Below are 57,035 nucleotides of genomic sequence, written 5' to 3' on the forward strand. Positions count from 1 at the left end.
GAGCCTGCCGCACCCGCGAAACCGGCCGCGCCGCCCGCTGCGCCGGCCAAGCCCGCGCGCCAGTCGTCCGCCGCTGTCGCGCGCCAGCCCGGCGACAAACCGCTGGCCTCGCCGGCGGTGCGCAAGCGCGCCTGGGACCTGGGCATCGAACTGCGCTACGTGCACGGCAGCGGCCCGGCAGGCCGGATCCTGCACGAGGACCTGGACGCCTATCTGCAAGGCCAGGGCGGGGGCGCCCAAGCCCGCGGTGGCGTGGCCTACGCCGAGCGTAACGACGAGGAAAACGTGCCGGTCATCGGCCTGCGGCGCAAGATCGCGCAGAAGATGGCCGAGTCCAAGCGCCGCATTCCGCACTTCAGCTACGTCGAGGAAATCGACGTGACCGAGCTGGAAGAGCTGCGCGCCAGCCTCAACCAGAAGTGGGGCGCGACGCGCGGCAAGCTCACGCTATTGCCGCTGCTGGCGCGCGCCATGGTGGTGGCGCTGCGCGATTTCCCGCAGATCAACGCGCGCTACGACGACGAGGGCGGCGTGGTCACGCGCTACGGCGCGGTCCACATCGGCATCGCCACGCAAAGCGACGGCGGCCTGATGGTGCCGGTCATGCGCCACGCCGAGGCGCGCGATCTCTGGTCCATGGCGGCCGAGATCGTCCGTCTGGCCGAGGCGGTGCGCACGGGCAGCACCAGCCGCGACGAACTGTCGGGTTCGACCATCACCATCACTAGCCTGGGGCCTTTGGGCGGCATCGTCACCACGCCGGTGATCAACCATCCCGAGGTCGGCATCGTGGGCGTGAACCGCATCGTCGAGCGGCCCGCCATCCGCAATGGCGCCGTGGTGGCGCGCAAGCTGATGAACCTGTCGTCGTCCTTCGACCACCGCGTGGTGGACGGCATGGACGCGGCGCGCTTCATCCAGGCGGTGCGCGCGCTGCTGGAGCAACCCGCGCTGCTTTTCGTGGAGTAAGCATGAGCCAGATCACTAAGACTACGACTTTGCTGGTGATCGGCGGCGGCCCTGGCGGCTACGTCGCCGCCATCCGCGCCGGCCAGCTGGGCGTGCCGACCATTCTGGTCGAAGGCGCCCAGCTGGGCGGCACCTGCCTGAACATCGGCTGCATCCCCTCCAAGGCGCTGATCCACGCGGCCGAGGAATTCGACAAGGCGCGTCACTACGCGGGCAAGTCGGCGCTGGGTATTTCCGTGTCGGCGCCCGCCATCGACCTGGCCCAGACCGTGGCCTGGAAGGACGGCATCGTCGGCAAGCTGACCGGCGGCGTTGCTGCGTTGTTGAAGAAGAACGGCGTGGAAGTGGTGCGCGGCTGGGCCCGGCTGCTGGACGGCAAGACCGTGGAAGTGGATGGCGGCGAGTCCGGCGCCATCCGCATCCAGTGCGAGCATCTGCTGCTGGCGGCGGGCTCCGAACCGACGCCGCTGCCGTCCATGCCGTTCGGCGGCATGGTGGTGTCGTCCACCGAAGCCTTGTCGCCTTCCAGCATTCCCAAGCAATTGGTGGTGGTGGGCGGCGGCTATATCGGCCTGGAACTCGGCACCGTGTACCGCAAGCTGGGCGCCGAGGTGGCCGTGGTGGAAGCGCAGGACCGCATCCTGCCAACCTACGACGCCGAACTCACCAAGCCGGTGGCCGCCGCCTTGGCGAAAATGGGCGTGGAGCTGCACCTGGGCCGCAAGGTGCTGGGCCTGAACGGCGCCGGCAATGCGGTGCGCGTGCAGGACGCGGCGGGCGTCGAAACCCTGCTGCCGGCAGACCGCGTGCTGATCGCGGTGGGCCGGCGTCCGCGCACGCAGGACTGGGGGCTGGAAAGCCTGCAGCTCGACCGCAAGGGCAACGCGCTGCGCATCGACGACCAGTGCCGCACCTCCATGCGCGACGTCTGGGCCATCGGCGACATCGCCGGCGAACCCATGCTGGCGCACCGCGCCATGGCGCAGGGCGAGATGGTGGCCGAGCTGGTTTCGGGCAAGCGCCGCCACTTCCTGCCTGCTTCGATCCCGGCGGTCTGCTTCACCGACCCCGAAGTCGTGGTGGCGGGCCTGTCGCCTGCCGAGGCGGAAAGCGCGGGATTGGACTGCCTGACGGCTTCCTTCCCCTTTGCCGCCAACGGGCGTTCGATGACGCTGGAATCCACCGACGGTTTCGTGCGCGTGGTCGCGCGCCGCGACAACCACCTCATCGTGGGCTGGCAGGCGGTGGGACGCGGCGTGTCGGAGCTGTCGACGGCGTTCGGCCAGTCACTGGAAATGGGCGCCACGCTGGAAGACGTGGCGGGCACCATCCATGCGCATCCGACCCTGGGCGAAGCGGTGCAGGAAGCGGCGCTCAAGGCGCTGGGGCACGCGCTGCATATCTAGGCGCAAGGGAACGCCGCGCTTGCGCGGCGTTCCACCGCAAGCCCGGACAGTGCCTAGCGAGGGGTTACGGCTTGCGCCAATGCGGCGCTGAATCCTTCCACCGCAGGGTTGCCTTGGTCGCGCAACGCTGCTAACACCACCTGGGCCGTGGCTCCAGCCACATCGCGCAAAGGCAGGAAGCGCAATGAATCCGAACGCATTCGGGACAACGATTGGGGCACCAGTGCAGGGCCGACGCCGGCTTCCACCAGCGTCAGCAAGGTGGGAATGACGCTTTCCTGCGCGATTTCCGGCTTCAGCTGCGCACGCGCGTACAGCGCCTGGAGCATATTGCGGAAGTACGGCGAGATGTCCTGGCGGTAGCCCACCAGGGGAAATTCCAGCAGTTCTTCCAGCGAAACATCACGCTGATGCGCCAGCGCATGATCATGGCGCAGCGCCACGCGCAGGGGCTCTTCGTAGACGACGCGGGTCACGATATCCGCATCCAGCGGATGCGGACGCATCAGCGCCACATCGACCGCGCGCGACCGCAGCGCGGGCTCCATGTCGACGGAGTTCATTTCGCGCAGATCGATGCGGACTTCGGGGTGCGCATCGCGGTAATGGCTGAGCGCCGACACCAGCGGCGAGCTTGCCGCGCTGGGCGTGATGCCTATCACCAGCGACCCGGTTTCGCCGCGGGCCGTGCGCCGCGCCTGCCGCAGCATCAGCTGGGTGTCCGCCGCGATCTTGCGCGCCCGCTCGTACATGATTTCGCCGGCGGGCGTCAATTTCACCGAGCGCGTGGTGCGCACGAACAGCGGCACGCCGACGATCGCTTCCAGTCGCTTGATCTGCTGCGTGAGGGGCGGTTGGGTCATGAACAGGCGTGCCGCCGCTCGCGCGAAGTGCAGTTCTTCCGCCAGCGTGCAGAACAGGACCAGCAAGCGACCGTCCACGAAGATTAATTCTGATTTCGACATAATTAGGGCGAAATTACATATTGGACATAGATTAGTCGAGTTCCTAAGATGCCGCATCGCTACACACCGCCGGCATTCCGGATCCGCACATGTCCCTCGCTTCCATTTCTCCGTCAGTCGCTGCCATCGCTCAAAGAGTGCGGGATGGCGAAGCGGCGGTGTTCGCGGCGGCGCGCCAGAGCCTGGCGGCCATCGCGCGGCAAGATCCGGCAATCCGCGCATGGAGCCATGTGCTGCCCGCCGTGGCGCTGGAGCAGATGGAACCGGCGCGGCACGCCGCCGGCGCGCTTGCCGGCGTGCCCATCGGCATCAAGGACGTGATCGACGTGGCCGACATGCCTACCGGTTTTGGGGCGCCCGCCTTGATTGCCGGCAATGCGGCGTTCGACGCCTGCAGCGTGGGCATGTTGCGCGCGGCGGGCGCGATTCCGGTGGGCAAAACCGTGACGGCCGAGTTTGCGTTCAGGACGCCGGGCCCCACCCGCAATCCGCATGCGCTGGCGCACACGCCTGGCGGCTCCTCGAGCGGTTCCGCGGCCGCGGTGGCGGCCGGCATGGTGCCAGCCGCGCTGGGCACGCAGACCGGAGGTTCGATGATCCGCCCGGCGGCGTATTGCGGAGTGGTGGGATTCAAACCGAGCGCCGGGCGCGTGTTCCGGGACGGCATGAAGCTCACCTGCGAATCGCTGGACACCATAGGCTGGTACGCGAATAGCGTGGCGGACGCCCAGCTCATCGCGGACGTGCTCGTGGGCGGCGCGCACGCGCCCGTACCGTCCGGCCGCCAACTGACCGTCGCGGTGCAATTGAACAATCCGAAAGCCGGATTGTGTGCCGAGAGCCATGCCGAGATCGATCGCGCCCGTGCGGTGCTGGCCGCGCATGGCGTGCAGTGCGTGCCTGTGCAAGCCGAGCGCGAGACGGCGCTTTTGCTGCAGGCGCACGATGTGATCATGCACTACGAGTTCGCGCGCAGTCTGGGGCCGGTGGTGGAGCGCCAGTGCCATGCATTGAGCGCCGTCTTGCGCCAGGCGGTGGCGCGTGGCCTGGCCATCGGGGCAGGGGAGTACCACGAGATGCTCGGGATTCAGGCCGCGCTGCGCCACGGCTGGGGCGCGCTCTATGGCGGCGCCGACCTGGTGCTTACGCCCAGCACGCCAGGTCCGGCGCCCCTTGGGCTGGAGCACACCGGCGACGCTTCATACAACAAGATCTGGTCGGTGCTGGGGTGGCCTTGCCTGCACCTGCCGACCGGATTCAGCCGCGCGGGACTGCCCATGGGCATGCAATTGGTCGGCGATCTGGGCAAGGACCTGGCCTTGCTCGCCGTCGGCCGGGATTTACATCATCTGCTGAAACAGCAAGGGGAATGAAATGGGATTCAAGAAACTGAGGCAGGGCGTGCTGGCCCTGTGCGCCGCCGCGGCGGTGACGGGATTGGGGCAGGCGCATGCCGCTTTTCCCGACCGTCCGATCAATGTCGTCGTGCCCACCGCGGCCGGCGGCACGGTGGATATCGTTGCGCGCATCATGGCGGAAAAACTCGGCGCCGAACTGGGACAGCCGGTGGTCGTCATCAACAAGCCCGGCGCTGGCGGCGTCGTGGGCACGCAGGCGTTCCTGCGCGAGCCGCAGGATGGCTACACCGTGCTGTTCACGGCGAACAGCAATCAGCTGATCGTGCCTTGGGTCTACAAAGACGCGAAGTTCGATCCCATCAAGGACTTCGCGCCGATCGCCGCAGTGGGTGAAGTGCCCAACGTGCTGTGCGTGAACCCGGCCTTTCCCGCGAAGGACATGAAGGAATTCATGGCCTTGATCAAGGCCAATCCGGAGAAGTACCAGTACGCCTCGGCCGGGGCGGGAACCTTGAACCATTTGCTGGGCGTCATGCTGGACCAGATGGGCGGGCTGCGCATGCAGCACATCCCCTATCGCGGCGTGTCGCCAGCCATGGCGGATGTGATGGGCAATCAGGTGCCGATGCTGTTCGCCAGCCTGCCCTCGGCCGTGGAAGGCATCAAGGCCGGCAAGCTGCGCGCGCTGGGCGTCAGCAGCGAAAAGCGCAACGCCTTGCTGCCCGACGTCCCTGCCATCAACGAAGCCATACCGGGATTCCGCGGCGACCTGTGGGTGGCGTTCTATGGCGCAAAGGAAGCGCCCAGCGCGGCGATCGACACCTTGCATCTGGCCATCCGCAAAGTCCTGGCCGACCAGGCGCTGCAACAGAAGTTCGACCAGCTGGGGGTCACCATGATGCACGACGGCCCGGCCGAGCTGGCGGCGCGGCAGCAGGCCGAGTACATGCAGTGGAAGCAGGTCGTGCAGGCCTCGGGAGCGAGTCCGGATTAAGGCCTAACGGCTGCCGTCGATATACGGCCGGGCCTGCAGGATCAGGATGTTGTCGCCCTGCACGGCCCATTCGATATCCTGGTCCGCGCCGCCCAGGCGCTGCTTGACCTGGCTGCCTACCGCGGCCAGGCGCGCCACCAGGGCATCGTTCAACACCTGGCGCGCGCCCTCGATCGGCACTTCGCGCACGCCGCCCGCTGCGTCGGCTACCAACTGGGTGTCCTCGGCTGAGCGGGTCAGTACCTGCACTGCCTTGGACCAGCTGGAGTACATCAGCTGTTCGGCCTGCCGCTTGCCTTCCACCACCTTGATGCCCAGGCCGCGCTTGGCCGAGATGTAGGTGACGTAGCGGCGCGAGGCGTCGAAGGGATCGCGGGTGATCATGACGCCCGAGCTGTCAGACGCGGCGGCCTGTTGCACCAGCACCGCCATCACCACACCGTCCTGGCCGATGCCGGCCGCGCGCCGGGCTTCGTAGGCTTCGTAGTTGTAGACCGAGGCCCACACGGTCTGCACGGCTTGCGCCAGCGCGTCGGCCTGCGTCACGTTGGGTACGGTGGTGTAGAGCCCGGCGCCGCTGAATCCCGGCAGGTCTTCGGAGTTGGACGAGCTGCGCACGAATACGCCGCGGCCCTGCAACTGCTTTTGCCAGCGTTCGCGCCAGGCCGCGGCCAAGGCCGGATCGGGCTGGGCCTGGATGATGTCCTGGCGCAGCGCGGCCAGTTCGGCGCGGCGCACGTTGGCATCGCTGGCGAAGTCCGCCCGCTGTTCCAGCGCGGCGATGCGTTGCGGCACGCGCAGCTGCGCCATGAATGCCGCGTACTGTGCGAAGGGGATGCAGAAGCCGTCCGGCACGGTGGCCGCGGGTGGCAGCGCCGACTTCAGCGCGCCCAGGTTGGCCGCCTTCACGCCGCAATGGCGGCTGTCGCGTGTGACCATGCCGGAGAGCGGCTTGATTGCCTTCACCGTCAGGTCGGGCTTGGGTAGCGGCCGCGCGGCCTTGGGCGGCGGCGCGGTTTCAGGCTTGGCGATGCGCTGCACCTGATAGGCATTATTGGTGACGGTCAGCTCGACCCACTGGCCGTCGTGCTCGCGCAGCGTCGCCACGGCATCGCGCACATAGGCATTGGGAATGCGCCAGCCTTTGGCCAGCAGATTGACATGGGACAGCAGGGTGGAGGGCCGTTGCGTGACCAGGCCGGCCACGGGCGGCAGCGCGACCGGGACCTCGTCCAGCACCAGGATGTCGGTCGGCGCCAGATCCGGCGTGTCGTCCACCGAGGCCACGATGCGTAGCCGGCCCTGGGCCTGACCCGTGTTCAGCGGCAGGAAGGTCTGTTCGCGCAGCAGCGATTCCTGCGTCACGGCCTTCAGGCCGGCGTTTTGCGCGAGCTGTTCATGCAGCGTGGAATTGGCCTTGAAGCGCACCGGTTGGTAGAAGCTGGCCTGCAGTTTCTCCTCGGTCAGCTGCAGCAGTTCCGGAGTGAGCCGGTCGCCTTCCCAGAATTCATAGGTGTAGCCGGGCAGGTCGCGCTGCCAGCTCAGGGTGCCGAACAGCAGACGCCGCTGCGGGTCCTTGTACTGGGCGATCAGCGTGGCTTTGTCGTCGGCGGGCAAGAGGCGACGTTCACGTGCGAAGTTCTCGTGCAGCGAGTAGCGCGGTGTGTCGAGGTAGTAGATCTTGCCGCCCTGTTTCCGGTCGATCACGAACAGCACGTGGGGGATCTCCAACGGCGTGCCGGGGTTGTAGACCCGGGCCAGCTGCAGGAATTCGGCCTGGGTCTGGATTTTCCCCAGAAAGGCCGGCCCCGCCTTTTTAGCGTCTTCCGCTGGCTGCGCCGCGCGCTCGTCGGGAGTCAACGGCCGCGAGTTCTCGTAGGGCGAAGGCTTGCGGGCAGTCTGCGCCTGGACGGACGGTCCGAAGCCGGCGGCTGCCCCAGCCAATGCGGCCAGGACGATCAGGCGGGTCAGGTGGCGGGAAGAAAGGCGGCGGCGGGCGGGTGATGGACGCATGGACGGGCGGGCGGGGCGCAGGGAGCCGCGATGATATCGGAGTGGCGCGGGCGGTTGTTTCTGGATGTGGCCAACTATGCGTTGACGTTGCTGCCGGACGAAAAATACCCAATTTCAGTGATATGCATGGGGCCAAAGATGGCGTGTAATGCCGCCCAAGGCTATATCGCGCCCGCCGGCGCCGCGAGAAACCGGCCATCTCCGCACGCGATGATGGAAACGGTTTTTCGTAGGGTCTTTTCAAAGGAGCAGCCATCGCTGCTCCTTTTTTTCGTGGCCGCTCGGGGAAACTCCCTATCTTCTGAGGACGCGCCGCCCGTTGACAGCGGCCTTGCACGAATCGATACTCGAATCCAGTACGTATACGTACAAAATGACAGGCGTCGCATCGGCCTAACGGGTTCCCACTGCTCTCGCAAAGGAGTAAGCAATGAAGGACGGCGAAATTCTTTCCGGATTCCTGGCTCCCCACCCGCCGCACCTGGTGTACGGCGAGAACCCGCCGCAGAACGAGCCGCGCTCGCGCGGCGGCTGGGAAAGCCTGCGCTGGGCCTACGACCACGTGCGAGAGAGCATCGAACGCCTGCAGCCCGACGTGCTGCTGGTGCATTCGCCGCACTGGATCACCCAGGTGGGCCACCATTTCCTGGGCGTGCCGCGCCTGGCGGGCCGCTCGGTCGATCCGATCTTTCCCGACCTGTTCCGCTACGACTTCGGCATGGACGTGGACGTGGAACTGGCCGAAGCCTGTTGCGAGGAAGGCAGCAAGCTGGGCCTGGTCACCAAGATGATGCGCAATCCGAAGTTCAGGGTGGACTACGGCACCATCACCACGCTGCACATGGTGCGGCCGCAATGGGACATCCCGGTGGTGGGGCTGTCGGCGAACAACACGCCGTACTACCTCGACACCCAGGAAGGGCAGAAGGAAATGGACCTGCTGGGCCGGGCCACGCGCGAAGCCATACGCAAGAGCGGGCGGCGGGCGGTCCTGCTGGCCAGCAATACGCTGTCGCACTGGCATTTCCACGAGCAGCCCGAGGTGCCCGAGGACATGTCCAAGGAGCATCCGGCGCGTTACGACGGCTATCTGTGGGACATCCGCATGATCGAACTGATGCGCAAGGGCAGGATGGGCGAGGTGTTCGAACTCCTGCCCCAGTTCATCGACGAAGCCTTCGCTGAAGTGAAATCCGGCGCGTTCACCTGGATGCACGCGGCCATGGGCTATCCGCAGCTGGCGGGCAAGTTCCATGGCTACGGCACCGTGATCGGCACCGGCAACGCGGTGATGGAATGGAATCTGCAGGAGGCCGGGCTGTCCCGCCTTGAAGCCCCCGCTGGCGTTACGGCCTAGCCGTTGGAGACATGCCATGACCCTCGTTTCCGCATTTCTCGTTCCCGGCAGCCCGCTGCCGCAGTTGCGCAGCGACGTGGCGCCCTGGGGGCGGCTGCATCAGGCGCTGCGCGCGGCCGGCGAGTCGCTCGCCGCTTCCCGGCCCGACGTGGTGCTGGTGTATTCGACGCAGTGGATGGCGGTGCTGGACCAGCTGTGGATCACCCGCGCGCGCAGCACCGGTGTGCACGTGGACGAGAACTGGCACGAGTACGGCGAGCTACCCTTTGACATCGCCAGCGACACGGGCTTGGCAGAAGCCTGCGTGCAGGGCTGCCGCGACGCCGGCATCCATGCGCGCGGCGTGGACTACGACCAGTTTCCCATCGATACGGGCACCATCACGGTCAGCACGCTGATGGGCTTCGGCACCGACAAGCTGCCCGTGACGCTGGCGGCCAATAACCTGTATCACGACAACGCGCAGACGGAGCAGCTCAGCCGCATCGCCTTGCAGGCGGCCGCGGCCCAGGGCAAGCGGGCGGCGGTCATCGGCATAGGCGGCCTGTCCAACACCATGTTCCGCGAGCCTGTGGCGCCGGAATCCGACCGCTTGATCTCCCAGACCGACGACGACTGGAACCGCCGCATGCTGGCGCTGCTGGAAAGCGGCGACGCCGGAAAACTGCGTGAACTCATGCCCGAGTACGCCGGGCAGGCCAAGGCGGAGATGGGCTTCAAGCACATGTCCTGGCTGCTGGGCGCGTTGGGCGACCGGTTCCGTGGCGCCAATGTGCTGGAATATGCGCCTCTTTATGGCAGCGGCGGAGCCGTGGTGGAATTCAAGCTGGATTGAAGACGCGTACCGCGCGGCGCCTTCGAGGGGGCGCCAATCCCCGTGGTCAGGCAGCGCCCGCCAGCGCCACCGGTATCTCCCTGGCCCCCGCCGTGCGGCGCCATTGCGCCGGCCCCGACACATGCAGGTTGCCGCCCTCCGCGTCCACCGCCACGGTCACGGGCATGTCCTGGACTTCGAACTCGTGGATCGCTTCCATGCCCAGGTCCTCGAACGCGACCACCCGGGCGCTGCGGATGGCGCGGGAGACGAGATAGGCCGCGCCGCCCACGGCGATCAGGTAGGCCGCCCGGTGGCGTCGGATTGACTCGACCGCCTGCGGGCCGCGCTCGGCCTTGCCTATCATCGTCAGCAGTCCCGTGCGCTCCAGCATCATGTCGGTGTAGCCGTCCATACGCGTGGACGTGGTCGGGCCGGCAGGGCCGACGGCCTCGTCGCGCACGGCGTCCACCGGGCCCACGTAGTAGATGGCGCGGCCGCGGAAGTCGGCGGGCAGGGGCTCGCCGCGGGCCAGCATTTCGCGGATGCGCTGGTGCGCGGCATCGCGTCCGGTCAGCATGCGGCCGTTTAGCAGCAAGGTTTCGCCGGCGCGCCAGGACCCGACCTCCTCGCGGGTGAGAGTGTCCAGGTTCACGCGCCGACCGGCGCTGGATCCGCGCCCGGGTCCCAGGTCGGGCCAGAGATCCAGCGAGGGCGGGGCCAGGTGTGCGGGGCCGGATCCGTCCAGCACGAAGCTTGCATGGCGCGTGGCCGCGCAATTGGGGATCAGCGCGATGGGCTTGGCGGCCGCGTGCGTGGGGTAGGTCTTGATCTTCACGTCCAGTACCGTGGTGAGGCCGCCCAGGCCCTGCGCGCCCACGCCCAGCGCGTTGACGCGCTCGTGCAGTTCCAGCCGCAGCGCGTCCTCGGGCGTCAGTGCATCGCCGCGCTGCGCCCGCGCCTGCAGTTCGTGCATGTCCAGCGGCTGCATCAGGCTTTCCTTGGCCAGCAGCACCGCTTTTTCGGCGGTGCCGCCCACGCCTATGCCCAGCATGCCGGGCGGACACCAGCCCGCGCCCATGGCGGGTATCTGCGCCAGCACCCAGTCGACGACGCTGTCGGCCGGGTTCAGCATGGCCAGCCGCGCCTTGTTTTCCGAGCCGCCGCCCTTGGCCGCGACCGTGACGGCTACGCTTGCGCCCGGCACGATGCGTGTGTTGATAACGGCGGGCGTGTTGTCGCGGGTATTGCCGCGGCTGAACAGCGGGTCCGCCACCACCGAGGCCCGCAGCGGATTGTCCGGGTCCAGGTAGGCGCGCCGCACGCCGGCGTTGACGGCGTCTTCCAGGCTACCGGTAAAGCCCTCCCAGCGCACGTCCATGCCGACCTCCAGGAAGACGTTGACGATGCCGGTGTCCTGGCAGATCGGCCGCTTACCGATGGCGGCCATGCGCGAGCTGGCCAGGATCTGAGCCATGGCGTCGCGCGCCGGCGCGCTGGCTTCGCGTTCATAGGCGCGGGCCAGGTGCGCGATGTAATCGGCCGGATGGTAATGGCTGATGTATTGCAGCGCGCTGGTGATGGATTCGATCAGGTCGTCCTGGCGGATGAAGGTGCTCATGGCGTGCGAGGGCAGGTGACTTTGGCAGAGGATCAAGTTCAATCGGCGTGCAGCGTGACGCCGGGCCGGTCCTTGACCAGGCTCACGGCGACGAACGACACCACGGCCATGGCGATGACGTAGACGCCTACGTGCCAGGACTGTCCGGTGGCGGTGATGATGGACTGCGCGATCATCGCGGCGAAGGCGCCGCCCAGGATGGAGCCCAGCGCGTAGCCTGCCGACACGCCCGAGTAGCGCACGTCGGCCGGGAACATCTCGGCGTACAGCGCGGCCTGCGGGCCGTAGGTCAGGCCCAGCGGCACCGACAGCACGGCCAGGGCGAAGGCGAACTGCATGACGTCGCCGGAGTCGACGAAGGACCACATCGGTATGGCCCACAGCGCCAGCAGCACGTAGCCGAGCTGGAAGGTGCGCACGCGGCCGATGCGGTCGCCCAGCCAGCCGCCCAGCAACGTGGTGCCCAGCCAGCAGGCCGCGGCCAGCGTGCAGATCATCAGCACCTGCTGTGGCGGCATGCGCAGCGCCCGGCTGCCGTAGCTGATGAAGAAGCCGACCAGCAGGTAACCCGCCGTGCTGTTGCCCACGAAGATCAGCGTGGTCAGCAGGATCTGGCGCGGATGTTTGCGCAACAGCGTGCCCAGTGGCGCCGAGGAATGGCTGCGGCGCGACTGCATCTCCAGGAACACAGGCGATTCCTCGACTGCGCGGCGGATGAAGACGCCGACAATGATGAGCGCGATGGACAGCAGGAAAGACACGCGCCAACCCCAGGCCATGAAGTTGTCGGGGCCGACCAGGGAGGTAATGCACCACAGCACGCCGGTGGCGACGATCATGCCCAGCGGTACGCCGATCTGGGGGAAGGCGCCGAACAGCGAACGCCGGTCGCGCGGCGCGTGCTCGACCGCCATGAGCGCCGCGCCGCCCCATTCGCCGCCGGCGGAGAACCCTTGCAGCACGCGCAGCGTCACCAGCATCACCGGCGCCCAGATGCCGATCTGCGCGTAGGTGGGCAGCACGCCGATCAGCGCGGTGGACACGCCCATCAGGATCAGCGTGGCCGCCAGCACCCGCTTGCGGCCGTAGCGGTCACCCAGATGGCCGCAGACGATGGCGCCCAGCGGCCGGAACAGGAAGGCCACGCCCACCGTCGCGAAGGACAGGATCAGCGACAGCTCGGGATTTTCCTTGGCGAAGGGCGCGAAGAACAGCGAACCCAGCACCAATCCCGCGGCCTGGACGTAGATGAAGTAGTCGTACCACTCGATGGCCGAGCCGACCAGGGTGGCGGCCAGTACCTTGCGATCGTCGGCGCTGACCAGCGGGCCGGATGCGGACCGGCGGGCGGAAGCGACGGCGGCGCCGTCGGCGGGAATTTCTGTCTGCATGGTTGTCTCCGTGGGGGAATGCGGCGGTTCAGCTTCTTATTGGGAGGCGTTGCCTAGGCCGCGGCGCTCTGCGGCGCGTCGGGCTGGTTTTCCGGACGGGCCGCTACGAACGCGGGCAGGCTGGCGCAGGCCTGGACGATGGCGCGGACCCGTTCGAAGGGCGTCAGGTCCGCGCCGTAGCGCAAGGCGTTGTAGACCTGCGGGATCAGATAGCACTCGACCAGCGTGGGCGCGGCGCCCAGCGCGTAGCCGCCGTCCTGCGCCACGGGCAGCGCCGCCTCGAAGGCCTGGAAGCCCTCGGCGCACCAGTGGCGGTACCAGTCCTGGATCTGTTCGTCATCCGCGCCGAACTGGGCGCGCAGGCGCTTGAGCGCGCGCAGGTTGTTGAGCGGATGCATTTCGCAGGCGACCAGTTGCGCCAGCGCGCGGGCCTGCGCGCGCAGCGCCGGATCGGCCGGCAGCAGCGGCGCGCCGGGATGCCGCTCGTCCAGGTACTCGATGATGGCCAGCGACTGCTGCAGGCGCAGGCCGTCGATTTCCAGCATGGGCACCAGGCCGAAGGGCGCGAGCGAGCGGTAGGCGGGCTGCTGGTGCTCGCCCTTGACCATGTGCCAGGTGACCTGCCGGTAAGGCAGGCCTTTCAAGGCCAGGGCGATGCGGACCCGGTAGGCCGCGGAACTGCGCCAGTAGCTGTGCAGGGTGAGGGCAGGCGTATCGGCCATGGCGGTCTCCGGTCAGGCAGCGGCGGGCTCAGAAGCGTCGGCCGATACGGCGCCAGGCAAGGGGCGCGTGCCGGGAATGCGCACCTGCTGGTCGATGTCGCCGAACAGGCTTGCGCCCGCGTCGTCGCGCATGCCGATGCACACACGGTCGCCATGCTTGAGGAAGGGCGTGCGCATTTCGCCGTCGCGCAACTTCTCCCGCACGCGCGCCTCGACCAGGCAACACACGCCGGCCGCGTCGCTGGCATTCGAAATGGTGCCGCTGCCCACCAGCGTGCCCGCGCCCAGGCGGCGCGTGCGGGCCGCGTGCGCGATCAGTTCGCCGAAGTGGAACTGCATTTCCTCGCCCGCCTGGGGCCGGCCGATCTGTTGGCCGTTGAGCCACACCTGCATGGAGCGGTGCAGCTTGCCGCCGCGCCAGTAGGGGGCGAGCTCATCAGGCGTGACGAGCACAGGCGAGAGCGCCGAGGCGGGTTTGCCCTGCAGGAAGCCGAAGCCCTTGGACAGCTCTGGCAGCACCACGTTGCGCAGGGTCACGTCGTTGACCAGGCCCAGCAGCACGATGTGTTCGAGCGCCGTGTCGGCGTCCACGCCCAGCGGCACGTCGTCGGTCACCACCACGATCTCCGCTTCCAGGTCCACGCCCAGTTCCTCGCTGGCGGCAGTGATGTCTTCGCAGGGGCCCATGAAGTCATCCGACGCGCCCTGGTACATCAGCGGATCGGTCAGGAACGAAGGCGGCATCTCGCCGCCGCGGGCGCGGCGCGTCAGCTCTACATGGTTCAGGTAGGCCGATGCATCCAGCCATTGGTAGGCGCGCGGCAGGGGGGCGGCGCAGCGGGCGGGGTCGAAGGGGAGGCTGGCGCCGTCGCCGGCGTTCAACGACTCATATTCGGCCTGCAGCAGCGGCGCGGCGCGGGCCCAGTCGTCCAGCGCCTGCTGCAAGGTGGCCGCGATGTGCGGCACGGCGCGCATGCGGGTCAGGTCGCGGTTGACGATGGCCAGGACGCCGTCGCGGGCGCCGTTGGTCAGGGTGGCGAGTTTCATCTTCAGGTACTCCGTATCGGATAGGCAGGCCCGCGCTGGGGCATTGTCGTGCGGGATCAGGCGGTGAGTTCAGCCCACATGTCGCGGTCGCGCTGGGCGGTCCAGACGCGCGGATCGGCGATGCCGCTGGCCTCGTCATAGGCGCGCGAGACATCGAAGGGAATGGCGTGTTCGTAGATGACGACGTGGCCGAACTCGGGGTCCATGACGCGGCGCGTGTCCTCATAGACCTGCTTCAGGCTCTTGCCTTGCTCCACGCCCTGGCGCGCGCAGCCGTACAGCGTTTCGACCCAGCTGCGCGTGTAGCCGATGGCTTCGCGGCAGGCGGCGGGCGTGGTCAGCGCGGGGCCGCGGCCCGGCACCATCTGGCGCGGCTCCAGCGCTTGCAGGGCGTCCAGCGTGGCGGGCCAGTCGGACAAATAGGCATCGCCCGTGTACACGCCCGCGTTGAATTCCACCAGGTCGCCGGAAAAACAGATGCCCTGCGACGGAATCCAGACGATGGAGTCGCCCCGGGTGTGGCCGGCGCCCAGGTGCAGCATGCGCACTTCGAGGCTGCCCAGGAACACGGTCAGTTCGCGCTCGAACACCACGGTGGGCCAGGTCAGCCCGGGTATGGTCTCGGCGGACTGGAACAGCCGCGGGAAGCGGCCGATCTCCGAGTCCATGTCGGCCTGGCCGCGTTCGACGATGAGCTCATGCGTGCCGCGGCTGGCGTACACGTTGGCCGCGCCCTCGGCGGCGAAGGCCGACGCGCCCAGCACGCGCACGGCGTGGTAGTGCGTCAGCGCCACGTGGCGAATGGGCTTGTCCGTGACGCCGCGGATCGCGCGGATCAGCGCCTGCGCCATGGCCGGCGTCGCGGTCGCGTCGACCACCATCACGCTGTCGTCGCCGATGATCACGCCCGAGTTGGGGTCGCCGTCGGCAACGTAGGCGTAGGCGTTGTCGGACAGGCGTTCGAAGGAGATCTTCTTTTCCGCCAGGTCGGCCTGGGAGGCGAAGGGTTTGCTCATGGTGTTCCTTTAATGAATGGAAAGTGGGCGGTTCAGCTGGCGTGGGCCTGGCCGCGCTGCTGGCTGCTGGTGCCGGTGGCGCCGGGCATCAGCCCGGCGGCCTTGTCGCGGGTCCAGGCGGCCAGGTCGTCATGGGCGCTGCGGCGCTTGCGGGCCACGTAGTCGTCCACGGGCAGGCGCAGGGTCAATTCGAGCCGGATGCCGTTGGGGTCGAAGAAATAGATCGAGCGGATGAAGTGGTGGTCGGTCGGCCCCACCACCTCGACGCCGTGGGACAGCAGCCGCTGGCGCATGCGCTCCAGTTCGGCTTCGCCGCGGATTTCCATGGCGAAGTGGTTGACCCAGCGCGGCGTGGCGGGGTCGGGCTGGCTTTGGCCGTTGTCGCCCAGGTCGAAGAAGGCGATGTGCGAACCGTCGGCGAATTCGAAGAACAGATGCACGAAGGGGCAGTGCTCGCCGGTGGAGGGCACGCGTTCTTCCTTGACCACGTGCACCAGCGGCAGGCCCAGGATGTCTTCGTAGAAATGCCGGGTTTCTTCCGCGTCGCGGCAACGCCAGGCGAAGTGATGCAGGCCCTGGATGGCGGGGCAGGCAGGGGGGTGTTGCAGCGTCATGGCGCCGTCTCCGTGGTTCATGGAATGTTCAAGGCGGGCGAACCGGGCTGGCTCGCCAGCATCTCGTCGACCGCCGCCTGCACACGGGCCGCGTCGTCCACGGCTTCGATGAGCAGAAGCGACAGCCGGGCCAGGCTGTCGCGCTGGGCCGCGGGGTCGGGCACGTTGGTCAGTGCAATGAGGCGCTCGAGCAGGTCGTCAAGCTGTTGCTGGGATAGCGGCATGGCTGGCGCCTCCGGTTGAGCGGTAGAGGCCGCGGGCCTCGGATAGGGGGGCGGTACGGGCGCCGGGCGCATCCAGCGCCGCGCTGATCCAGGCCTGCACGGCCTGGGGATCGCGCGTCTCGGGTGTGGCGGCGGCCATGACGTGCTGGTCGGGGCGCAGCAGCCAGGCCTGGCCGTCCAGCGTCTGGCCGAGCTGGTGCGCCAGAGCCGCGCGTCCACGCTCATCGCACAGCGGCCCGACGGCGGTCCAGCGCAGCAGGCCGTCGTCGTCCTCTACGCCGGCGGGCAGGGCATCGCCGAACACCAGCACGGTGAACCAGGGGCCAAGCAACCCGTGCAGGGTCAGCCCGTCGCTTTGCCGCAGCACCACGTTGGGTAGCGCGCGCCCGGCCAGGGCGTGCGGACCGCAAGCCAGCGCCGATTCGGGATAGACGGCCGGCATGCACAGGCGGCCGGTGTTGATCATGCGGGCGGCGACGGCGTGGCGCGGCGCCAGGTCGATGATGGCGTCGCGCCACAGCGCGGCCGAGCGGGCCGCGCCCGGGTAGACGAAGCGCGAGGAGCGGCGCGCCTGGCGGATGTTCTCCATCGCGGCGTGCTTGCGCTCCACGCTGTAGGTGTCCAGCAGGGAGTCGCCCGCGCGGCCTTGCAGCAGCAGGGCCAGCTTCCAGCCCAGGTTGTCGGCGTCCTGGATGCCGCCGTTGCCGCCGCGCGCGCCGAAGGGCGCGACCAGGTGGGCCGAGTCGCCTGCGAACAGCACGCGGTCGTGGCGCAGGCTGTCCAGGCATTCATGGCGGTAGGCCCAGACGCCGTGCCAGGCGATGTCGAATTCCACGCGTTCGCCCAGCAGGTCCCACACGCGCTGGCGCATCGCCGCGTCCGTTGCCGCCTCGGCCGGGTCTTCGTCCGCGCGCAGTTGGAAATCCAGCCGCCAGGTGTCATCGGCCATCTTGTGGCGCCAGACCGCGCGGCCATGGTTGCTGCGCGCGTCCAGCCAGGTCCAGCGTTCCTCCGGCCAGGTGGTGTCGCGCAGCACGATGTCGATGATGATCCAGCGGTCCTCGGTCTGGTCGTAGACCCGCGGACTCAGGCCCAGCATGCCGCGCACCGCGCTCTTCGCGCCGTCGCAGGCGACGACCCATTGCGCGCGGCACAGATAGACGCCGTCGGGCGTCTCCACCTGCAGCGTCGCCGGGCCGTCCGCTTGCGGTTCGATGCCGGCGACGCGGTTCAACCAGCGCAGCTCGGCCAGCGGCTCGCGCATCAGCGCGTCCACCAGGAAGGCTTCCAGGTAGTACTGCTGCAGGTTGACGAAGCCGTTGTGGCGCATGTCGGGCTGGTCTTGCAGCGTGAATGAGGCCACCGCCATGTCGCGGCACAGCACGCGGCCCACGTTCCAGCGCACGCCCTTGCCGACCACGTCGCCGGCCATGCCGAGCCGGTCGAAGATGTCCAGCGTGCGCTGCGCCCAGACCATGCCGCGCGAGGCCAGGCCACGCACGCCGACGGTGTTGTCGTCGTCCAGCACGACCACGGGGATGCCGCGCCGCACCAGATCCAGCGCCAGCGTCAACCCGGTCAATCCGGCCCCCACGACCGCCACCGGATGCGGATCGCGGCGCGGGCGGTCCATTTCCTCGGGCCTGACGTATGGATAGATGGGAAGCTCTTTCATCGTTTTCCCTAGTTCGATGTGGTTTGTTGCAGGCCCCACTCTAGGAGCGCCGCGCGGGTCCGTCATGTCCTCACGGAAGAGGACATCGCGGCGGCGGGGGATGACCTTAGAATCGGGAAAACACGCGCAAGCGGGGGAAAACGACACCATGGAAGAGACAAACAACCCTATGCCCGCGGGCGGGGGGCCGGACCGTTGGGCCGAGTCCGCCGTCATGGACCTGGGCGGTCCGATGTTCCATGCCGCGCTGTTGCTGGCGTTGCGCGAAACCGTGGCCGCCGACCACGTGTCGCACGTGTTCTACGGCCACGAGGGCTCGGTGCAGTATTCGTCGGCCGCCAGCCTGCTCAACCAGTCCCTGATCGAATGGACCACGAATGTGTTCGTGGACAACGAGTTCTACCGGCGCGACCCCAATTACGGACTGCTGCGCGACATGGCGTGCCGGCCCGGCCACCATCCCGACCTGGTCGTCCAGACCGCGTCGCCCGAACGCATCGCGGATGACGAGTACCGCCGCGTATTGTTCGAGCGCCCGGGATTTGCCAGCAAGATTTCGCTCATCGGCTGCCGCGACGAGGGCATCAGCTACCTGAACCTGTATTTCTCGCACGCCCATTCGCCGGACGTAGCCGAACTGATGCGCGGGCGAGCGCCCCTGCTGATCGCGTTGGCGCGGCGTCATCACCAGTTGTGCCGCGCGGAAACGGACGCGCCGCGCGCGCCGTCCTGGTGCAGCGGCCTGTCGCTGCGCGAGATCCAGGTGGCGGACTTGCTGCGCCAGGGCCATACCGCGAAGGAAGTGGGGCGCGAACTGGGCCTGTCGCCCACCACCGTGGTCACCTACAAGAACCGCATCTTCAAGAAGAACAACGTGGCCAGCCTGAAGGAGTTCCTGATCAAGGCGCCGGCCGCGCGCGCCGTGCCGGCCTGTATGCCGGAGGCGGGCGGGCGCTGAGCGTCGGGGCTGCTGCTGCCGGGTTTCGGCGCCGGCTCGCGGGCGTCGGGTAGCGCTTGCCCGCGGTCAGGCCGCGGCGGATGGCCGCAGCCGGGCGATGGCAGGAACCGCCAGCGCCGCCAGCAGCGCCACGGCCCCTGCGATATAGCCCACGCTGCCCAGCCCCCATTGCGCGATCGCCCATCCGCCCAGCATGGCGCCGGCGCCGATGCCGGCATTGGCCGCCGATACGTTCAGCGTGCCTGCCATGGCCTGGGCCTGCGGCGCGACCTGCATTACGCGCACCTGGCACACCGGATACAGTGCGGTGTTGGCGATGCTCCAGGCGGCCAGCGCCGGCAGCAGCCCGGCCAGCGTCGCCGCCAGCGGCGCGGTGGCCATCATGCCCAGGCCCAGCAGCACGGTGAACGCCAGGGTCGCGGCCAGCGGGTTGCGGTCCGCCGCCAGTCCGCCCAGCCAGTTACCGGCCAGGCCCGCCGCGCCAAAGCCCATCAGCCACCAACCCACCTGCGCCGGCGGAACGCCGGCGATGCGTTCCAGCACGTCGGCCAGATAGGTGTAGGCAGTGAACATCGCGGTGAACACCGCGACGGACAGGGCGACGTGGGCCAGCAGGCGCGGATCCCGCAGAATCCGCGCCTGCTCGCGCAAGCCTGCGCGCGGCGGGCGCGGCAAGGCCGGCATGCAGGCCCACATCAAGACGGCCAGCGCCAGGGACAGCGCGGCCAGTCCCCAGAAACTGCCGCGCCAGCCTATGGACGTGGCCGCCAGCGTGCCCAGCGGAATGCCGAACAGCAGGGCGGCGGAGATGCCCAGGTAGACGCGCGCCACCGCCTGTCCGGCGCTGCGGGGGCCGGCCAGTTGCGCGGCGGCCTCGCTGGCGGTGCCCCAGAACACCGGCAGGGCGAGCGCGGGTATGAAGCGCGCCAGCGCCAGCACCCAGATGTTGGGCGCGACCGCGGCCAGCGCATTGGCGGCGGCGAAGACCAGCAGGATCGCGACGAACAGGCGCTTGCGCTCCAGGTGCGACACCGCCGCCGTCAGCAGCGGTCCGGACAGCATCACCGTGAACGCGAACAGGGTCACAAGCTGGCCCGCGGCGGTTACCGAGATGGACAGGTCGCGTGCCAGTTCGGGCAGCAGCCCGACGATCAGGAATTCCGTGGAAACGATGGCGAAGGCCGCGACGGCGAGGATGGCGATGGAAAGCGCGCCGGAGCGGGTGGAAACGGATGGCGATGCGAGGGAAGTTTCAAGCATGGATGGGTTCAAGAGGAAGACGGTCTTGAACGATATTGGAGATAGAATTTCTTATCTCGGGTATTTATTCGATCAATTAAGGAATCTGATTCCTTAATAAACCCTGCCATGATTCCATCCGAACGCCTGAAAGGCATCGAAGCTTTCGTCTCCACCGCGGACGCAGGCAGCTTCACCGCCGCCGCCGACCGGCTCCACCTCACTGCGTCGGCCGTGGGCAAGAGCGTCGCGCGTCTGGAAGCCCGCCTGCGCACCCGCTTGTTTGAACGAAGTACGCGCCGTCTGGCGCTGACGGACGCGGGCAGCGCCTACTACCGCACCTGCGTGCGCGTGCTGGCCGAATTGCAGGACGCCGAGGCGGTGTTGGCGGCGCAGCGCCAGGAGCCGGCCGGCCGCCTGCGCCTGGACCTGCCCGCGACCTTCGGCCGCCGGGTCGCGCTGCCGCTGCTGCTGGAGTTCGCCAAGCGCCATCCGCTGTTGCGCCCGCAGGTGTCCTTCACGGACCGCCATGTCGATCTGGCCGCCGAAGGCATAGACGTGGCGGTGCGCATCGGCGGGCCGCAGCAGTGGGCGCCCGGCCTGGGCCACCGTTACCTGGGTTCGGAACGCGTGATTTTCTGCGCCTCGCCGCAATACCTGGCGCAACGCGGCACCCCGCTTACCGCCGACGACCTGGCGCAGCATGACGCGGTGGCCTACGGCCGCGCGGACGGGGAGTCCCCGGTGTGGCGCATCGCGCAGGGCGCCGGGCCCGCCAGCCTGCGGCCGGTCGACGGCGTGATGATGCTGGACAGCGCCGAAGCCCAGGTCGACGCCGTCGCCGCCGGCTTCGGCATCGCGCAACTGGCGACCTGGCTGGCGGCCGACGCCTTGCGCGACGGCCGGGTGGTCGAGGTGCTGCCGCAATTGGCCACCGAAGGCCTGTCGCTGTACCTGGCGTGGCCGCTGGGCAAGCAGTTGCTGCCCAAGGTGGATGCGGTGGTGGAAATGCTGGGGGAGTCGCTCAGCATCGTGTAGCGGGCGGCCGCAATATCGTTTGGTCTGAGAAAGTGACGGCCCTGCGCCGCGCTGTTCCTACGTCTTCTACGCTCATGGTGGGAGGAGGACGGCTCAAGTAAACAGTTCTGTTTATTTATTCAACATTTTTGTTTATGCTCAATCAGGCCGTGACCATCGGTCATGAAATACAGCGAATTCAAGAGATGGCTGGAACGACAAGGGGCAGTGTTTGTGCCGCATAAGTCAGGCAGCAGCCATTACCGGGTTACCTTGAACGGCGTGACCACTATCTTTCCACATCATGGGTCCAAGGAAATGGGCAAGCATCTGGAAAGCGAAATCAAGAAACAGCTCGGTTTGAAATGACGCCGTGCGTCACGTGGACACCCTTGCCTGGCACATTCATCAAACGGAAGCCCAAATGCTGACCTATCCCTATACCCTGACTCGCGACTCCAACGATACGTGGCTAGTCCGGTTTCGCGATATTCCAGAAGCGCTAGCCGTAGGGCAGGACGTCGATGAGGCGGCAATCAACGCCGAAGAGGCGCTCGAAGCTGCGCTGGAGATCTACTTCGAGGCGCGTCGCCCCATTCCCATGCCCTCCAAACCTGCCAAGGGCCAGGCGTCAGTAACCTTGCCCGCCTTGGTCACCAGCAAGGTTTTTCTGTCGAACGAGATGATTCTTCAGGGGGTGCGCAAGGCCGAGTTGGCGAGGCGCATGGGGGTTCACATGCCGCAAGTGGACCGGTTGCTCAACGTGCGACACGCATCCCGGATCGAGCAAGTCGAATCCGCTCTCGGGCAGCTTGGGCGCCGCCTGGACGTGTCGATTGCCTGAGGCTGGCAAGCCTGCAAGTCCCGCATGTCAATGAAAATCGGCCCCGCTAACGGGGCCGATCATCTTGCATCGGAAAACCAGGCTTACTCCGCCGTTTCCTGCAGCACGCGCCGGGCTTCCTCGGCCACGCGCTCGGGGGCGGTGCCGCCCACGTGCTTGCGGGCTGCGACCGAGCCTTCCAGGGTCAGGACCTGGTGCACGTCGTCGCCGATGCTGGCGTGGTAGGCCTTGAGTTCGTCCAGCGACAGGTCGGCCAGGTCGCAGCCGCGCTGTTCGCAGTCGCGCACGGCGTGGGCCACGACTTCGTGGGCGTCGCGGAACGGCACGCCGCGCTTGACCAGGTAGTCGGCCAGGTCGGTGGCGGTGGCGAAGCCTTGGAGGGCGGCGGCGCGCATGTTGTCGGCCTTGACCTTGATGCCGCCGGCCATGTCCGCGAAGATCGTCAGCGTGTCGCGCACGGTGTCGACGGTGTCGAACAGGCCTTCCTTGTCTTCCTGGTTGTCCTTGTTGTAGGCCAGGGGCTGGCCTTTCATCAGGGTCAGCAGGGCGACCAGGTGGCCGTTGACGCGGCCGGTCTTGCCGCGGGCCAGCTCGGGCACGTCGGGGTTCTTTTTCTGCGGCATGATCGAGCTGCCGGTGCAGAAGCGGTCGGCCAGGTCGATGAAGCCCACGCGCGGGCTCATCCAGAGCACCAGCTCTTCGGACAGGCGCGAGACGTGCGTCATGATCAGCGCGCCGGCGGCGCAGAATTCGATGGCGAAGTCGCGGTCGGACACGGCGTCCAGCGAATTGCGGCACACGCCGTCAAAGCCCAGGGTCTTGGCGACGCGCTCGCGGTCGATCGGGTAGGACGTGCCGGCCAGGGCGGCGGCGCCCAGCGGCAGGCGGTTCACGCGGCGGCGGCAGTCGGCCAGGCGCTCGGCGTCGCGGCCGAACATTTCGGCGTAGGCCAGCAGGTGATGGCCGAAGGTGACGGGCTGGGCGACTTGCAGGTGCGTGAAGCCGGGCATGATGGTGCCGGCGTTGTCCAGGGCCACCGTGGCCAGGGCGTGGCGCAGCTGGCGCAGCAGGTCCAGCAGGTTGTCGATTTCGGCGCGCAGCCACAGGCGGATGTCGGTGGCGACCTGGTCGTTGCGCGAACGGCCGGTGTGCAGGCGCTTGCCCGCGTCGCCCACCAGTTCCACCAGGCGCTTTTCAATGTTCAGGTGGACGTCTTCGAGGTCGAGCAGCCATTGGAAACTGCCGGCGTCGATTTCGGACAGGATCTGTGTCATGCCGCGCTGGATGTCGGCCAGGTCCTGGGCGCCGATGATGCCCTGGGCGGCCAGCATGTCCGCGTGCGCGAGCGAACCCTGAATGTCGTAGCGCGCCAGGCGCTTGTCGAAATCCACGGACGCCGTATAGCGCTTGACGAGTTCGGAAACCGGTTCCGAGAACCGGGCGGACCAGGCCTGCGCCTTGTTGGCGAACTGGTTTTGATCGGGGGAGGGAGTGTTTGCCATGATGGGCGGAATTATAGGGCCTGGCGCGCAAGGCCGCGCCGCCGGGCGCGGGTTCCGCGGGGGCGAACCCTCCGGCCCGGCCTTTGTCGGATAATCCTGGATTAGTTTCAAGACCTTAGAGCAGGAAGAGAGTCTATGCCCCTGGAATGGGAAGAGCTGGTCACCCAATTGGATACCCATCTGCCGCGCGAAGCCTGGGCGCAGACGCTGATCGGAATCGCCGCGCTGATCCTGACGGCGCTGTTCGTCCAGTGGGTCGTGGCCCGGGTCGTGCTGTTGCTGGCCCATCGCGTGCTGGTGCTGAGCGGCCGGGGCGACTGGGACAAGGCCCTGCAACGCCGCCGGGCATACCAGAACCTCTGGTACGCGGTGCCGTTCGCCGTGGTGTCGCTGGGCATAGGCCTGGTGCCGCACGTCGAGCGGGCGGTGACCATCGTCGGCCGGCTGGCGCATGCCGGCGCCTGGATCTGCGTGTTCGTGGCGTTTTCCGGGGTGCTGAGCGCCTGGCAGGATACCTATTCCGCCACCACCCGGGCGCAGACCCGCTCCATCAAGGGGTATATCCAGATCGGCAAGCTGATCCTGATGGCGGTATGCACCGTTTTGGTGCTTTCCATCCTGATCGACCGCTCGCCGCTCTGGATGATTTCCGGCCTGGGCGCGCTGTCCGCCGTGCTGCTGCTGGTGTTCAAGGACACGCTGCTGTCGCTGGTGGCCAGCACCCAGCTGACCAGCAACGACATGCTGCGCATCGGCGACTGGATCGAGATGCCGCAATCGAACGCCGACGGCTTCGTCAAGGACATCGCGCTGCACACGGTCAAGGTGCAGAACTGGGACAACACCGTCACCACGGTGCCCACCTACAAGCTGTTTTCGGAAAGCTACCGCAACTACCGCCACATGTTCGAATCGGGTGGACGGCGCATCAAGCGCACCGTGCGCATCGACTCGGCCAGCGTGCGCTTCCTGACCGACGACGAGGCGCAGCGGCTGATGCGTTTTCGCCTCTTGCACGACTACCTGCAGGCCAAGACCCACGATATCGCCCAGGCCAACCAGACCATGGGCGAACTGGCCAGCGTGCCCGCCAACCGCCGCCGCCTGACCAATATCGGCACCTTGCGGGCCTATGCGTTGGCCTATCTGAAACAGAATCCCGAGGTCCGCCAGGACATGGCGATGATGGTGCGCATGATGGAGCCCACCTCCGAAGGCATCCCGGTCGAGGTCTATTGCTTTACCGCCGTCACCGCCTGGGTCGAGTACGAGCGCATCCAGGGCGACATCTTCGACCATCTGCTGGCCATCCTGCCCGAACTGGGCCTGCGCCTGTACCAGCAGCCGTCCGGCGCCGATATCGGCGCAATGGGCGTCCACCTGCGCGAAGGCGCCTTGCAGGCCGCGCTGGCGGGCGAAGGCGGCCGTCCGGGCCTGGCCGCGCCGTCGGAACGCGGCCTGACCGACGAGAAGATGCCGCGCTAGCGGACAGCAGGCGCGGCAAGGCGTGGGGGCGGGGCCGGCGGGTGGCCCCGTGAGATAATCCAGGCGTTGAAATCCCTGGCGATAGACCCGATGTCGAACCCGTTCTTCAACCTGTATTCCCACGGCTTTGCCCGGGTGGCCGTCGGCGTGCCCGAATGCAAGGTCGCGGACCCCGCCTTCAATGCCGCCCAGACCATCGCGCTGGCGCAGCAGGCCGCCCAGGGCGGCGCGGTGCTGGCGGCGTTTCCCGAGCTGGGCCTGTCCGCCTATACCTGCGACGACCTGTTCCACCAGAAGGCCCTGCTGGACGAATGCGAAGCCGCGCTGGCCCAGGTGGTGGCGGCAACCGCTGAAATGGACATCGCCGTCGTGGTCGGCGCGCCGTTGCGCGTGGCCCATCAGCTGTTCAATTGCGCCGTGGTCGCCGCCGGCGGCCGCGTGCTGGGCGTGGTGCCCAAGAGCTACCTGCCCAACTACGGCGAATTCTACGAAGCGCGCCAGTTCAGCGCCGGCGATTGCGCCACCGCATCCGAGATCCGCCTGCTGGGGCAGACCGTGCCGTTCGGGTCCGAGCTGGTCTTCCAGATGGAAAAACTGCCGCTGTTCCAGTTCCACGTCGAAATCTGCGAAGACGTCTGGGTGCCGATCCCGCCGTCTTCCTACGCCGCGCTGGCGGGAGCCACCGTGTTGGTGAACCTGTCGGCCTCCAACATCGTGGTCGGCAAGTCGGAGTACCGCCACCAACTGGTGGCGCAGCAGTCGGCGCGCTGCCTGTCGGCTTACATGTACACCTCCGCCGGGCGGGGCGAGTCGTCCACCGACATGGCCTGGGACGGCCAGGCGCTCATCTACGAAAACGGCGAACTGCTGGGCGAATCCGAACGCTTCCTCGGCCATTCCCACCTGCTGTTTGCGGACGTGGACCTCGAACGCCTGTCGCGCGAACGCATGCGCCAGACCACATTCGGCCAGTCCGTGCGTCGCCACCAGGACGAAGTCCGCAAATTCCGCAGCGTGGCGGTCCCCGTGAATCCGCCGCTGGAAGACGCCGAGCTGCCGCTGGAGCGGCGCGTGGCGCGCTTTCCCTATGTGCCGGCCGACCCGCAGCGCCGCGACGCCCGCTGCAAGGAGGTCTACAGCATCCAGGTCCAGGCCCTGGTCCAGCGCCTGTCGGCCAGCCGCATGTCCAAGGTCGTCATCGGCATTTCCGGCGGGCTGGATTCCACCCATGCGCTGCTGGTCTGCGCCAAGGCCATGGACGCGCTGGACCTGCCGCGCTCCAACATCCTGGCCGTCACCATGCCGGGCTTCGCCACCAGTTCGCGCACGCTGCAGCAGGCACGCAAGCTGATGGAGGTGGTGGGGTGCACGGCTTCCGAGATCGACATCCGGCCCAGCTGCCTGCAGATGCTCAAGGACCTGGGCCATCCCTATGCCGACGGCAAGCCGGTCTATGACATCACCTTCGAGAACGTGCAGGCCGGCGAACGCACCAACCACCTGTTCCGCATCGCGAATTTCAACAACGCCATCGTCATCGGCACCGGCGACCTGAGCGAGCTGGCCCTGGGCTGGTGCACGTACGGCGTGGGCGACCACATGTCGCACTACAGCGTCAATGCCAGCGTGCCCAAGACGCTCATCACCCACCTGGTGCGCTGGGTCGCGGAATCCGGCCGCCTGGGCGACGAAGGCGCGCAGGTGCTGCTGGACGTGCTGGGCACCGACGTCAGCCCCGAACTGGTGCCGGGCGGCGCGGACGACAAGCCCGTGCAGAAGAGCGAAGACTCCATCGGTCCCTATGAACTACAGGACTTCAACCTGTACTACACGCTGCGCTACGGCTTTGCGCCGACCAAGGTGGCGTTCCTGGCGCTGGCGGCCTGGCGCGACCGCGAGGCCGGCGCCTGGCCCGAGGGTGGCCACGTGGCCCGCAACCAGTACGATCTGGCGGCCATCAAGCGCAACCTGAAGATCTTCCTGGACCGTTTCTTCCGCCTCAGCCAGTTCAAGCGTACCTGCGTGCCGAACGCGCCCAAGGTCGGCTCCGGCGGTTCGCTGTCGCCGCGCGGCGACTGGCGCGCGCCCAGCGACTCCGAGTCAGCGGTGTGGATGCGCGACGCCGAACGTATTCCCGACGAGGCCTGACCGGGATTTCCCGCCCAAGGGGGACCCGGCGTCCGGGCCCCCGCGGGTGGTATTCTCTTATCCGATGCGCCCTGCAGCCATGCCGTGTCAGGGCGACGCAACAGATCAAAAACCCAGGACGACCAACGTGAAACAAGTCACCGCCATCATCAAACCCTTCAAGCTCGACGAAGTCCGCGAAGCGCTGGCCGAAGTCGGCGTCAGCGGCCTGACCGTTACCGAAGTCAAGGGTTTCGGCCGCCAGAAAGGCCATACCGAGCTCTACCGCGGCGCCGAGTACGTGGTGGACTTCCTACCCAAGATCCGCGTTGAAGTGGTGCTGCCCGACAGCCAGGTCGAAGCCGCCATCGAAGCCGTGGTCAAGGCTGCCCGCACCGGCAAGATCGGCGACGGCAAGATCTTCGTCACGCCGGTCGAACAGGCCATCCGCATCCGCACGGGCGAAAGCGACGAAGAGGCGCTGTAAGTTCCTGGGGACTTGCGGCTGGCCGGATTTGCCGGCAGCCGCGAGACCGCAGCAGGATATTGCGGGCTTGGCGCGGCGGGGAAGCTGCCGCACCAAGCCCGCAACGCATTTTCCCGCCTAGCGGATGAGCTGATTCATCTCCAGGATCGGGCTCATCACCGCCAGCACGATCAGCAGCACGAATCCCCCCATCAGCAGTATCAGCGCCGGCTCCAGCAAGGCCGTCATGGCCATGGCGCGCCGCTCCAGATCGCGCGACAGGTTCTGCGCGCCGCGGTCCAGCAGTTCGGGCAGGCGGCCGGTCTTCTCGCCGCTGGCGATCAGATGCACCAGCAGCGACGGAAATACCTTTTGCGCGCCCAGCGAGGCCGACAGCGACGCGCCTTCGCGCACGCGCGCAGAGGCTTCGTCCACCGCCTGGCGCAGCACATCGTTGCCCAGGGTGCGGCGCGCCGCCTCCAGCGCCGTCAGCAATGCCACGCCACTACCTGAGAGTATCGCCAGCGTGGAAGCAAAGCGCGCGGCATTCACACCCAGCACGAAGCGTCCCGCCAAGGGCAGCTTCAGCACGCGCGCATGCCAGGCCCGCCGCGCAGCGGGCGCGCGCAACGCATACCGCCACAGCGCGACGGCCGCCGCCAACGCCGCGCCCGTCGCCACGCCCCATTCGCGCACATAGTCCGACAACGCCAGCATGATGCGCGTCAAGAGCGGCAGTTCCTGCTTGGCCTGGCTGAACGCCGACACCACCTGCGGCACCACATAGCCCAGCAGGAAGATCACGATGATCACCGACACGCAGGCCACCACCGCCGGATAGATGAACGCGGTCAGCACCTTGCTGCGTAGCGCATTGCGCTCCTCGATGTAGTCCGCCAGCTTCTCCATCACTTGCGCGAGATCGCCCGATTCCTCGCCAGCGCCGATAAGCGCGCGATAGATCTCCGGAAAGTCGCGCGGCCGCGCGGCCAGGGCGGTCGACAGCTTGTGGCCCGCGCGCACGTCGTCGCGCACGCCGCCCAGGGTGGCGGCGATATGTTTTTTCTCGGCCTGCTCCAGCGTGGCGCTCAGGGCCGCGTCCAGCGGCAGGCTCGCGGCCAGCAGGCTGGCGAGCTGGCGCGTCAGCCAGGCGAGATCCGCATCCGACAGGCGCGTGCGCAGCGATGCGCCGAACCCTTCGGCGCGCGCCGCGAGGGACGTGGACAGCGGCAGCAGGCCGCGGCCGCGCAGCTGGTTGCGGGCGCCGCGTTCGCTGTCGGCGTCGATCGTGCCGCGCACGATCTTCCCTAGTGCGTCGGTGGCTTCGTAACGGAAGGAAGGCATCTGGAAAGCATGGCCAGCGCGCATTCAAAAAGCGCGCAAAGCCCCGAATTTAAAGGGTTTCAAGGCCGCTACGATGCCTGCGGATTATGACCGTAGTGTTGCACTGTCACCACGTATACTCCGACGCGCTTTCACGTTTTTTCACACGATTTCACGTTTCAGGCACCTATCCCGTCATGCGTCATATTGCGCAATTCAGCCTTGCGGTACTGCTCGCCGCAAGCCAGCTCGGACCCGCAGCCAGCAGGGCTCACGCTCAACAGACCGACAATCGCGTCAGTCTGAATTTCGTCGACACCGACATCCCCGCAGTGCTGCGCGCGCTGTCGTTGTTCACGCAGCGCAACTTCCTGGTGGATCCGCGCGTCAAGGGCAAGCTGACGCTGGTGTCGGACCGTCCCGTGGACAGCGCGCAGGCGTTGTCGATGCTGACGGGCGCGCTGCGCATGCAGGGTTTTGCCATCGTCGAGGTCGACGGCGTGACGCGCGTGGTGCCCGAGGCCGACGGCAAGCTGCAAGGCAGCGTGGTCGCGGGCAGCGCGCGTCCCGCGCAAGCCGTGGGCGGCGCGGGCCGCGGTCCGGTGCCAGTATCCGCGTTTGCCAAGGGCAGCAGCGGCGAAATGCTGACCCGCGTCTTCCCGCTGAAGTACGAAAACGCCGCCAACCTGGTGCCGGTGCTGCGCCCCATGGTGCCGCCCAACAACCCGATCAACGCCTATCCCGGCAACAACACGCTGGTGGTAACGGACTACGCCGACAACCTGGAGCGGATCGCGCAGGTCATCGCGCGCATCGACGTGCCCAGTTCGATCGACACCGACGTGGTGCCGGTGCGTTCGGCCGTGGCCACCGACCTCGCCATCCTCGCCTCGCAACTGCTGGATACGCAAAGCAGCGACCCGACCCAGCGCATCGCCGTGGTGGCCGATCCGCGCAGCAACAGCGTGCTGGTGCGTTCCGGCAGCCCGGCGCGCACGCGGCTGGCGCGCGATCTCATCATGAAGCTGGACGCGCAGCAGAACCGCGCCGGCAACCTGCACGTGGTCTACATGCGCAACGCGCAGGCCACGCGCATCGCCGAGGTCCTGGGCGGGTTGCTGACGGGGCAGGCGAATTCCGCGCCCGGCGCCACGGGCGGCGCCAGCGGCGGCACGGGCGCGCAGGGCGGAGCGCGCACGCAGAACGCCGCGGCTGGCATGCCGGCCCAGGCGACAGCGGGCATGGCCGGCATGTCCGGTTCGAACACGGGCGGATTGTCGGGCGAACAGGAACGCATCTCGCGCGAAGACAACAGCACGCAGGCCGTGTCGTATTCGGCCGGCGGCGCCACCATCCAGGCCGATCCGGCTACCAACTCGCTCATCATTTCCGCGCCCGAGCCGCTGTACCGCAGCCTGCGCGAAGTCATCGACCAGCTCGACCAGCGCCGCGCGCAGGTGCTGGTGGAAAGCCTGATCGTCGAAGTCAGCGAGGCCAAGGCGGCGGAGTTCGGCATCCAGTGGATGACGGGCGCCGGCAACATCAACAGCGACGGCACCAGCTTCATCGGCGGCACCAACCTGGGCGGCAGCGGCATCACCGGCAAGGGGCCGACCACCATCGACGGCATCGGCAGCGGCCTGAGCCTGGGGGTGGTCAAGGGCACGGTCGACGTGCTGGGCAACAAGGTGATCAACCTGGGCGTGCTGGCCCGTGCCATGGAGAACTCTGGCGAAGCCAACATCCTGTCCACGCCCAACCTGCTGACCCTGGACAACCAGTCGGCCAGCATCCTGGTGGGCAAGACCGTGCCGTTCGTGACCGGGCAGTACGTGACCTCGGGCAGCAACGGCAGCACCAATCCATTCCAGACCATCGAACGTGAGGACGTGGGCCTGAAGCTGAACATCCGGCCGCAGATTTCCGAAGGCGGCGCGGTAAAGCTGGACATCTACCAGGAAGTCAGCAGCATCGACGAAAGCCGCTCCAACTCCACTACCGGCATCGTGACCAACAAGCGGGCCATCGACACCAGCGTGCTGATCGACGACGGCCAGATCATCGTGCTGGGCGGCCTGCTGGAAGACAACGTCACGCTCTCCACCAACAGCGTGCCGCTGCTGGGATCCTTGCCGGTGATCGGCTCGCTGTTCCGCTACGACACGCGCAAGCGCACCAAGACCAACCTGATGGTGTTCCTGCGCCCCTATGTGGTGCGCGACGCCAACCGCACGGCGGGCGTCACCATGGACCGCTACGACTACATGCGCCGCGCGCAGGCGGCGGTGCAGCCGGGCCGGCACTGGGCGCTGCCCGACATGCAGGCGCCGATGCTGCCGCCGCCGGGCTCCGCGCCCTCGGTGTCCAACAACGCCTATGACCTGCGTCCGGAACATCAGGCTGAAACGCTGCGCCGGCCGGCGCCGGTCACGGCGCAGTCCTTCGCCGTGCGCCAGTATGCCGGCATGGAACCCGCGCGCGACGCGTCGGAGGCGATCCGCGTGTCGCGCACGCTGATGCACAGCGTGGCCGTGGACCCCGATACGCTGCTATGAGCGCGCACCCCTTGCCTTATGCCTGGGCGCGGGCGCAGCGCGCGCTGCTGTCGCTGCGCGGCGGCCAGGCCCGGCTGACCGTCAGCCCGCGCACGCCGGAATGGGCGGTGCGCGAGATCCGCCGCTGCCACGGCGACATCGAGTTGGCGCAGGTCGAGGACCAGGCGCTGGAAACCTTGCTGACCGCGGCCTACAGCCATTCGGAGGATGCGGCCTCGGTGATGGGCGTGGCCGAGAACGAGATCGACCTGGACCGCCTGATGCAGGACATGCCCGAGGTGGCGGACCTGCTGGAGGCCCAGGACGACGCGCCCGTGATCCGCATGATCAACGCGCTGTTCGCCCAGGCGGCGCGCGACGGCGCCAGCGACATCCACATCGAACCCTTCGAGACCCACTCGGTGGTGCGCTACCGGGTCGACGGCACCCTGCGCGACGTGGTGTCGCCGCGCAAGGCGCTGCACGCCGCGCTGATCTCGCGCATCAAGATCATGGCGCACCTGGACATCGCCGAAAAGCGCTTGCCGCAGGACGGCCGCATCGCGCTGCGCGTGGGCGGACGACCCATAGACGTGCGCGTGTCCACCTTGCCCACCGGGCACGGCGAACGCGCGGTGCTGCGCTTGCTGGACAAGGAAGCGGGGCGCCTGCAGCTGGAGAAGCTGGGCATGGACGCGGGCGTGCTGGGCCAGCTGGACCGGTTGATCCGCCAGCCGCACGGCATTGTGCTGGTGACGGGGCCCACCGGCAGCGGCAAGACCACCACGCTGTACGCGGCTTTGAGCCGCCTGGACGCGTCCACCAGCAACATCCTGACGGTCGAGGACCCGATCGAATACGACCTGGCCGGGATCAGCCAGACGCAGGTCAACGCCAAGATCGACATGAGCTTCGCGCTGGCCCTGCGCGCGATTCTGCGGCAGGACCCCGACGTCATCATGATCGGCGAAATCCGCGACCTGGAGACCGCGCAGATCGCGGTGCAGGCCTCGCTCACCGGTCACCTGGTGCTGGCTACGCTGCACACCAACGACTCGGTGTCCGCCGTGACCCGACTCACGGACATGGGCGTGGAACCTTTCCTGCTGGCGTCATCGCTTTTGGGCGTGCTGGCGCAGCGCCTGGTGCGCAAGCTCTGCCCGGCCTGCAAGAAACCCGCCACGCAGGACGGCGCACGCGTGTTCCATCCGGTGGGCTGCGACGCCTGCAACCATACCGGCTACAGCGGGCGTTCCGGCATCCACGAACTCTTCACGGTGGACGACGAGGCGCGCCGGCTGATCCACGAAGGGCGTGACGAACGCGAACTGCGCCGCGCGGCGGCCGCGTCAGGCATGCGCACCATGCGTGAGGACGGGCAGCGCTGGGTGGATAGCGGGCAGACCTCGCCGGAGGAAATCCTGCGGGTCACGCGGGACGCCTAGCGGACGATGGGGAACGCCAGCGACTTGTCGCTGTGCCTAGGTGCCGAACGACGCCACATCCCCCGAACGCCGTCCCAGCGCCGACAACAGTCCGTCCAGCGCCGCCCGATCCGCCTCGCGCGCGGCGCCGGCATAGGTTGCCTGGCCCTGGAACTTCAGGCCGCCGCGCCCGCCCGCGCTGCCCTGGCCGCTGACGTCCAGCAGGCCGCTTTCCGTGCTCAACGCCAGCGTGGCGCCAGACTTGCCGCCTTGTACCCGCAGCAGATACGAGCCCACGGGCGCCACCGGCGTCAGCGCGGTGCTGGCGTTGCGCCAGCGCAGTTCGGCCACGGGGCCGGCGGGCAGGGGCGCGCCCAGCCGCAGCGGCTGCCAGCGGACTTCCAGCGTGCCCTGGGGGGCAATGGTGTTCCACGGCGCGCCCAGCGCGGACAGGATGGAGGCGGGCGCGCGCAGCGACTGGGCCGGCACGGACACGCCGTTCCAGCCGGGCGTGGCGCGCAAGGGACCTTGCAGCCAGGGGTGGGAGATATCCAGAGCGAGCACGTCCCAGCGCCATTGCCATTGCACCGGTTGCGGCAGCATGCGGCGCGCGCCAGGCGGGCCCAGCGCGATCCAGGCGCTGCCGCGCCACAAGGTGCCGCTGGCGTCGGCCAACGTGACCGGCGCCTTGTCCGGCAGCAGGGCCAGCAGCCAGCGCGCGGGCAGCACGGTGACGGCGGCCGCGGCGGCGCAGACGGCGCCGGCCAGGAGCAGGGCGGCGGAACGTTTGGAAAACGGGAAGCCGGACATCTCAGCCACGCTCTGAAGCTTGCGGCGCCATCAGGCTCACCTTGCCATTGACCAGGCCGGGCAGCGGCCGCCCGTTGACATTGGCGGCACGGGTGAGCTGCACTTCCTTGACCGCCAGGCCCCAATCGCGCGCTGCTCCGTCGAGCCAGCGCAGCAAGGCCGAAGAGGGCGCCTGCTTCAGCGTCAGCAGCACGCCCGGGCCGTGTTCGGGCTCGCCCAGCGCCCACTGTTCCGCGGCGAGTCCGGCGCGCTCCAGCGAGGCGCCGATTTCCGCGGCGCTGGGCATGGCGCCGGCGGGCTCCGCGGATTTACGCCGCAACGCCGTGGCTTGGGCGGTCAGGTCCGCGACCGTGGCCGCCTGGCCGCGCAGCGCGGGCAATTCCGTTTGCAGTTTGCGCAGCGTGTTCAGGGGCGGTTCGATCAGGGTCACGAAGACCAGCGCGCCGCCCAGCAGCAGGGCAGCCGCGGTCACCAGCCGGCGCTCGCGCGGCGCCAGCGCCTGGTAGCGTAGTCCGGCGCGCGCCAGCGCGGGAGTCAGGGTCTTGGCCAGCGACTGTCTGGCCGCATGCAGGGCTTGCGGGAGTTTCATGGTTGCGCGCGCACGATGCGCCAGGTGGTGTCGTTGTCGCCGCGTTCGAGCTTCAGGCCCAGGGCCGCGGCTTGCTGGATCAGCGCGGGCGTCTCAGCCACGCGTTGCGACTGCTCGCCGGCATCTGCCAGTTGCAGCGTCAGCGCCTGTTCGGCGTAGCCCAGGCGGGCTACCTTGTCGGCGGCGAAGGGCAGGGCCTGGGCCGCGGCGCGCGCCAGGGGCAGGAAGTCGGCGGCATTGGCCGCGCCGCGGTTCGCCTGCAGCGCGTCCAGGCCTTGCTGCGCCTGGCGCGGCGGATCCAGGACCACCGGCAGGTCGGGGAACGCGGCCAGGACCTGCGCGTGCATGCCGTTGCGCAACGCGTCGGCTTCGGCTTGCAATTGCGAGGCGTACAGGTTCAGCCCGCCTATCCAGACCACTGCCGCGGCCGCGCCCCAGCGCCAGGCGGGGCGCCAGGCCGAGACGCGGGCCGGCGCCAGCTGGGGCATGGCCAGCGACCACGAAGGCGAGGGCGCCTGCCAGCGAGGATCGGCAGGGTCGCGCAATGGCGCCGTGGTTTCGGCCCCCAGCGCTTGCGGCGCGATGAGCGCCTGCGTGCGCAAGCCCTGCGCATTCAGCAGGCTCCAGCCGCGGCGCACGGGTTCGCGCGCGGCCCAGGCCAGCGGCACCGTGCCGTCGGTCGAGCGCGGGCCGTGGCCGATGGCCAGCGCGTCCAGGTCGCTGAGCACCAGCGGCTCCAGGGCGCTGTGCACCGCGGCGGCAAATCGGGCGCGCGCCACCGCGGGGATCTGCACGCTGGCGGCGATCACGTCGGCGGGATGCAGCACGGCTTCGCAGGCGGCGTGGGGATAGGCATGGCCCAGCGCCTCAAGCGCGAGCTCGCCCTGGCGGGCGCAGCGGCCGCGCCGGTCGAACCAGGCATAGGGCAGGAGAGAGCCGGCGCCGAACTCGTCCAGCGGCGGCAGCGCGATGCGCAGGATGTTCTTCAAGGTATTTCTCTGGTCCATAAGGTGTCTGGGGCGGCGGGCGGTGAACTGCGCAGCAGCGCCTGCATGGAGATGCGCGCCCGCTCATAGGCCACGGTGCCGCTGGCCAGGAACCAGCCGCTGGTGGTGGCGACGGCGGGCGCAGGCGCTTTGACCCCCGCGCCCGCCAGGCGATTGGCGAAATCGCCGGAATTGTTGAACCAGTTGCCGCGGTCGCGCTCGCCCGCCATGGAACGCGCCTGGCTGAGCGACAGGCCGGGCACCAGTGCCGCAAGCACCTCTGCGGGCGCGGTGTTGACGTTGACGCTGGTGGAAACGGGCAGCACCGTCATCGTGCGGCGCAGCTCGTTGCGAGCCGACGGCTCCAGCGCCAGCAGGGCCGCCACTTCGTCCACGCCGCGCGGCAAAGGGGCGCGGGCGTCGGGCGCGGGCCGTCCTGGCGGCGCCGCCGGCGCATCCGCCGGCGGCGCCACGGGCTGCGCGGCCGACATGATGTCCACCATGCGCGCGGCCAAGGTGTCGGGCAGTTGCAGCGTGTTCAGCAGCCGGCGCAGCACCCGTTCCTGCTCGGGCTGCGGCACGCCATTGTTCGCCAGGTTATAGAGGTTGTACTTGCCTTGTTCGTCCTGCACGCGGCCGGAGAACACCGCGACGCGTTCGTCGCCGGGGCGTTCGATGCGCGTGTCCAGCACCGGGGTGGCCCAGATCTGGTCGCCGCGGGTGATGGATTCGCGTTTGCTGTGGTCGCGCACGATCAGGCGGGCCCAGTCTATGCCGCCCGCCAGCATGGCGCGCGCCTGCACCCGCGCCATCTCGTTTTCCACGCGCCGCGTGCTGGCGGTCTGGCGCTGGAACAGGCCGGTGGTCAAGGCCGCGACGATGGCGACGATGATGAGCGCACTGATGACCGCTGCGCCGCGTTCTGCGTTACTCGGGCGTCTCATGGCAGCTCCAGCACGCGGGTATAGCGCTCGGGGGATCCCGGGGCGCCGCGTTCCAGCACGATCTCCAGGCCGGTCGGAGCGGCGGCCTGATTGCCTTCGCCATTCACCCAACCGGTACCCGGCACCCAGGCGCGCAGCGTCAAGGCTCGCGTGCCGGGCAGCAGGAGGATGCCGTTGTCCGCCGCGGGCAGCGGACTGCGCGCCGCCGATGGCCCGCTGGCGCGCCACAGGCCGCCCTTGCGCACCTGCCATTGCACGCGCTGCCACAGGCCGTTGCCGTCAGGGTCGGGGCGCAGGATCTCGAACACGGGCCCGCCGCCTGCACGGCGCAGCAGGCGCAGGCCGCTGGTGTAGGCCTGCGCGTCCAGACCCGCCGGCTCGAAGCCGGGTCCGGTGTAGGACAGCTCCACATCGCGCGCCATCTGGCCCAGTGTGCGGACGATGGCGTCGATGTCCTCGGCCTGTTCCTCGATCCGCTCGCGCGCGCCGGACACGCTGGCCAGGCCGCGCCAGGCCATCAGGCTGACCAGCGCCATCAGCGCCAGGGCCACCAGCACTTCGATCAGCGTGAAGCCGGCTTGGGATCGGGGAGGGCGGCGCATGGCTATCTCAGGCTGGACAAGAGGCCATCCAGCTGCAGCAGTACGGCGTCCGCCTGCGCGGCGCCGGCGTCGCGCACCCTGATCGACACCTGGCGGAAGCTGCGGTTCATCGAATTCGTAAACTCCATTTCGCACTGCAAAGCCCGGCCGCCCTGAGCACAGGGCGCGCTGCGCGTGCCTGCGCGCGGCAGCGCTTGTTCCAGCCGCAACTGGGCCAGCGCGTTCTGCGCAGCCAGCAGCGCCAGCGTCTTGTCCTGCAGGGCGCGGTTGTTTTCCGCCATGACGCCGGTCGCGCGCAGGGCGGCGCCCATGGCGACGGCGATGATGGCCAGGGCTACCAGCACTTCGATCAGCGTGAACCCGCGCTGCCGATCGGGCGGGCGGGGCGGTTCATTGAATTTCATAGCGGCCCGCGGCGTCGCGCTGCAAGGTGACGCGGGCATCGCCCGCGCTCAGCGTCAGCGTGACCGGCGCGGCGACCCATTCCGTGTTGAACACCAGCGGCCGGTCCGGATCGAGCCGTAGCGCCACCGGCGCCGCCGACCAGGATTGCGGGCGCAGCACCTCGTCGCGCTCCAGCCGGTCCGGCGGCAGCGGCCTGTCGTCCTCGGCGTTCGGGCCTGGCAGCCGCCCCTGGCGTTCGAACGACCAGCCCTGGCCGTTGGCGAGCCAGCGGATGGGACGGCCGTCGCTGCGGGCCTCGCTCTGGGCCACGGTGAAGGCGTCGGCCAGGCGCAGGGCGTCGCCGCGCAAGCGGTTCTCGCCGCGGCCCACGGACAGGCTCACCATGCTGGCCGCGATCGCCACGATCACCAGCACCACCAGGACTTCGACCAGCGTGAAGCCGCGTTCAGAGTTCCCAGGAGCCGATGTCGGCATCGCCGCTCTCTCCGCCGGGCTTGTTGTCGGCGCCGAACGAGAACACGTCGATATCGCCTTTGACGCCAGGGCTCAGGTATTGGTAGGGATGGCCCCAGGGATCGTTGGGCAGCTTGTCCAGGTACCCGCGCCAGTTGTTCACGCCTTCGGGCTTCTGCACCAGCGCGCGCAAGCCCTGCGCAGTGCTGGGGTAGCGGCCATTGTCCAGGCGGTACAGCTTCAACGCCTGCATGATGCCGGCGATGTCCTGGCGCGCGGCGACCTGGCGGGCCTGGTCGGGACGATCCAGCACGCGGGGGACGATCAGCGCCGCAAGTATCCCCATGATCACAATCACCACCATGATCTCGATGAGGGTGAAACCTTGCTGGCGGGCAAGCCCGCGCGGTAACTGACGCACTTGATGACTCCGGTCTTTCAGTAGGAGCGGAGGATTGTGGACATGAAATATGACAGCAATAGTGACGGCGCGGCCAAATGCGGGCAGGTCCGGTCTGCGCCCGGGGCGCGCGTCGCAGCGCCTGCGGTGCGGCTCACTTTTCGCGCGATATGCCGGCGGGAGCGGGCAGGGCGGCCGGGGCCGGCAGGCGGCTGGCGCGCCCAGCCTGCTCCACCGTCACCGCGTCCGCGGCGACTTCGCGCAGCACGATGCCGGGGGCCACTTCGCCGCCCGCGCGCCAGGCCAGCGGCGGGCCGCCGTCGATGCTGAGCACGGCGGCGCCATCGGCGCCTGCGGCGATCACGCCCAGCACGGTGATCTGTGTGCGCATGGCCTCGTCCTTGCCGAACCACAACGCCACGGGCGTGTTGTCGGCAGCGCGCGGCGCTTGCGCCGACACCGCGGGAGGCAGGGCGCCAGCCTTGGGCGCAAGCAGGATCGACGCCCATACGCCCAGGCCGGCGGCCAGGGCCAGCACGGCGAGTATGCGGAATGCGGCGGGCAGGGTCGGGCGCAGGAACAGGGGCATGGATTGAACGTGCGTGGCGGGTTGAGACCGCGCCGACTATAGCCGCCGCACATGACAAGCCCGCGATGCGCGGCGCCTGCGCCATGGTTGCGCGCAAAAGAATCCTGATCCGTCGATCAAGGTTTCTCTTCTTTGCTTCACGGGGCTTTCACCTTGGCTGGCCATCATGTGGCCCTGCATAAAACCCTGTTCATGACTAGAGAAGAGAAGCATGCAAGCATTGAATTGGAGAAGATGGTGCGCGGCCCTGCTGGCGACCAGTGCCCTGGCGGGCTGCGGCGGCAGCGACGATGACGACGACACCGAAGCGCCGCCGACCCAGCCGCCTGTGACCCAGCCGGACTCGACGCCCGCCGACAAGGTGCTGTTCATCGGCGTCGACGGCCTGACCTATGACGCGATGCGCCGCGGCGTGGCCGACAAGGCCTTGCCGAACCTCGCGCAGCTCAACGCCACGCGCGCCTGGACCGGCGGCGTGACGGACGCGCCCACGCAGCAGCCCACGTTGCTGGCGCCGGGCTGGGCGACGCTGCTGACCGGGCAATGGGCCGACCAGCACGGCGTGCGCTACAGCGTGCAGGGCGAAACGCTGCAATCGCCGACCCTGTTCCAGCGCATCAAGCAGGCGCGCCCCGAAGCGCGCACCGCCGCCGCCTTCAATTCGACCGTGGTGGCCGGCCTTATCGCCGGCCAGCGCGACGCGGGCTATCTGCAGTCGCTGACCGACTGCGCCGGCGCGGACGATTGCGTCGCCGCCCAGGCGCGCGACCGCATCACCGAAGGCTATGACGTGGTGGTGGCGCAGTTCGGCGCGCCGGAACGGATTGCCTCGGAGAACGGCTTCGGCTCGGCCTATGACAGCGCGATCCGGCAGGCCGACGCCGCCATCGGCGCGCTGACCAAGCAGATCGCCGACCGCAAGGCGGAGCACCCCGGCGAGAAGTGGCTGGTGATCGTGGCTTCCAGCCACGGCCTGGGCAAGACCGGCGCCAGCGACGGCCGTCCCATGTCCTCGAACAAGACCATCCTGTTGGCCGCCAACCAGCCTGCGCTGCTGGGCGGCAGCGCCGACGACGCGTCGTTCGACGGCCTGTGGGACAACAACTGGTACGCGCTGCCCAGCGCGGCTGATGTGGCGCCGACGGTGCTGGACCACCTGAAGGTTCTGCCGCCCGCCGCCAAGTACGACATGGCGGGCACCTCGCTTGCCGGCAAGCTGGCACTGCGCCACACCGCGGCCCGCACCTCGACCGACAACAAGAGCGTGACGCTGAGCTGGGTGCGCGTGGGCGAGCCGGCCGGCGACATCGTGGTCAGCCGCGACGGCGTGGAGATCGCACGCGTGGCCGGCACGGTCGCCGAGTATGTGGACAAGGGCTTCAAGTTCGACACCGAGGGCGTGCACACCTTGAACTACAGCGCGGCGGTCGGCAACGCGGTCAGCGCCGCGCGCACCACCGTGGCCTACACCAAGCCGCTGCCGCTGCTGGCTTCGCTGCGCACTGGCCTGACGATGCTGTTCCCGTTCGAAGGCAATATGACCGACATCGCCGCGGGCGGCGGAGCCATCACGCCGTTCGACGGCACGCAGGCGCCGGCCTATGCCGACACGGGCGTGTTCGGCAAGATGTTCAAGAACGACCGCAGCGCGGCGGCCCTGGGCGGCTTCAAGCTGGACTATCCGGCAGGCATGCTGGACGCGGCCCAGGCCTTCACCATCGGCTTCTGGTACCAGTCCGACGGCACCGCCAACGACCGGTCCATCCTGGGCAACAAGGACTACAACTCCGGCGGCAACCCTGGCATCACCATCGCGCAGTGGGCAGGTCCGGTGCTGTATTTCAACCTGGCTGGCGGCGGCTCGCGTGTCGACATCAACAACGTCAAGTTCACCCCGAACAAGCCGGTCTACGTTGCGATGACCGTGAACAAGACGGCCAAGACCCTGACGGCCTCCGTCTACGACAGCGAACTGGGCTTCTCGCAGCGCACCATCGGCACGGGCTCGGTCGACCTGACCAAGATCGCTGGCGTCTACGGGCCGCACCTGGGCCTGAACGAAGACGGACGCGGCACCTATGGCGTCTGCTGCGCCGGCACCAAGGGTCCCTACACGATGTATTTCGACGACCTGGCGTACTGGTCGCGCGCGCTCACCGAAGCTGAAGTGAAGTCGCTCGCCCTGTCCGGCAAGTCCGTTTCCGAACTGTTTCCCTGATGTACCGAGGATAAAAAAATGAGCATGTCCATGATCTTGCGCGGTTTCCTGCGCCTGGGCGCGGTGCTGATGCTGAGCGCCACGCTGGCTGCCTGCGGCGGCGATGACGGCGACGACGACGGTGGCAAGGACCCCGGCACCGGCCAGCCCGAAACGCCGAAGCCCGAGCCCGTCAAACCCGAATTGCGTTGCGCGCCTTGAGCGGCGCTCCCTCCAGATCCATAGGAATAGAATCCGTGACGTTCGATAAAGACCAGGTCCACGCCGGCAAGCGCCGCTTCCTGCGCAACGCCGCCGCCTCGACCGCAGGCCTGACCGCGCTGTCGATGTTCCCGCCGGCGATCCGCCGCGCGCTGGCCATCCCCGCCAACAACCGCACCGGCACCATCAACGACGTCGAGCACGTGGTCATCCTGATGCAGGAAAACCGCTCCTTCGATATGTACTTCGGCACCTTCAAGGGCGTGCGCGGCTTCGGCGACCGCATCACCATTCCGCTGCCTGAAAAGCGCTCGGTCTGGGAGCAGAGCAACGGCACCCGCGTGGTGATGCCGTATCACCTGGACAGCAGCCAGGGCAACGCCCAGCGCGTGGCCGGCACGCCGCACGACTACGTGGACGCGCAAATGGCCTGGGACGGCGGCCGCATGGACCACTGGCCGCGCTACAAGCAGAACCAGTCCATGGGCTACTACAAGAAGAAAGAGGTGGAGTTCCAGTTCGCGCTGGCCGAAGCCTTCACGCTGTGCGACGCCTACCACTGTTCTACCCACGGCGGCACCAACACCAACCGCCTGTTCCACTGGACCGGCACCAACGATCCGCTGGCCCTGGGCAACGGCCCTTCGACCCGCAACCAGTGGGACAGCCTGGGCGCTTCGTCCACCGGCTGGACCTGGAAGACCTATCCCGAGCGCCTGCAGGAAGCCGGCGTCAGCTGGAAGGTCTACCAGAACCTGCCCGAAAACTTCGGCGACAACCCGCTGGCCGGCTTCAAGCAATACCGCCGCGCCAACGAGCTGGCCGGCAACAGCGCCAACGGCGCGCCCTATCCGGCCTGGACGCCGTCCATGGACGCCGCCAACCCGCTGTACAAGGGCACGGCCAACACCATGCCCGACGGCGGCTTCCTGAAGGCGCTGCGCGAGGACGCCGTCAATGGCACGCTGCCGCAGGTGTCGTGGATCGTGGCGCCCGCCACGTATTCCGAGCACCCCGGCCCGTCCAGCCCGATCCAGGGCGCCTGGTACATCCAGGAAACGCTGGACGCGCTGACGGCCAACCCCGAGGTCTGGAGCAAGACCGTGCTGCTCATCAACTTCGACGAGAACGACGGCTATTTCGACCACCTGCCGCCGCCCGCCGCGCCCTCGCTGAACCCGGACGGCTCGATGGCCGGCGCCTCCACCGTCAACACCGACCTGGAGCGCCATACCCATGCCTCCGCCCAGGACGCCGCCGACGACCGCGTCTACGGCCCGGGCCCGCGCGTCCCCATGTACGTGGTGTCGCCGTGGAGCCGCGGCGGCTGGGTCAACTCGCAGGCATTCGACCACACTTCGGTGCTGCGCTTCCTGGAAGCCCGCTTCGGCGTGGCCGAGGACAACATCAGCCCCTGGCGCCGCGCGGTGCTGGGCGACCTGACTACGGCCTTCAACTTCGCCACGCCCAACAACGAAAAGCTGCCCGACCTGAACCTGCTGACCCGCGCGGGTTCGGACAGCGAGCGCAGCGCGCAGGAAGCGCTGAAGGCCGTGCCGCTGCCCGATCCCAGCACCCAGGCCAAGCCGGTGCAGGAGCAGGGCGTGCGCTATTCCCGCGCCTTGCCCTACGAACTGCACACCAGCGCCCGCGCCCAGCCGGACACGGGCGCCATGCGCCTGGTGTTTTCCAACACGGGCAAGCAGGCGGCGGTGTTCCACGTCTATGACCGCCTGCACCTGGACCGCCTGCCGCGCCGCTACACGGTGGAGCCGGACAAGCAGCTGGAAGGCAACTGGGACACGGCGGCCGACGGCGGCAAGTACGACCTCTGGGTGCTGGGTCCCAACGGCTACCACCGCCATTTCGCGGGCGACCTGGCCCTGGCCCGCACGTCGGCGCTGGCGCCGGAGATCCGCGTCTGCTACGAAATCGCCAAGGGCGACGTCTACGTCAGCTTCATCAATGGCGGCAAGAATCCCTGCACCTTCGAAGTCGCGCCCAACGCCTACTACGCCAACCACGAGCGCTGGAAGTTCACGGTGCCCGCGGGCGGCCAGGTCGAACAGCACTGGGCGCTGGAAGGCAGCCAGGGCTGGTACGACTTCACCGTGCGCCTGGCCGAAGACCCGGCCTATCTGCGCCGCTTTGCCGGCCGCGTGGAAACCGGTCGCGCCTCGGTGACGGACCCGGCGATGGGGCTGTAAGCCGTCCTCACGGCCATCGAGAGGTTTGCCGCCAGCGGCCCTGGCCAGCCAGGCTCGGTGCTTTTACAGGCATCGAGCCTGGCGCGCTGCGGCGTCGCCGGGTGAAAACGCAATTCGTCCGCCGCCGTTCGATTGCATGCCGTACACCCATCTTGGGCCGCTTTTCAACGCTTTCTCCCGGTGGTTCGCTCTGTATCATCGTGCGCATTCTCGTATTCCCACAATCACGCACGAATCATGTCCACGACACCTATTGCCACCTTGCCCAGCCTGGATCGACTGCGCGCAGCCGCCTATCTGTATGGCATCGATGCCCCGGCAATAGATCAGGCGCGCGTGCTGTGCATCGGCATGGGACCCGAGCCGGCGTTGGCGCCGCTTGCCCTGGCGTACCCGCGGGCGCAATTCCTGGTCGTGAGCATCGGCGGGTCCGAACACGCCACGGCTCAGGCCACGCCGGACAACCTGCAGTACCTGTCTACCAGCCTGGACCAGATCGACGGGAACCTGGGTCGGTTCGACTACATCCTCGTCCCGGGCCTGTACGGCTATCTTCCGGCCGAAGCGGCTACCTACCTGCTGCAGACCTGCGAAAGCCTGCTCTCGCCCTCCGGCCTGGCTTGCATCGGCTATCCGGTCTATCCCGGCGCCAAGACATTCGAGATCGTGCGCGACGCGATCCTGCTGCATCTGCACAACATCTCCGCGGACACGTCGCCCGAGTCGCTGCGCGATCAGGCCCTTGCGGCCTTGAGCCTGTTCGAAGATGGCCTGGCCAACGCCAATCCGCTAGCGCCGGCGCTGCGCGAAGCCGCTGGCGTCATGAAAGCCGACATCCAGCGCGGCCATCTGGACGTCATCCTCAATAGCCCCACTGTCGCGGGCAGCTATTTCGTGGAATTCGCGCAACGCGCCCTGCAGGCTGGCCTGGCCTGCGTGGGCGATGCCCGTCCTCAGCTGGATGTGGCGCGGCATTGGGGCGATGGCGTGCGGGCCACCAACAGCTTGCTGGGTCTCGGTCAGGCCGAGGCCACCCGCTTGCAGTACCTGGATTTCGCCAGCGGGCGCGCCCAGCGCCACGCATTGCTGGCACGCGCGGATCGTGGCACCGGCATCCGGACTCAACCCGACCTGGAACGCCTGGCCGACCTGCGCTGGGCGGGCTACTCCGAACCCAGTGATTGGCGGCTGGCGCAGGCGGGCCAGATTTACCGGAACGAGCAGGGACGCTTCTGGACCATCGCAGGCGCCAACGACGCCCGGCTGTTCGACACGTTGGCGGCCCATTGGCCGCGCAGCCTGTCGCTTGAGCAATGGTCGAATGCGTCGGGGCTTCCCCGCGACGAGGTGCTGTCCTTCCTGCGCCCGCTGTTCGCCGCGGACATGCTGCAGTACTGCCTGGGCGCCGGTCCTTGCGACGGGTTGGAAGATGATCGCCTGTATCTGGCGCCTTCGCTGGCGCAAACGCGCCCGTCTTCAACCAGCGACCAGGCTGAGGGCAGCGGGGGGCCGGCGGAAACGCTGGCGCAGTGGAACTTCTGGGGCGTTGCGGTCGATCTCGGATTGACGAACCATGAGCGGGAGTTCGTGGCCGGCCAGGCAGGGCGGATCGACGCGGAGGCATTCCTCGCCCAGACCCTCGATAGCGCTAAACAGGACGATCACAGCTTGTCTGGTTTGGCAAGCATCCAAGAAATCGTGCACGCCGGAGTCCTGTCCAAACTCTGGAAATTAGGGCTGTTGGCCGGTTCGAAGACTGCATGGCTGGACCTGCTCGGACGGAATCTCGACGTGCATCACGGGAAGTCCGCCTGCTGGTCGCTTTATGTCCAGTCCTGCCTGGCCGATATTGCGCCGCAGGCTCCTTCTGGGTTCAGCACGCCGCAGGACCAGGCACGGCTCGATCATCTGCAAAAACTCCTGGAGGAACTGGCTTACGGCCAGGTGGAGCCGCTGGCCCGCCGCGAAGTTGAGAAGCAGCCGGCTCGCCTCGAAGGCTGGATTGCGTTGGTGCGCGGCCTTTCGGGGCAGGGACGGCATGACGAAGCGCTCGGCGTCCTCAGCCAGATGCGCGACCGCTTTCGGGCGGATCCGCGCTATGGCGAGCTGCTCGCCATAGCGCTGTCACAGGCCGGCCATAACGATGAGGCCATCCGCGTAGGCCGGCTCGCAATGCATGGCCGGCCCGGCTCGGGGTATCTGATCAATGCGGTCGCGCTGGCTTGTCTGCATTCGGCCCGCGTTGCCGCGGCGGAGCAGTATCTGACCCATGGGGTGGCTGTTGATCCGGAATTTCGCCCATTGGAGGTCAATCTGATCGCCGTTTACACGCGCCAGGGCAAGATCCGCGAGGGCATCGCGCTTTGCCGCGAGCTGCTGAGCCGCGCCGACGCGGTAGGCGATTACCGGGCAGCGGTTTATCACAACCTCTTGTTCTTTGTGAACTACGATCCCGACCGCAGCGCCGAGCAGATTTTCCAGGACTACCAGACGTTCGAAAACGAACTGTGCCGACCGGTCTACGCAAGCTGGAAAGCGCACAGAAATTCGCGCAACCTGAAAAGAAAGCTCAGGATTGGCTATGTATCCGCGGATTTCAAGGATCACGCGGTCGCACGGTTCCTGGAGCCGATCTTTGCCCGTTACGACAAGTCGGCCTTTGAAGTCTATGCCTATGCCAACATGGGGGCGGAAGATTCCGCCACCGCGCGCTTTCGCAAGATGGCCGATCAATGGGTCTCCATCTACGGAATGAAGGATGATCAGGCCGCCCAGCGCATTCGCGACGACGGCATCGATATCCTGGTTGACATGTCTGGCCACACGGGCGGCCACCGGCTTGGGGTTTTCGCGCGCAAACCTGCCCCGGTTTCGCTGACTTGGCTGGGCTATGGCTATACCACAGGCGTCTCGGCCATCGATTATTTCCTGGGCAACGAAGCGCTTTGCCCTCAGGGCTCGGAGCAGCTGTTTGCCGAAAAGATCTGGCGCCTTCAGGGCAGTTGGACGGTCTACCAGCCGCATTGGGCCGATATTCCCGAGCCAGGCCCCCTGCCAGCGGCGGCGGAGGGTTTCATTACCTTTATCAGTCTTTCGCGCGTCATTCGCATCAACGAACGGGTGATCCGCGGCTGGGCGCGGATTCTGGCCGCTGTTCCTCGGTCACGGCTGGTACTCAACAGCATGGATTTTGCCGACCTGGAAACCTGCGCGACGATCCAGGCAAAGTTCGCCGAACACGGCATTGCGGAGCATAGGCTGATGATGGGCTACACCAGTCCTCCCTGGCACTCGTTACGCCATGCCGACATAGGGCTCGATTGCTTCCCGCACAACGCTGGCACCACCCTGTTGGATATGCTGTGCGCGGGGGTTCCGTATATCACCATGGCGGATCGACCCAGCGTGGGACGCATAGGCTCTTCGCCCCTGCACAGCCTGGGCCACAGGGATTGGATCGCCGCGGATGACGCGGATTATGTGGCAAAGGCCGTGGCGCTGGCCTCTGATGTGCAAGCGCTGGCTGACATACGCCGGACGCTGCCGGCGCGATTTGCAGAGAGCGATCTCATGGATCAGAACGCTTTCATCGAGAAGCTGGAAGCAGCCTACCGTGAAATGTTTGCCGTCTGGGCGGAAAAGCGCGCAGGCTCCTGAGGCAAGTCGGCATTGCTTGAATGCCGGCGTTCGGATTTCGCTTCAAGACGTCATCGGCCGTCGCATTCTGCTGCGCCAACTCAGTAGCTTGCTTGAGTTGGCGCTCGTCCGGGTGTCGGCAGGCGTTGCGGCAATTGCCTAGCGGCGCTTGAGGAAACCGTCAGGAGCCACGGTAATCTGCAGCTTGTCGGGAATCGTCCGGTCGATTTCGAATTCGGCATGCGACTTCAGGTATTCCCATACCGCCGTCTTCGGGTTGTTTCCAGGGCTCCAGGGGCGATCTGGAAACATGGAAGCGGGCAGGTCTTCGATAACGGTATCGAATACGACGCAATAGCTGCCAGGGCTGGTCAAAGGCGCATACGCTTCCAACTCTGCAAGAACATGCTCATGCGTATGGTTGCTGTCCAGGCAAACCAGGATCCGTTCAAAACCCGCAGCGACCGCAAGGACTTGCGCGACAGTTTCAGGGGCGATACTGGACCCTTGGATCATCTGTATGCGCGTAGCCATGGGATGCGCCTCGATGGCGGCGCGGTTATGGTCGCGAATGTCGATGTCCACCCCGAGTACTTTCCGTTTTGATTGCCTGGGGTCGATCGTCGTGCCGCTTTCGATGGCGTCGGCCATGTCCAGGAGGGCGAGCATGGATGCGCTGAACACCAGCGATCCGCCTCTTGCGATGCCCGTCTCTATGATCAGATCTGGCTTGATCGCCCAGACCAATTCCTGCATTGCGACGATGTCCTGCGGATACTGAATGATCGGCAAACCTAACCAATCGAAATGGTAGGAGTACTTCTGGCCATTTGCGGCTTGCAGCCACGAGGATGTTTTTCTTCCAAGATCCGAATCTTCTCCCATTTGTTGTATTTCATGGGTGCGTGATTCTCGGAAAATTGCTGAGTCGTCCATTGATAATCCAGTTATTGATGGCTGGTGTACTTGATAGTTCTGGCCGGATTGCCGACCACAACGGAAAAATCCGGAACGTCTCTTAACACCACTGAGCCTGCACCTATGATGCAATTGGCCCCGATTTTCACTCTTGGAAGAATGCAGGCGCCGGCGCCGATCATGGTGTTTTCGCCGACCGAGACACAGCCGCATAGCGTCGCGCCCGGGGCGACATGAACGCCGGGGGAGAGCAGGCATTCGTGATCGATGTTTGCGGAACTATTGATGACGCAATCGCGCATCACGCGCACGGCAGATCCGATCATGCTGTTTGCCAGAAGCTGGCAGCCCTCAGAAATTCGCGCCGAGGGTGTGACGTATGCGGTTGGGTGGATCAGGGGCGGCAAGGTGAAGCCGTGATCCCGCAACAGATCCGAGATGCTCTGCCTGTCCGCCCCCCGGCTACCCCCGATGGCGACGGCGGCCTGGCGACCTCGACGGCTGTCCTGCGCTTGAACCCAGTTCTTCAGGGCTTGCGCGCCGTGATAGAGCGGCACGCCGTCAAGCACGGAAGTAGCATCCGGATTGTTGTCAAACAAGGCAATGACGCGTTCGCCTTTCAAGGAAAGCAAGTCCGCCAGCACGAGCGCGTGGCCCGCGCTTCCCCATATCAGGTAGCCGTTGTCGGTCTTCATCGGAGCATCTGGTGAAGCACGTCGATTACCCGCGCAATCTGCGTGGCGTCCATGTCGTGGTAACTAGGCAAATTGATCGCGCGTCCCGGGATGGACCACGCATGCCTGTTGCTGGGTACCGGCGTGAACATTTCCAGGCTGGATAGCGGCCAGAAAAACACGCGCGCATCCACGTTCTCGGCGGTCAGGGCGGCCTGCAGCCTTTCCCGGCTGACCCCGGTGCGTTCGTCGAACACCGCCGTGGGCATCCATGCGCCATTGATCGTGCCTGCGGGTTCGGGGTTCATCGATATGCCGTCCAGCACGCTCAAGCCGCTTCGGTAGGCCGCCAGGATTTCGCGCTTGCGCGCGATCAGCTCGTCGATGCGTTCCATCTGTGCGCAACCGAGAGCCGCCTGGATGTTGGAGAGTTTGTATTTGTATCCGACCTCATTCGGCCAGAATTGCTTCGTCTCGCCCCGCGCGCGGCCATGATTGCTCAAGGTCAGCACCCGTTCGTACAGATCGGCGTCCTGAGTGACAAACATGCCGCCTTCGCCCGTGGTCATGGTCTTGGAGCCATGAAACGAGAACGACGCAAAACGTCCCATGGAACCGGCGCGCTTGCCATGATAGACAGACCCGATCGCTTCGGCGGCATCTTCGATCACGGGGATGTTGTGGCGCTCGCCGATCTCCAGCAACGCGTCCATGTCACAGAGATTGCCATACAAATGAACAGCCACGATGGCGCGGGTTCGCGGGGTGATGGCGGCTTCCACCGCCCGCGGGTCTATGCACCAGGTGCTGGGCAAGATATCGACGAAGACTGGTTTGGCCCCCAAATGCACAATTGGCGAGGCCGTTGCGATCCAGTTGGTGTCGGCCAGGATGACCTCATCTCCCGGACCGATGCCTAGCGCCGCCATCCCCAGGTGCAGGGCGCCTGTGCAGCTTGAGGTGGCCATCGCATGCTCGACGCCCAGGTGTTCCCGGAATGCCTGCTCGAACCGCCCGATGTATTCGTAGCAACGATCGCCCCAGCCATGGGCTGCCGCATCCGTGGCGTAGCGCACTTCCAGATCGGTAATTGACGGCTTGGTGTAATAGATGTGGGATTTCACACAATCTCCAGTTTCGGCACTGCCACCACGAACTTCGTTCCCTGCTCGGCAAGGCCCCGGTTTTGTTCCTTGACCTCCGCCGCGATGTTCCACGGCAGGATCAACACATAGTCCGGCCGCTGCGAGGCCAACGCCTGCGGCGCAAGTATGGGGATGTGGCTGCCTGGCAGGTACATGCCTTGCTTGGCCGGCGCCGCATCGCAGACGAATGGCAGCAGGTCGGGTTTGACGCCGGCGTAGTTCAGCAGCGTATTGCCCTTGGCTGCCGCGCCGTAGGCCGCCATGGTCTTGCCCAAACGCTTTTGCTCGATCAGGAAGGCCAGCAGATCGTCCTTGACGCGGTCGGCGCGCGCCTGAAAGGCCTGGTACGTGGCCAGGTCCAGCAGGCCTCCTTCCTTTTCCAGCCGCAGCACGCGCTCGACGTCGGGCTGCTGTTCGAGCGCCGCCGCGGCGTGGCAGCCGTAGATCCGCACGCTGCCGCCGTGCGTGGGCAGCTCCTCGATGTCGTAGATGCGCAGCCCGCAGGCTTCGAAGATCCGTCGCACCGCATGCACGGAAAGGTAAGAGAAATGCTCGTGATAGATGGTGTCGAACTGGTTGTTCTGGATCAGGCGCAGCAGGTGCGGGAACTCGAGCGTGATGGTGCCTTCGGGCTTCAGGGCGGCGGCCAAGCCCCGCGTGAAGTCGTTGATGTCGGGCACGTGCGCGTAGACGTTGTTGCCCGCGATCAGGTCGGCCTGACGGCCCTCGTTGGCCAATTGGCGGCCCAATGATTCGCCGAAGAACTCGCGCAGCACTGGTACGCCGATGCTTTCGGCCGCCGCCGCGGTGCTGGCCGTCGGTTCGATGCCCAGGCAGGGAATGCCGTCGGCGACGAAATTCTTCAGCAGGTAGCCATCGTTGGATGCGACCTCGATCACGAAGCTCTCTGTGTGCAGTCCGAGACGTCGGGTCATGGCTTGCGCATACTGGCGCGCATGGGCCAGCCATCCGCTGGACGTGCTGGAAAAGTAGGCGTATTCCGGGCCGAACAGTTCGTCTGCCTGCGAGTAATCCTCGGTTTGCACCAGCCAGCACTGGTCGCAGACGCGGGTGCTCAGCGGATAGTAGGTCTCGGGCTGTGTGAGATCCTCGGCTTTCAAGTAGGCGTTGGAGGGCGGAGCGTAGCCCAGGTTGAGGAATGCATGACGCAGCAAGGCGCCGCAATGACGGCAATTCATTGATTCAGGTCCAATCCGGTAAAGTCCTCGGGCAGCCTGGGAAACGCTCGATCGCGTTCAGATTGCAGGGCGAGGGGCAGGGGCCATTCGATCGCGAGCGCCGGGTCGGTGGCCGATATGCCGCCTTCGGCCTGGGCGGCATAGGGTGCGGAGTGTAGGTACAGCAGTTCGCAGTCCTCGCTCAGCGCCTGGAAGCCGTGCGCGAACCCCTCGGGAATCAGCAGGGCGCGGGCGTTGTCGGCCGATAGCTCGACGGCGTGCCATTGCAGGAAAGTGGGCGACCCGGCCCGCATGTCCAGGGCCACATCCCATACCGCGCCGCGCACGCAGTTCACGAGCTTCATCTCGGCGTGCGGCGGGCGTTGGAAATGCATGCCCCGCACCGTGCCTTTGATGCGGGTCCAGGTGTGATTGATTTGCGCAATGGGTTTGCGCCAGCCGGCCGCGGCCAGTTCCTCGGCGCAGAACAACCGTGACAGGAAGCCTCGTTCATCGCCTAGGCGCTGGCGCTCGATGACATGCAAGCCCTCGATGCCGGTTTCTGTGACCGCAAAACGGCTCATGGCGCTGCTCCCAGCGCCTCGAAAGCCTGAATGTCAACCTCGCATAGCGCACGGGCATCTGCACCCGCGCGCTGGTTGCGGTACCAAGTCATGGTTCTGCGGATCGACGTCTCCAGGTCCCAGCGCGGGTGCACGTTCAGCGTTTCGCGCGCCCGGGCGATCTCCAACGCCAGCCAGCCGGCCTCATGCGGCCCTTCGGTGCCGTCGCCCCACTGGATGTCGCCGTGGCCGTAGGCCTGCCGCGCCAGGGCGATGACCTGCCGCACCGTGGCGGCCTCGTGCGTGTGCGGGCCGAAGTTGTATGCGGCGGCGGGCGCCGACCGGGCATGCAGGGCTTGAGCCAGGCGCAGATAGGCGCTTACCGGTTCCAATACGTGTTGCCAGGGCCGGATGGCCTGGGGGCGGCGTATCGGCAAGGGGTGACCTGATTGCCAGCAACGGACCGCATCGGGGATCAGCCTGTCGGCCGCCCAATCGCCCCCGCCGATCACATTGCCTGCGCGCGCCGACGCCATGGCCACGCCTTGGGGGGCAAGCCAGGTGTCGCGGTAGCTGGCTATGACCAGTTCGCTGGCCGCCTTGCTGGCGCTGTAGGGGTCGTGCCCGCCCAACGCATCGTCCTCGCGGTAGGGATAGGCATGTTCCAGGTTGCGGTAGACCTTGTCCGTCGTCACCATGACCGCGGCCGCTACGCTGTCCAGGCCGCGTAGCGCGTCGAGCACATGCGCGGTACCCATGACGTTGGCGGCGTAGGTTCCCAGGGGATCCGCATATCCGGTGCGCACCAGCGCTTGCGCGGCCAGGTGGAAAACGATTTCGGGCCTGGATTGACGGATCTGGTCGGCCAAGCCGTGTGCATCGCGGATGTCCATGTAGTGGCTGTCGCAGAGATCGCCGACCCGCGCCAGCTCGTACAGATTCGGTTCGCCGGCCGGCGCCAGGGCGATACCCGTTACCTGGGCGCCCAGGCGATGCAGCCATAGGGCGAGCCAGCTTCCCTTGAAACCGGTGTGTCCGGTCAGCAGCACCCGCCGGCCTTGCCAGAAGGCGGGATCGGGATTGGCCAGGACAGTGTCGTCCGGCTGTTTCACGCCCAGACCTTCCACGGCGCTTGACCCGACGCCCACAGGTCTTCCAGCAGGTTCTTTTCCCGCAAGGTGTCCATGGGTTGCCAGAAACCCTCATGTTCGAATGACATCAATTGACCGTCGCGCGCAAGCGAAGTCAGCGGTTCGCCCTCCCAACTGGTCTGGTCGCCCTCGATACGATCCAGGCAGGCGGGCGAAAGCACAAAAAAGCCGCCATTGATCAGGCCGCCGTCGCCGCGGGGTTTCTCGGTGAAGCCCGTCACCTGATTGCCCTCGCGCTTGAGCGCGCCGTAGCGTCCCGGCGGCTGCACCGCCGTTACCGTCGCCAGGCGGCCGGCCTCGCGGTGAAAGCGGATCGACGCGCCGATGTCCACGTCGCTCAGGCCGTCTCCGTAGGTGAAGCAGAAAGCGTCGTCATCCTTGACGTAGTCGCGCACGCGTTTCAGGCGTCCGCCCGTCAAGGTGCTTTCGCCCGTGTCGACCAGCGTCACCCGCCAAGGTTCGGCGTGCCGCTGGTGAACTTCCATGCGATTGGTGCTCATGTCGAACGTGACGTCCGACATATGCAGGAAGTAGTTGGCGAAGTACTCCTTGATGACATATCCCTTGTAGCCGCAACAGATCACGAAGTCGTGAATGCCATGATGCGAATACATCTTCAGGATGTGCCACAGGATGGGCTTGCCGCCTATTTCCACCATGGGCTTGGGCTTCAGGTGCGTTTCTTCGGAGATCCGGGTGCCCAGACCCCCGGCCAAAATGACTGCCTTCACGTCGATGCCTTTGAAGAAGGAATCCCGTCCTGCTCTCAGATCGCGCGGCATCTGGAAGGGCCGGGAAACGGCTCTAAATTTCGTGATGCAGTATAGGAAAAGCTACCCCCAGTCAATCTATGGAAAAAGGGGTGGAAAACCCAGGTTGATGGAGCGCATGGAGCCTTGAGTTTCCCTGCTGAAGCCCGGGCCCGATCGGTGCCAGGCCCCTGGCGTTCCTGGGCCAGCAACACTGGCTGGCAGTCCCCGTCCAGCGGGGTCAGGCGGCAGTCTGCCCGTCGCGTTCGCGGAACGCCGCGGCGCAGCTTGCGCAGATCGCCGCCGTGATGCCCTGGCGCGCATGCTCGCGCCGCTCCAGCATGCCGATGGCGCGCGCCATCGGTCCCAGGTCCTGGGGCAGGGTGAGAATCCGCAGTTCCGGGCTGTGCTGCCAGTTGGAGCCGTTGATCAGCGGCAGCAGCGTCACGCCGACCTCCTGGCGCACCAGCTCGACCAGGGTCTCGATGGCGTTGAGTTCCAGGTATTCGTTCAGCGGCACCGCCAGGCGGCGCAGCAGCCGGTCTATTTGCAGGCCGGTGCGCTGGGTGCGGTCAAAGCGCAGGAAGGGGTTCTGCGCCAGTACCTGGCGCGCGTCTTCGCCCGGCGCCGAGCGCGGGGCGATGACGACCAGCGGCTCTTCATATAGCGCGGTCCAGCGGGTGCTGGCCATCTTGCGCCCGGCCTCCACCAGGAAGGCCGCGTCCAGCTCGCCGTCCTCGACCTTGCCCGCCAGCTCGCTGGCCTTGCCCGACAGGATGCGCACGTCCAGCTTGGGGTGCTGCTTCTTCATGCCCGACACGACCTTGGACAGGGTCCCCATGCACGACACGATGCTGCCCACGGCGACCGACCCGGCCAGCTCGCCGGGCACGGTGCGCGGTAGGCGCATGCGGTCGTAAAGATCCAGCAAGTGCTTGATTTCCGGCAGTAATTCCCGGCCGGCGGCATTCAGGATGGCGAGCCGTCCGCTGCGGTCGAAGAGTTCGCGGCCCAGTTCCGTTTCCAGGGAGCGCATCTGGAAGCTGACCGCGGCCTGGGTCAGCGCCACCTGTTCGGCCGCTTCGGAGAAGGAACCGTGGTGCGCGACCGCCAGGAAAGTGCGCAGAAAACGGATGGTACTCACAAAAATCTCTTTTATGACGGAACAAAATTTCAAATTGATTTAATTAAACCACGGGAGTAACTTCGGCCGCTTACCCGTTATGAGACTAGCCACATGAAATCCTTCGACTGGGGCAACCCGTATCCTTCCGTCCGCATTCCGCTGTTCGCCCGCAACGTGGTGTCCACGTCGCATCCGCTGGCGGCGCAGGCAGGGTTGCGCATGCTGCTCAAGGGCGGCAATGCCGTGGACGCCGCCATCGCTGCGGCCGCCACCATCGTCCTGGTCGAACCCGTGTCCTGCGGCCTGGGCGGCGACTGTTTCGCCATCGTCTGGGACGGCAAGGAATTGCACGGCCTGAACTCCTCGGGCGTGGCCCCCGCGGCCTGGAGCACCGAATACTTCAAGCGCAAGCACGGCGTGGGCGCCGACGGCCTGGCGATCCAGCCCAAGCGCGGCTGGGACGCCGTGACGGTGCCGGGCGTGGTGGCCGGCTGGGCCGCGCTGCATGAAAAACTGGGCAAGCTGCCGTTCGAGCAATTGTTCGAACCCGCCATCGAGATCGCCGAGCGCGGCTACGCCGTGCCGCCGGTGGTGGCGCACAAGTGGGCCGCAGCCGCCGAAGAACTCAAATCGCAACCGGGCTACGCCCAGGCCTTCCTGCCCGAGGGCCGCGCGCCCAAGGTCGGCGAACACTTCCGCTTCCCGGACGCCGCCAACACGCTGCGCCGCATTGCCGCTTCCAAGGGCCGCGACTTCTACGAAGGCGAACTGGCCGAGCGCATTGCCGCCTTCAGCCAGGAATGCGGCGGCGCCATGACCCTGGAAGACCTGCGCAACTACCGCCCGGAATGGGTCAAGCCCATTTCCAAGTCCTACCGCGGCTACGAGCTGCACGAGATCCCGCCGAACGGGCAGGGCATTGCCGCGCTGATCGCGCTGGGTATCGTCGAACGCTTCGACATGGCCGACATCCCCGTCGATTCGGTACAGTCGCAGCACATCCAGATCGAAGCCATGAAGCTGGCTTTCGCGGACCTGTACAAGTACGTGGCGGACCCGCGTTCCATGCAGGTGACGCCGGAACAGATGCTGTCCGACGCCTACCTGGACAGCCGCGCCAAGCTCATCCGCCTGGACCGCGCCACCCATTTCGAGGCGGGCCGTCCGCACGCCGGCGGCACCATCTACCTGACCGCCGCCGATGAAAGCGGCATGATGATCTCGTTCATCCAGTCCAACTACATGGGCTTCGGCTCGGGCGTGGTGGTGCCGGGCACCGGCATCAGCATGCAGAACCGCGGCGTGGGCTTCTCGATGGATCCAAAGTCGGCCAACGTGGTCGAAGGCGGCAAGCGTCCGTTCCACACCATCATCCCGGGCTTCCTGACCCGCGGCGGCAAGCCGGTCATGAGCTTTGGCGTGATGGGCGGCGACATGCAGCCGCAAGGCCACATGCAGACCGTGGTGCGCATGCTGGACTATCACCAGAATCCGCAGGCCGCCTGCTGCGCGCCGCGCTGGAAGGTCAACCGCGATTTCACGCTGGACATCGAGACCAATATGAAGGCTTCCACCATTGCGGGCCTGAAAGACCTCGGGCATGCTTTGAAGTCGGTCGACGATCCGTACATGGATTTCGGCGCGGGCCAGTTCATCTGGCGCATGTCCGAAAACGACAACGAGCTTGGCTACGTCGCCGCCAGCGACAGCCGGCGCGACGGTCAGGCGGTCGGCTTCTAATACGCAATAGCGCAGCCACAAGGGGAATCTAAATAATGAAACGCTTGACCTTGACCTTCGGCGCCAGCCTGCTGGCGCTGGCCGCGGGCGCGGCTTCCGCCCAGAACATCCGGATCGGCCTGCAGGAAGATCCGGACGTGCTGGACCCGCACCGGGCGCGCACGTACGTGGGCCGCATCGTCTTCACCTCGCTGTGCGACAAGCTGATCGACATCGATCCCAAGCTGCACTTCGTGCCGCAACTGGCCACCTCGTGGTCGTTCAGCCCCGACAACAAGGTGCTGACCTTCAAGCTGCGCGAGGACGCGCTGTTCCATGACGGCTCCAAGTTCGATGCCGCCGCGGCCAAGGCCAACCTGGAACGCGCCATGTCCCTGCCGGACAGCCTGCGCAAGGGCGAACTGGCCTCGGTCGAAAAGGTCGACGCGCCTGATGCCACGACGCTGGTGCTGACGCTGAAAAAGCCCGACGCCACCCTGCTGGCGCAGCTGTCCGACCGCGCCGGCATGATGCTGTCGCCCAAGACCTTCAGCGACGACGTGGCCGCCGTGGGCCGCAAGCCCGTGTGTTCCGGTCCCTACAAGTTCGTCGAACGCATCCAGAACGACCGCATCGTGCTGGAGAAATTCGACCAGTACTACGACGC

General features: G+C 67.1%; 51 protein-coding genes (1 of these 51 running past the window's edge). 21 read left to right on the forward strand and 30 right to left on the reverse strand.

All coding sequences use genetic code 11. The features are described from left to right. Window positions 1-969, forward strand: a 969-nt coding sequence (locus tag HV766_RS25940) for a dihydrolipoamide acetyltransferase family protein (RefSeq protein ID WP_254593361.1), incomplete at its 5' end; no start/stop codon positions are given. Between the two features lie 2 nt (window positions 970-971). Beyond that, window positions 972-2,375 (forward strand): dihydrolipoyl dehydrogenase, encoded by a 1,404-nt coding sequence (gene lpdA / locus HV766_RS25945; protein WP_054456575.1) that lies wholly within the window; start codon window positions 972-974, stop codon window positions 2,373-2,375. 53 nt (window positions 2,376-2,428) lie between these two features. Here lpdA and HV766_RS25950 read toward each other — a convergent pair whose 3' ends face one another. Continuing rightward, window positions 2,429-3,316, reverse strand: coding sequence for a LysR substrate-binding domain-containing protein (locus HV766_RS25950; RefSeq protein WP_254593362.1), 888 nt, complete (start codon window positions 3,314-3,316; stop codon window positions 2,429-2,431). Window positions 3,317-3,429: 113 nt separating this feature from the next. Here HV766_RS25950 and HV766_RS25955 point away from each other — a divergent pair, with 113 nt between their 5' ends. After that, the gene (locus HV766_RS25955) at window positions 3,430-4,713 is read left to right on the forward strand and encodes an amidase (protein ID WP_175182091.1); all 1,284 of its coding nucleotides are present in this window, start codon (window positions 3,430-3,432) and stop codon (window positions 4,711-4,713) included. Between the two features lies 1 nt (window position 4,714). Next, complete coding sequence (locus tag HV766_RS25960) at window positions 4,715-5,692, forward strand: Bug family tripartite tricarboxylate transporter substrate binding protein (protein WP_175182092.1); 978 nt, start codon at window positions 4,715-4,717, stop codon at window positions 5,690-5,692. A gap of 3 nt (window positions 5,693-5,695) precedes the next feature. Here HV766_RS25960 and HV766_RS25965 read toward each other — a convergent pair whose 3' ends face one another. Then, window positions 5,696-7,705 (reverse strand): PEP/pyruvate-binding domain-containing protein, encoded by a 2,010-nt coding sequence (locus HV766_RS25965; RefSeq protein ID WP_175182093.1) that lies wholly within the window; start codon window positions 7,703-7,705, stop codon window positions 5,696-5,698. Between the two features lie 430 nt (window positions 7,706-8,135). On the opposite strand from HV766_RS25965, the gene HV766_RS25970 reads away from it, so the two are divergent. Together HV766_RS25970 and HV766_RS25975 are read left to right on the forward strand one after the other, a co-directional pair. Then, window positions 8,136-9,062: a DODA-type extradiol aromatic ring-opening family dioxygenase gene (locus HV766_RS25970; protein WP_054456579.1), complete on the forward strand. Its 927-nt coding sequence runs from the start codon at window positions 8,136-8,138 to the stop codon at window positions 9,060-9,062. A gap of 16 nt (window positions 9,063-9,078) precedes the next feature. Then, window positions 9,079-9,897 carry a DODA-type extradiol aromatic ring-opening family dioxygenase gene (locus HV766_RS25975; protein ID WP_175182094.1) on the forward strand — a complete coding sequence of 273 codons (819 nt, stop codon included), beginning with the start codon at window positions 9,079-9,081 and terminating at the stop codon, window positions 9,895-9,897. Window positions 9,898-9,943: 46 nt separating this feature from the next. On the opposite strand, the gene HV766_RS25980 is transcribed toward HV766_RS25975, so the two are convergent. The 8 genes from HV766_RS25980 to HV766_RS26015 are packed head-to-tail and all read right to left on the reverse strand — an operon-like array spanning window position 9,944 to window position 18,186. Then, complete coding sequence (locus HV766_RS25980; RefSeq protein WP_175182095.1) at window positions 9,944-11,497, reverse strand: fumarate hydratase; 1,554 nt, start codon at window positions 11,495-11,497, stop codon at window positions 9,944-9,946. A 38-nt stretch (window positions 11,498-11,535) separates the two neighbouring features. After that, window positions 11,536-12,888: an MFS transporter gene (locus HV766_RS25985; protein ID WP_175163930.1), complete on the reverse strand. Its 1,353-nt coding sequence runs from the start codon at window positions 12,886-12,888 to the stop codon at window positions 11,536-11,538. A gap of 53 nt (window positions 12,889-12,941) precedes the next feature. Further along, entirely contained in the window at window positions 12,942-13,610 is a 669-nt protein-coding gene (gene maiA, locus HV766_RS25990; protein ID WP_119449485.1) for a maleylacetoacetate isomerase, read from the reverse strand. A gap of 12 nt (window positions 13,611-13,622) precedes the next feature. After that, entirely contained in the window at window positions 13,623-14,657 is a 1,035-nt protein-coding gene (locus HV766_RS25995) for a fumarylacetoacetate hydrolase family protein (protein ID WP_175182096.1), read from the reverse strand. Between the two features lie 56 nt (window positions 14,658-14,713). Continuing rightward, a complete protein-coding gene (locus HV766_RS26000; RefSeq protein WP_054456584.1) occupies window positions 14,714-15,673 on the reverse strand; it encodes an MBL fold metallo-hydrolase in 960 nt (319 codons plus the stop codon). A 32-nt stretch (window positions 15,674-15,705) separates the two neighbouring features. Further along, complete coding sequence (locus HV766_RS26005; protein WP_175182097.1) at window positions 15,706-16,287, reverse strand: VOC family protein; 582 nt, start codon at window positions 16,285-16,287, stop codon at window positions 15,706-15,708. A 17-nt stretch (window positions 16,288-16,304) separates the two neighbouring features. Then, a complete protein-coding gene (locus HV766_RS26010; protein ID WP_054456585.1) occupies window positions 16,305-16,511 on the reverse strand; it encodes a hypothetical protein in 207 nt (68 codons plus the stop codon). Further along, complete coding sequence (locus HV766_RS26015) at window positions 16,486-18,186, reverse strand: FAD-dependent oxidoreductase (protein WP_175182098.1); 1,701 nt, start codon at window positions 18,184-18,186, stop codon at window positions 16,486-16,488. The genes HV766_RS26010 and HV766_RS26015 overlap by 26 nt, the downstream gene beginning before the upstream one ends. 148 nt (window positions 18,187-18,334) lie before the next feature. On the opposite strand from HV766_RS26015, the gene HV766_RS26020 reads away from it, so the two are divergent. Next, window positions 18,335-19,144: a helix-turn-helix transcriptional regulator gene (locus HV766_RS26020; protein ID WP_119449488.1), complete on the forward strand. Its 810-nt coding sequence runs from the start codon at window positions 18,335-18,337 to the stop codon at window positions 19,142-19,144. Window positions 19,145-19,210: 66 nt separating this feature from the next. Here the strand turns inward: HV766_RS26020 and HV766_RS26025 are convergent, their stop codons facing one another. Further along, on the reverse strand, window positions 19,211-20,404 hold the full coding sequence (locus HV766_RS26025; protein ID WP_175182099.1) for an MFS transporter: 1,194 nt from the start codon (window positions 20,402-20,404) through the stop codon (window positions 19,211-19,213). Window positions 20,405-20,512: 108 nt separating this feature from the next. On the opposite strand from HV766_RS26025, the gene HV766_RS26030 reads away from it, so the two are divergent. From HV766_RS26030 to HV766_RS26040, 3 genes are all read left to right on the forward strand, one after another. Then, a complete protein-coding gene (locus tag HV766_RS26030; RefSeq protein ID WP_175182100.1) occupies window positions 20,513-21,421 on the forward strand; it encodes a LysR family transcriptional regulator in 909 nt (302 codons plus the stop codon). Between the two features lie 162 nt (window positions 21,422-21,583). After that, window positions 21,584-21,769, forward strand: coding sequence for a type II toxin-antitoxin system HicA family toxin (locus tag HV766_RS26035; RefSeq protein ID WP_119449491.1), 186 nt, complete (start codon window positions 21,584-21,586; stop codon window positions 21,767-21,769). A 55-nt stretch (window positions 21,770-21,824) separates the two neighbouring features. Further along, the gene (locus HV766_RS26040) at window positions 21,825-22,244 is read left to right on the forward strand and encodes a type II toxin-antitoxin system HicB family antitoxin (protein ID WP_054456849.1); all 420 of its coding nucleotides are present in this window, start codon (window positions 21,825-21,827) and stop codon (window positions 22,242-22,244) included. Between the two features lie 83 nt (window positions 22,245-22,327). Here HV766_RS26040 and argH read toward each other — a convergent pair whose 3' ends face one another. After that, complete coding sequence (gene argH / locus HV766_RS26045) at window positions 22,328-23,746, reverse strand: argininosuccinate lyase (protein WP_054456589.1); 1,419 nt, start codon at window positions 23,744-23,746, stop codon at window positions 22,328-22,330. 135 nt (window positions 23,747-23,881) lie between these two features. On the opposite strand from argH, the gene HV766_RS26050 reads away from it, so the two are divergent. The 3 genes from HV766_RS26050 (at window position 23,882) to HV766_RS26060 (ending at window position 27,845) form a co-directional block, all read left to right on the forward strand. Further along, window positions 23,882-25,231, forward strand: a complete 1,350-nt coding sequence (locus HV766_RS26050) for a mechanosensitive ion channel family protein (protein ID WP_119449493.1) — start codon at window positions 23,882-23,884, stop codon at window positions 25,229-25,231. 90 nt (window positions 25,232-25,321) lie between these two features. Next, window positions 25,322-27,379 (forward strand): NAD(+) synthase, encoded by a 2,058-nt coding sequence (locus HV766_RS26055; RefSeq protein WP_054456590.1) that lies wholly within the window; start codon window positions 25,322-25,324, stop codon window positions 27,377-27,379. A gap of 127 nt (window positions 27,380-27,506) precedes the next feature. After that, on the forward strand, window positions 27,507-27,845 hold the full coding sequence (locus HV766_RS26060) for a P-II family nitrogen regulator (RefSeq protein ID WP_013393295.1): 339 nt from the start codon (window positions 27,507-27,509) through the stop codon (window positions 27,843-27,845). 117 nt (window positions 27,846-27,962) lie between these two features. Here HV766_RS26060 and gspF read toward each other — a convergent pair whose 3' ends face one another. Further along, complete coding sequence (gene gspF, locus HV766_RS26065; protein ID WP_059374497.1) at window positions 27,963-29,168, reverse strand: type II secretion system inner membrane protein GspF; 1,206 nt, start codon at window positions 29,166-29,168, stop codon at window positions 27,963-27,965. 176 nt (window positions 29,169-29,344) lie between these two features. On the opposite strand from gspF, the gene gspD reads away from it, so the two are divergent. Continuing rightward, window positions 29,345-31,702 (forward strand): type II secretion system secretin GspD, encoded by a 2,358-nt coding sequence (gene gspD, locus HV766_RS26070; protein WP_175182101.1) that lies wholly within the window; start codon window positions 29,345-29,347, stop codon window positions 31,700-31,702. Further along, window positions 31,699-33,126 carry a type II secretion system ATPase GspE gene (gspE, locus tag HV766_RS26075; RefSeq protein WP_175163913.1) on the forward strand — a complete coding sequence of 476 codons (1,428 nt, stop codon included), beginning with the start codon at window positions 31,699-31,701 and terminating at the stop codon, window positions 33,124-33,126. The genes gspD and gspE overlap by 4 nt, the downstream gene beginning before the upstream one ends. Before the next feature lie 36 nt (window positions 33,127-33,162). On the opposite strand, the gene gspN is transcribed toward gspE, so the two are convergent. The 9 genes from gspN to HV766_RS26120 all read right to left on the reverse strand — a co-directional run bounded on the left by gspN (window position 33,163) and on the right by HV766_RS26120 (window position 38,883). Then, window positions 33,163-33,915, reverse strand: a complete 753-nt coding sequence (gene gspN / locus HV766_RS26080; protein ID WP_175182126.1) for a type II secretion system protein N — start codon at window positions 33,913-33,915, stop codon at window positions 33,163-33,165. Between the two features lies 1 nt (window position 33,916). Further along, window positions 33,917-34,504 carry a type II secretion system protein M gene (locus tag HV766_RS26085; RefSeq protein ID WP_125472206.1) on the reverse strand — a complete coding sequence of 196 codons (588 nt, stop codon included), beginning with the start codon at window positions 34,502-34,504 and terminating at the stop codon, window positions 33,917-33,919. Then, window positions 34,501-35,511 (reverse strand): type II secretion system protein GspL, encoded by a 1,011-nt coding sequence (gene gspL, locus HV766_RS26090; protein ID WP_225596765.1) that lies wholly within the window; start codon window positions 35,509-35,511, stop codon window positions 34,501-34,503. Before gspL ends, HV766_RS26085 begins: the two co-directional genes overlap by 4 nt. Continuing rightward, window positions 35,490-36,434 carry a type II secretion system minor pseudopilin GspK gene (gspK, locus tag HV766_RS26095; protein WP_175182102.1) on the reverse strand — a complete coding sequence of 315 codons (945 nt, stop codon included), beginning with the start codon at window positions 36,432-36,434 and terminating at the stop codon, window positions 35,490-35,492. The genes gspL and gspK overlap by 22 nt, the downstream gene beginning before the upstream one ends. Next, window positions 36,431-37,036 (reverse strand): PulJ/GspJ family protein, encoded by a 606-nt coding sequence (locus HV766_RS26100; protein ID WP_175182103.1) that lies wholly within the window; start codon window positions 37,034-37,036, stop codon window positions 36,431-36,433. Before HV766_RS26100 ends, gspK begins: the two co-directional genes overlap by 4 nt. A 2-nt stretch (window positions 37,037-37,038) precedes the next feature. Further along, window positions 37,039-37,440, reverse strand: a complete 402-nt coding sequence (gene gspI / locus HV766_RS26105; protein WP_175163274.1) for a type II secretion system minor pseudopilin GspI — start codon at window positions 37,438-37,440, stop codon at window positions 37,039-37,041. Continuing rightward, window positions 37,427-37,915 (reverse strand): type II secretion system minor pseudopilin GspH, encoded by a 489-nt coding sequence (gene gspH, locus HV766_RS26110; RefSeq protein WP_119449500.1) that lies wholly within the window; start codon window positions 37,913-37,915, stop codon window positions 37,427-37,429. Before gspH ends, gspI begins: the two co-directional genes overlap by 14 nt. After that, window positions 37,887-38,315: a type II secretion system major pseudopilin GspG gene (gene gspG / locus HV766_RS26115; RefSeq protein WP_054456600.1), complete on the reverse strand. Its 429-nt coding sequence runs from the start codon at window positions 38,313-38,315 to the stop codon at window positions 37,887-37,889. The genes gspH and gspG overlap by 29 nt, the downstream gene beginning before the upstream one ends. 133 nt (window positions 38,316-38,448) lie before the next feature. Continuing rightward, window positions 38,449-38,883 (reverse strand): general secretion pathway protein GspC, encoded by a 435-nt coding sequence (locus HV766_RS26120; protein WP_125472210.1) that lies wholly within the window; start codon window positions 38,881-38,883, stop codon window positions 38,449-38,451. A gap of 211 nt (window positions 38,884-39,094) precedes the next feature. Here HV766_RS26120 and HV766_RS26125 point away from each other — a divergent pair, with 211 nt between their 5' ends. The 4 genes from HV766_RS26125 to HV766_RS26140 all read left to right on the forward strand — a co-directional run bounded on the left by HV766_RS26125 (window position 39,095) and on the right by HV766_RS26140 (window position 47,166). Then, window positions 39,095-41,101 carry an alkaline phosphatase family protein gene (locus HV766_RS26125; RefSeq protein WP_175182104.1) on the forward strand — a complete coding sequence of 669 codons (2,007 nt, stop codon included), beginning with the start codon at window positions 39,095-39,097 and terminating at the stop codon, window positions 41,099-41,101. Window positions 41,102-41,119: 18 nt separating this feature from the next. Then, window positions 41,120-41,302, forward strand: coding sequence for a hypothetical protein (locus HV766_RS26130; protein ID WP_054456602.1), 183 nt, complete (start codon window positions 41,120-41,122; stop codon window positions 41,300-41,302). A 35-nt stretch (window positions 41,303-41,337) separates the two neighbouring features. Next, window positions 41,338-43,509 carry a phosphocholine-specific phospholipase C gene (locus tag HV766_RS26135; RefSeq protein WP_175182105.1) on the forward strand — a complete coding sequence of 724 codons (2,172 nt, stop codon included), beginning with the start codon at window positions 41,338-41,340 and terminating at the stop codon, window positions 43,507-43,509. Between the two features lie 237 nt (window positions 43,510-43,746). Continuing rightward, the gene (locus HV766_RS26140) at window positions 43,747-47,166 is read left to right on the forward strand and encodes an O-linked N-acetylglucosamine transferase family protein (protein WP_175182106.1); all 3,420 of its coding nucleotides are present in this window, start codon (window positions 43,747-43,749) and stop codon (window positions 47,164-47,166) included. A gap of 138 nt (window positions 47,167-47,304) precedes the next feature. On the opposite strand, the gene HV766_RS26145 is transcribed toward HV766_RS26140, so the two are convergent. From HV766_RS26145 to HV766_RS26180, 8 genes are all read right to left on the reverse strand, one after another. Further along, complete coding sequence (locus HV766_RS26145; RefSeq protein ID WP_175182107.1) at window positions 47,305-48,081, reverse strand: cephalosporin hydroxylase family protein; 777 nt, start codon at window positions 48,079-48,081, stop codon at window positions 47,305-47,307. 11 nt (window positions 48,082-48,092) lie between these two features. Continuing rightward, the gene (locus HV766_RS26150; protein WP_175182108.1) at window positions 48,093-48,758 is read right to left on the reverse strand and encodes an acetyltransferase; all 666 of its coding nucleotides are present in this window, start codon (window positions 48,756-48,758) and stop codon (window positions 48,093-48,095) included. Beyond that, the gene (locus HV766_RS26155; protein ID WP_175182109.1) at window positions 48,755-49,861 is read right to left on the reverse strand and encodes a DegT/DnrJ/EryC1/StrS family aminotransferase; all 1,107 of its coding nucleotides are present in this window, start codon (window positions 49,859-49,861) and stop codon (window positions 48,755-48,757) included. The genes HV766_RS26150 and HV766_RS26155 overlap by 4 nt, the downstream gene beginning before the upstream one ends. Then, window positions 49,858-51,081: a class I SAM-dependent methyltransferase gene (locus HV766_RS26160; protein WP_175182110.1), complete on the reverse strand. Its 1,224-nt coding sequence runs from the start codon at window positions 51,079-51,081 to the stop codon at window positions 49,858-49,860. Before HV766_RS26160 ends, HV766_RS26155 begins: the two co-directional genes overlap by 4 nt. Beyond that, entirely contained in the window at window positions 51,078-51,644 is a 567-nt protein-coding gene (gene rfbC / locus HV766_RS26165; RefSeq protein WP_175182111.1) for a dTDP-4-dehydrorhamnose 3,5-epimerase, read from the reverse strand. Before rfbC ends, HV766_RS26160 begins: the two co-directional genes overlap by 4 nt. Further along, on the reverse strand, window positions 51,641-52,711 hold the full coding sequence (gene rfbG, locus HV766_RS26170; protein ID WP_175182128.1) for a CDP-glucose 4,6-dehydratase: 1,071 nt from the start codon (window positions 52,709-52,711) through the stop codon (window positions 51,641-51,643). The genes rfbC and rfbG overlap by 4 nt, the downstream gene beginning before the upstream one ends. 20 nt (window positions 52,712-52,731) lie before the next feature. Continuing rightward, complete coding sequence (gene rfbF, locus HV766_RS26175; RefSeq protein WP_175182112.1) at window positions 52,732-53,505, reverse strand: glucose-1-phosphate cytidylyltransferase; 774 nt, start codon at window positions 53,503-53,505, stop codon at window positions 52,732-52,734. 259 nt (window positions 53,506-53,764) lie between these two features. Continuing rightward, window positions 53,765-54,667: a LysR family transcriptional regulator gene (locus HV766_RS26180; RefSeq protein ID WP_175182113.1), complete on the reverse strand. Its 903-nt coding sequence runs from the start codon at window positions 54,665-54,667 to the stop codon at window positions 53,765-53,767. Between the two features lie 93 nt (window positions 54,668-54,760). On the opposite strand from HV766_RS26180, the gene ggt reads away from it, so the two are divergent. Further along, a complete protein-coding gene (gene ggt / locus HV766_RS26185) occupies window positions 54,761-56,389 on the forward strand; it encodes a gamma-glutamyltransferase (protein ID WP_175182114.1) in 1,629 nt (542 codons plus the stop codon). A gap of 35 nt (window positions 56,390-56,424) precedes the next feature. Further along, window positions 56,425-57,035, forward strand: partial view of an ABC transporter substrate-binding protein gene (locus HV766_RS26190; RefSeq protein ID WP_175182115.1) — the start only. 901 nt of this gene lie beyond the right edge of the window; the window shows 611 of its 1,512 coding nt (coding positions 1-611); it begins with the start codon at window positions 56,425-56,427; the stop codon falls past the right edge of the window.

It is taken from the genome of Achromobacter aegrifaciens, from assembly GCF_902859735.1.
Taxonomy (GTDB): Bacteria; Pseudomonadota; Gammaproteobacteria; order Burkholderiales; family Burkholderiaceae_B; genus Achromobacter; species Achromobacter aegrifaciens.

Excerpts from the sequence above, each read along its gene's own strand:
- lpdA (WP_054456575.1), top strand. The coding sequence starts at position 972 with ATGAGCCAGATCACTAAGACTACGACTTTGCTGGTGATCGGCGGCGGC.
- HV766_RS25955 (WP_175182091.1), top strand. The coding sequence starts at position 3,430 with ATGTCCCTCGCTTCCATTTCTCCGTCAGTCGCTGCCATCGCTCAAAGA.
- HV766_RS25960 (WP_175182092.1), top strand. The coding sequence starts at position 4,715 with ATGGGATTCAAGAAACTGAGGCAGGGCGTGCTGGCCCTGTGCGCCGCC.
- HV766_RS25965 (WP_175182093.1), bottom strand. The coding sequence starts at position 7,705 with ATGCGTCCATCACCCGCCCGCCGCCGCCTTTCTTCCCGCCACCTGACC.
- HV766_RS25970 (WP_054456579.1), top strand. The coding sequence starts at position 8,136 with ATGAAGGACGGCGAAATTCTTTCCGGATTCCTGGCTCCCCACCCGCCG.
- HV766_RS25975 (WP_175182094.1), top strand. The coding sequence starts at position 9,079 with ATGACCCTCGTTTCCGCATTTCTCGTTCCCGGCAGCCCGCTGCCGCAG.
- HV766_RS25980 (WP_175182095.1), bottom strand. The coding sequence starts at position 11,497 with ATGAGCACCTTCATCCGCCAGGACGACCTGATCGAATCCATCACCAGC.
- HV766_RS25985 (WP_175163930.1), bottom strand. The coding sequence starts at position 12,888 with ATGCAGACAGAAATTCCCGCCGACGGCGCCGCCGTCGCTTCCGCCCGC.
- maiA (WP_119449485.1), bottom strand. The coding sequence starts at position 13,610 with ATGGCCGATACGCCTGCCCTCACCCTGCACAGCTACTGGCGCAGTTCC.
- HV766_RS25995 (WP_175182096.1), bottom strand. The coding sequence starts at position 14,657 with ATGAAACTCGCCACCCTGACCAACGGCGCCCGCGACGGCGTCCTGGCC.
- HV766_RS26000 (WP_054456584.1), bottom strand. The coding sequence starts at position 15,673 with ATGAGCAAACCCTTCGCCTCCCAGGCCGACCTGGCGGAAAAGAAGATC.
- HV766_RS26005 (WP_175182097.1), bottom strand. The coding sequence starts at position 16,287 with ATGACGCTGCAACACCCCCCTGCCTGCCCCGCCATCCAGGGCCTGCAT.
- HV766_RS26010 (WP_054456585.1), bottom strand. The coding sequence starts at position 16,511 with ATGCCGCTATCCCAGCAACAGCTTGACGACCTGCTCGAGCGCCTCATT.
- HV766_RS26015 (WP_175182098.1), bottom strand. The coding sequence starts at position 18,186 with ATGAAAGAGCTTCCCATCTATCCATACGTCAGGCCCGAGGAAATGGAC.
- HV766_RS26020 (WP_119449488.1), top strand. The coding sequence starts at position 18,335 with ATGGAAGAGACAAACAACCCTATGCCCGCGGGCGGGGGGCCGGACCGT.
- HV766_RS26025 (WP_175182099.1), bottom strand. The coding sequence starts at position 20,404 with ATGCTTGAAACTTCCCTCGCATCGCCATCCGTTTCCACCCGCTCCGGC.
- HV766_RS26030 (WP_175182100.1), top strand. The coding sequence starts at position 20,513 with ATGATTCCATCCGAACGCCTGAAAGGCATCGAAGCTTTCGTCTCCACC.
- HV766_RS26035 (WP_119449491.1), top strand. The coding sequence starts at position 21,584 with ATGAAATACAGCGAATTCAAGAGATGGCTGGAACGACAAGGGGCAGTG.
- HV766_RS26040 (WP_054456849.1), top strand. The coding sequence starts at position 21,825 with ATGCTGACCTATCCCTATACCCTGACTCGCGACTCCAACGATACGTGG.
- argH (WP_054456589.1), bottom strand. The coding sequence starts at position 23,746 with ATGGCAAACACTCCCTCCCCCGATCAAAACCAGTTCGCCAACAAGGCG.
- HV766_RS26050 (WP_119449493.1), top strand. The coding sequence starts at position 23,882 with ATGCCCCTGGAATGGGAAGAGCTGGTCACCCAATTGGATACCCATCTG.
- HV766_RS26055 (WP_054456590.1), top strand. The coding sequence starts at position 25,322 with ATGTCGAACCCGTTCTTCAACCTGTATTCCCACGGCTTTGCCCGGGTG.
- gspF (WP_059374497.1), bottom strand. The coding sequence starts at position 29,168 with ATGCCTTCCTTCCGTTACGAAGCCACCGACGCACTAGGGAAGATCGTG.
- gspD (WP_175182101.1), top strand. The coding sequence starts at position 29,345 with ATGCGTCATATTGCGCAATTCAGCCTTGCGGTACTGCTCGCCGCAAGC.
- gspE (WP_175163913.1), top strand. The coding sequence starts at position 31,699 with ATGAGCGCGCACCCCTTGCCTTATGCCTGGGCGCGGGCGCAGCGCGCG.
- gspN (WP_175182126.1), bottom strand. The coding sequence starts at position 33,915 with ATGTCCGGCTTCCCGTTTTCCAAACGTTCCGCCGCCCTGCTCCTGGCC.
- HV766_RS26085 (WP_125472206.1), bottom strand. The coding sequence starts at position 34,504 with ATGAAACTCCCGCAAGCCCTGCATGCGGCCAGACAGTCGCTGGCCAAG.
- gspL (WP_225596765.1), bottom strand. The coding sequence starts at position 35,511 with ATGGACCAGAGAAATACCTTGAAGAACATCCTGCGCATCGCGCTGCCG.
- gspK (WP_175182102.1), bottom strand. The coding sequence starts at position 36,434 with ATGAGACGCCCGAGTAACGCAGAACGCGGCGCAGCGGTCATCAGTGCG.
- HV766_RS26100 (WP_175182103.1), bottom strand. The coding sequence starts at position 37,036 with ATGCGCCGCCCTCCCCGATCCCAAGCCGGCTTCACGCTGATCGAAGTG.
- gspI (WP_175163274.1), bottom strand. The coding sequence starts at position 37,440 with ATGAAATTCAATGAACCGCCCCGCCCGCCCGATCGGCAGCGCGGGTTC.
- gspH (WP_119449500.1), bottom strand. The coding sequence starts at position 37,915 with ATGCCGACATCGGCTCCTGGGAACTCTGAACGCGGCTTCACGCTGGTC.
- HV766_RS26120 (WP_125472210.1), bottom strand. The coding sequence starts at position 38,883 with ATGCCCCTGTTCCTGCGCCCGACCCTGCCCGCCGCATTCCGCATACTC.
- HV766_RS26125 (WP_175182104.1), top strand. The coding sequence starts at position 39,095 with ATGCAAGCATTGAATTGGAGAAGATGGTGCGCGGCCCTGCTGGCGACC.
- HV766_RS26130 (WP_054456602.1), top strand. The coding sequence starts at position 41,120 with ATGAGCATGTCCATGATCTTGCGCGGTTTCCTGCGCCTGGGCGCGGTG.
- HV766_RS26140 (WP_175182106.1), top strand. The coding sequence starts at position 43,747 with ATGTCCACGACACCTATTGCCACCTTGCCCAGCCTGGATCGACTGCGC.
- HV766_RS26145 (WP_175182107.1), bottom strand. The coding sequence starts at position 48,081 with ATGGACGACTCAGCAATTTTCCGAGAATCACGCACCCATGAAATACAA.
- HV766_RS26150 (WP_175182108.1), bottom strand. The coding sequence starts at position 48,758 with ATGAAGACCGACAACGGCTACCTGATATGGGGAAGCGCGGGCCACGCG.
- HV766_RS26160 (WP_175182110.1), bottom strand. The coding sequence starts at position 51,081 with ATGAATTGCCGTCATTGCGGCGCCTTGCTGCGTCATGCATTCCTCAAC.
- rfbC (WP_175182111.1), bottom strand. The coding sequence starts at position 51,644 with ATGAGCCGTTTTGCGGTCACAGAAACCGGCATCGAGGGCTTGCATGTC.
- ggt (WP_175182114.1), top strand. The coding sequence starts at position 54,761 with ATGAAATCCTTCGACTGGGGCAACCCGTATCCTTCCGTCCGCATTCCG.